Here is a 52,386-nt window from a genome sequence, read left to right as displayed (position 1 = left end):
TTTAAAAACACTCGGATTTTGCCATCTTATAAAGATCGGTCAACCGATCAATAAACTGCTAAATGATCGGCATTACTGACCGAGGTCAGCTTTTTTTGTCTCTGCTTTTTATTTCATACTTAGTAACAGTACATTGCTTAACGCTGCTGAAGCTTAAACAACCACTTACCGTAAAGGTAAATACCAATCGCTGAGATGCTACCGATTGCGGCAATGATATACCAAGCCATACCTATATCATGGGTGTTATATAAAAGCGTTGTCAGTGCTTGTGCACTCTCGCCGGTGTAGCTAACCAAAGTTGTAAAAGCTTCACCCTGTGGGATCGCGCTAATATCTGCAGCGCTCATGCCACGTTCGGCCAATAGTTCGCGGGAAAAAACCTCCTTCGATGCATACATCTCGTAGAGTTTAGGACCAAAGTAACCTTCAAGCGTCCAGCCAATACCCTGCGGTAACATAACAAAGCCTAAGTACATGGCTTTTTTACCTTCCGGTGCAATGTTACCCATAAACTCGTTTTTCTTTGGGCTGATCATCATTTCACCGAATGAGAACATCGCAATCGCAAGCACAATCATCCATGCCGCGTTTGTTGCGCCAATCAATACGAACGCCAAAATACTCAACAAGCAGCCAGCGAGCATAGCTGTAGTGATACGGTATTTAGCGGTTAAAGCAGCGACCAAGAAACAGCTGGTCATGATCATGCCGGCATTTAGGTTTAGCATGCCCTCTGGCATCACCTTAGTTCCGGTATTATCAAGCCCTAGCCAGAATTGGAAGAAGCCATTAGAGGTCCCTTCTGGACCAAATAGCGAGGTCACAATTACACTGGTATCGACCCACTCAGAAATGTGAATAGGTAGAACATCGAACAGTGAGTTAAACAGGAACCAGAAACCCGCAAATACCAACATATAGTAGATAACGATAGGCTTTTTTAGCTCGTGTAAAGCATCGCGCCAGAGCGCTTCTTGCTTAATCTCACCCGATTTAATTTTACGGTTACGTTCTAAACGCTCTTCTTTTCCGGGCTCTTTATAAGCAAATAAGAACAGGAAGTTAAACGAGATGATTGCAGCGCAGGCATAAAATACGTTATCCCAAGATAGCTGACGCATATGCACAGCAACCAGTGGGCCGAGGAAACCACCAATATTAACGACCTGATAGAATATACCCCATGCCATCGAGGTGTTTTGTCTACCCGTGGATAAGACTAATGTGCCTTGGATCCCAGGCTTAAATATACCAGTACCGGCAGCAAGCAAGATGGCACCAAATAAGAAACCATAAAAGCTTGGGAAAAACGCCATGACTAAGTAGCCAGCAATTTTGATAAGTGTGGAGGCAAAAATTGTTTCTTTATAGCCGACACGGTCTGAGATCCCGCCGGTAAAGACAGGTACAAAGGTCTGCATAAATGCCCACAGAGCAATAATGACACCATAATCACTGAGGCTAATGCCTAAGCCACCTTCTGATACTGGGGCTTTGGCGTAGAGGCCAGCACTGGCTTTAACGCCGTAATAGGCGATTCGCTCAACGAGCTCCATGCCGCCGACAATCCAGAAAATGTAACTTAAGCTGGCAATAGAGGCCCACATACCCAGCTGCTTAACTTCCCTTAGGTCGTTATCTGCATAAGCATCGTTCGAATCACTCATAGCTATCCCTTCAAATGTTTTAATTATTTAATCGTTATTATGTATATATCTTAATTGTGTTGGTTTTGGGTTTGTAGAGCGTGTGAATCTTTGCCAAAACGCTGCAAGCTTGTAATTGCATGCGACACTTTACCTAATTTGGTTGCAAACACCAATGCGTTATTACATTGAGTCGTAACGGATGTTTTAAACAAAATTGAGTTTTATGGGGAAAGTACTCTGAAGTGCCGATAATTGTGAGGGAGCGAGGTAAGCCATAAGCTTGCGGCTGATATGGCTATGGAGGCCGGAATTACACATCAAGGCTAAATAAAGCATAAATATGGTTCGATTCAATTTGTCGTTTTATTGCTTGAATCAAGTTGTACTTCAATAGGTATTGTTGCGATTAGCTGAGTAATCGGGCAAAGAGTGGGGCGCTTAATACCATCGCAATCCCGGTAAATATCATGGTCAGGCTCGCGATAACCCCTTCTTGACGGCCTAATTCACTCGCCTTAGCAGCGCCGGCTCCGTGAGCGGAAGCTCCTAATGCGACGCCTTTAGCAACAGAGCTGCGAATGTTAGCGACTTTAAATAAAGGCTCACAAATGAGCATGCCCATGATCCCTGTCAGTAGCACCAGCATAGCGGTGAGTTCTGGCACACCACCAAAGGCGCCAGTGGCTTCGATAGCGAAGGGGGTTGAGACTGAGCGTACCATTAAGCTATGAGATAACTCGGCTGGCATGTTGGTTAAGTAGGCCAATAGCCAAGAGGAGCCCAAGCCGAGTAATAAACCCGTTATAACACCTAAACTTAAGGTCAGTGGATACTGCTTAATTAACAGGCGTTCACGGTAAATTGGCAGCGCAAAAGCGATTGTTGCAGGAGCGAGCATCGCAGCTAGCCAGTGGGTGTAACTGAAGTAGTCGTTAACACTAATATTCAAACACACAACCACTAACAAAATAACGACAGGCGCGACAATAATGGGCGCAAACCAGACTTTACGTTGACGGCGATAGAGGGCTTTACTGGCGTAATAACCCGCCAATGTTATGACCAAGCAAAATATTCCTATAGCAGAATGATTCACACAGCCTTCCTTTTCTCATGGGGTAAATCGACAGGGCGTAGCGGTATGACTTGCGCTTTTGAAGAGGCTAAGTGTTTTCTTAATCGCAGCCTTCGTTCAAATTTGAATAATTTATCGACAGTAAAAGCCGTGCCCAATAACACGCAGGTGCTAGCGACTAACATGGAACTGATAAGCACCAAGCCATAATGTTCAAGCAAGGCTTCATATTTAATGACCGCCACAACGGGAGGAATAAAAAACAGCAGTAGATCGCCAATGAGCCAAGTGGCTCCCATATTGACGCTTTTTTCAGGCACCATCTTACTGGCAAGTAGCAGTAATAAAATCCCTAAACCAATTACGCTGCCGGGAATAGGGGAGTTAATTTTCTGTGCTAATACTTGGCAGGCCCAGGCCAATAAACACAAAGCAACGATTTGTGCGATCATCTGTGAGGCGGCTAAAGCGATATGCTTAGCATTTTTATGACAGGGCTTGGCAAAAGTTGCCATGGTGAATTCCAAACTAGGGCTTTGAGGATTGATGCTTAGTTTACGCTTGCTTAATTGATAGAAAAAATGAATATTAAGAATGGAATCTATCAATTTTGGTTATCTAAATGGATCTTAAAACCCTGCACTATTTTATGCAAGTCGTGGATGCGGGTGGATTTGCAAAAGCAAGCCGCACTGCATTTCTAACTCAACCTGCGCTTTCTAAGGCAATAAAAATGCTAGAAGAAGAGCTCGATATGGTGTTGTTAGAGCGTGGTAAGCGTGGCACACAAATTAAGCTAACGGCGGCAGGTGAAGTGGTTTATCGACATGCGCAGCAATTGCTGGCTGGTCGCCAAGAGCTGCTTAATGAGCTCGATGCGTTGCGTAATTTAACCGGCGGCAGCTTAAAGTTAGGCTTAGCTCCGCTTGGTAGCGCCGAGCTATTTGCCCCTGTTATAGCAAAGTTTAGGCAGCAATATCCGAAAGTTGATATGCAATTACTGGTTCGTGGCGGCATTGAGCAAACACTAGCCTTACAAAAAAATGAAATTGAGTTGGCAACAGGGATCATTGAATTTGATGGTGAATTTGATGGATTAAGGATCCGTAATGATCCTATGGTCGTCGTGGTGCCGAAAACCCACGCGTTAGCCGGTTATAAAGAGCTACAGCTTAAAGATCTGCAATCTTTAGCGCAGGTGATGTTTGAACCTGAATATGCACTCTATGAGCTGATCTTAGAGGCCTGCGATAAGGCGGGTTTTGTCCCCGCTGAAATTACTCGAGTCAGCCATGCTGACTTTGGCATAGCTCTGGTTGCGGCCGGTACGGGAATTATGGTGTTACCGCAGATTATTGCCGAGCGCTATCGAGTTGATGCTGTGGTTAATGTGCCCCTTGCGGCAAATGATCTTAGGTGGGAATTGTCCCTGTTTTGGCATAAGCAGCAAACTCTCTCTTTTGCGGCTAAGGCGATGATAGAGCTCGTTAAGCAACAGTTAGAGCAGACGGCGATGTTGACGCAGAATAAGTAAAATGCAGCCAATGTTTGGCTTTTTGGAAAACAAAAAGCCTAGCTCATTAGAGACTAGGCTTTGTGCATTTATAGGCGAGTCAGTAGCTGGGGTTACTTAGTAAGCATATAGTGAAGGACAGTCTTTTTAAAACTAAGCGACTAAGACTAAGCAACTAAAACTAAGCGACTAATACCAAGCTGCTAATACTCGCTAGGTAACTACTCGTTAGATTACGACTTAGTGACGACCCACAGAGCGTGTAATAAACCAGGAACGAAGAAAAGCAGGCAGAGAATAATGTTGATTAATAAGTCTTTACCCGCACCATTTTTTAAAAATACTGCCAATGGCGGCAATAGAATCGCAATGATGATAAGTAATAGCTTGTTGGTGTCCATGTTGTAATGTCCTTTTAGTCTTTATCGAATAGCATATTTTTTCGCATAACAAATGGCTTATGCATGGCGATAACTCGATGATTTGTTCAGTACATTTTTTATGATAACTGTTCACAACTTAATCTATATTATAGGGCTTGTAAACGCACCAAGGAGGGATAAACTAAAGCCACCGTATCTTGGTGGCTTTGATCATTTGATTGCTTATTTAATCGATAAGCACATTTACACTTAATTTAGCGCTTAACTCGCCGCTGAAAATACCGGGTTAAAGTGGCCAAGCCTGTTTACCATCCACCGCTACAGCTTGAAGATCTAAGCTTAGGCAGTAATCCCCAGGGTTATAGACATATACTTTCCTGTCGATAACACTAAAGTTAAATCCAGCGACTTGATCTTTGGCCGCTTGTGTCGTCGCCAGTCCCCACATTTGATAAAGCTCACGATAATCTAACTGAGTGGAGTAGCTCATCGCCACCATCAAGAAGTCATTATTTGAGATGTTCTTTGCGGCATTTAGGCCATATTGGCTGAACCCTAGCTGTCCGCGCTTTTGCAGCCAAAGTTCTTCTGAGCCTTTAGCACGTTCAAATTCACGCAATAAAATGTGTAGTCTTGCGAGCAGATGCCAACCATTTTCCAGTGCGCCATATTTCTGCGCAGCAACCATCATCTGCAGCATGGTTGCCATGCCATTTGACCAGCTTGTTAGCTTAGCCTCTTGCATATAAGCGAATGGGTCGGCTTGATTCATGCTTTGTTGCAATACTGCAAACTCATCATCAATGTTAAGACCTTGGCAAGAAGGTAATTTACCTAGCTCGGTATAGGCGCGTGACTTAGTGTAATAGGAGTAAGGATTGGTGGTTGAATGGCCATCATGTCCATCAAAACGTAAACGTCCTTTTTCAAGCCCATGCCCTAGCTCATGGATATCGCCGTGGCCAGTTGGGCTAAATGACCAGCTCGCATCATAAGGGTTGCCAGAGCAGCCCGCCCCGCAGGTGGCTTGGTCGGCATTCATATGTTTTACAGTATCAATAGTATCGACTTGCCAGCCTTGGCTGGTGGCAAACTCACTGATCTCTGCAACCTCGTCGATAAACGGCCCTTTAAAGCCTGCCAATAGATGTGGATAGTTATGGACCTGGGTCATGATGGCGGTTGCCATTTTTTCTGGGGTATTCCACCGTGGCTCGTGGCTTAGGGTGTTTTGCATCTTATCGATTTTGGAATGCACCTCAAAATGCTCTGTTGCCAGCTCACTCCAATCATATTGATTTGCCGCTAAATCTTGCATGAACTTGTTGCCGTCCATGCCTGTGCGCCAATATGGATGAAGGCCTACTTGCTTAAAGCTAAATTCAGTGGCTAAGTCAGTTTGGTCAAAACGCACCTGCATCGGTCCGCCATAAGGACTGGTAAACTTAATGGTTTCACCGGCCTTAACTTCAATATGGGTCGATTGCAATAATTTAGGGCGGTTATAGCCGTTGCTGGCAAACTCATGGGTTGAACCTGAGCGCAGAGTATTAATAAATATCCAGGTGCGGACTTGGCTGTTATCACTTCGCGTCACGCTTACAGTTTGGCCTGGCAGGGCGTAAACACCAGCTGAGCGGAAACCTTTTTTACTGCTTAAACTCACATGCTGATCTACGGCGTTGATTTGGCTAAAATCGGTGCGACTAAAGTTGCCTAAGTCCTTTGCTACAGCATTAATATCGCGAAAGTTATAAACGCTATGATCGGCGTAATAGGCTTTAAGGTAATTCAAGCTATCGGTCGTCGTCACATCCATCGGGTATTGAATTACTTGGCGATAGTTATCACCAAGTAAGATAAGCAGCTTGTAGAGTGAGTAGTCTGGCTGATTGAAAATATCACGTTTACTGGTTTCTATCGCTTGGATATTACTGCGAATAGTACCGAGTGCTGGCCGATAATCATCGTTAAATCTGGCATCGCAACTCGTTGCACAATTGGCAAGGTTAAAATCGACGCGTTCGCTATCGAATAGGCTTAACCATAGCTGCTCTTTATCTAACGCGCTGAAGCTGTCGAGCATCGCGGTGGCAGATGACCAGTCGGCTTTATCTTGAGCAAAATAGTTACCAGGCCCGCCAGAACCTTGCATGCTAAAGCCCATAGGGTTCAGTACGGTTTGGGTTAAGGGAACACTATTCCAGCTATGTAGGTGCACATAGAGCAGTGGTTGTGTCGCCTGTTGAATTTGAGCAATCAGTGGCTCAACAGTTTTGATTGGAAATAGCTCTGAAGAGCCGGTTATCACCAACTGCGCCTCGGCTAAGCAACTGCTAAGCGTGGTTTCATCGCTACAGGTTTGTACCTGCCAATTAGGGTAGTGTTCGCTAATCCAGCCATTGATGCGGCTGACCGTATTGCCGCTCATGAGAAACAGACGTACTTGTTGTGGCTTTGCCAGTGCAGTTTCATCCTGCTTGAGCATCCAGCCTAATAAGCGCTTAAAGCTAGGTTCAAAACTAGCGTTATGACCTTGCTGCATGCTCGAAATAATATCGGTGCCGAATGCAGCATTGCGTTGACCAGACTTGTCATTGGTAGCTGCGAAGGTTAGGCCTTTATTACCCGTAACAATGGCATAAGCCTTATTTTGCGGATAGGCATGTTCTGCGCCTGCAAGCTGGATCATTTGTGAGTGACGGCCTTGATCGTATTGAAGGCTATCATTTTGGTAGATGCTTTTTAGCAGTGTATCGCCGTCTAAGCGATACTGCTGAATGTGACTCAAGGCGCGCTTGATTATTTGTGGTGACATTGCGGCGGCAATACTGGCATCGCCGCTTTTCATCGCCGCGCTGATTTTATCATTGAGCTGAATCGTTATCTGCTCGCTAGCACTTTGGTTACTGCTATCTGTAACCGTAAGGCTGAGGGCAATCTTGCTATCTTGTAATAGTTCTTTGGCATTAATAGTTACGCCTTCAAGTGTCGCGTTTTGTAATGTGACTTCGGGTCCTGATACTTGCTGCCAGCTAAATGTATTAGCGCCAGTGGCATAAATATTGACATCAGCGGTGAGGTTTATCAGCGAATCATTCCATGCCGTTACGGTATCGCCGAGCTCAATAGTGGGAGCTTGAGCTAAGGGCGGTGTTACGCCGCCATTATCAGATCCCGAATCATCTGATCCGCCACAGGCCGATAAGCCTAATAATAAACAACTCGATACAAGCAAATGCTTCATTTTATTTACACTCTATGCAATTTGTTTACATCTTGAATTTGTTTCATGTTTAAAGCAATGGTTATTTTTAAAATAGTTATATAAAACAATGTTTAAGGCGGTTTTTTGGCGTTGTCATCAAATTGACATTTGTTGTAAATTTGGTGGTTACTAAATTAGCGTTTCTCGCTATTGGCTTTGCCGCCAATTCTACGACTCGTTTTCGCTGTGACCCATATCAACTATTTATACAATCGATTGATTTTCAGGTATTAAATTGTCGCTTTTACTCTATGCTGCTTGCCGACTCGATATTGTTAGAAGCAATGAGTAGGTAGTTAAATCGAGCATTTCTTATATTTCAGTAAGGCAACCCCGGAGACTAGGGAACTGTATGTCTGTATTAATCGAACAGCTAGACCGAGAAGACCTTCGCCAATCGAATCACTCGCAAGCGAATGTTGTCTCAGCATTTAAATCAGTACGTTTTCAACTAAAACTGATTGTATTTTTGACCGTGATCTCTTTCCTGTTCCTAGGGTATAAGGGGATTTCTGGTATGCAAGATGCGGGCGATTCGATAGAAAAGCTGTATGCCGAAGGTATGCAGCATAGTATTCGCGCGGGTAAGGTACTGAATGAACTCGCCACTGCGCGCAGTGAACTGTTATTAGCGTTTCAGCACGATCCAAGTAGCCCGTTTTCTGAAATGCATAACCATCCTCTGAGGCTGCATGTTAGCCAGGCACAGGCGGCTATCGAGCTGCTGTATAATATTATCGATAATGAAATCTTAGGCGCGAAATTAGATAATGAAGAACGGCTGCAAGCTAGCCGTTTAAAGACTCAGCTCGATAAAGTGGTCGCGCAGGGGTTTAACCCAACAATAGATGCCTTAGTGCGAGGCGAATATGAAGCCGCCAATAGGGTGTTGCTGACACAGATTAACCCACTGTTTAAGAACATCACCGCAGAGGCGCAATCATTTTTAGATATGCAGGTTGTAGAGGGGCGAGATAGCTTCAATCGTTTTAATGAAGACATGCGTATTTATCTCTTGCTGGTGGCGGTTTTCTCGACGGTTTGTATCTTGGTTATAACGATTAGCTCATCACTTATTGTTCGTCGTATGGGCAAGGCGATGACGGAGCTAGAAACCACTTCCATTGATATTGCTAATGGCGATTTAACCAAGCGCATAGAGCTTGGTGGGGATGATGAGTTTTCGCATATTGCTACCTATGTGAATCAAATTGCGGCACGCTTTCAGCATGCTGTACAAAACACCCATGAGTCGACAGCTCGCTTAGCCAGTGCAGCGGAAGAGAACTCTGTGGTATCGACTCAGACTCAGCGTAATGTGATTGACCAGCAACAGCAAACTCAGCAAATCGCTGCCGCGATTCATCAGTTCTCTGCAACGGTGCGAGAAGTTGCGCAAAGTGCCGAAGCTGCAGCTATGACGTCAACAGAAGCAAATGACGCGGCTCATCATGGGCAAACCGTTGTGAGTGAAAGTATTGCGGTGATCGAGACGTTATCAACAGAGATGGATGGGGCGACAGAAGCGATGCAATTGTTGTCTAAGTCATCTGATGAAATCGGCTCAGTTGTTGATGTTATTCAAGGGATCTCGCAGCAAACTAACTTACTTGCCTTAAACGCGGCAATTGAAGCGGCTAGGGCTGGAGAGCAGGGCCGAGGTTTTGCTGTTGTCGCTGATGAGGTACGTTCGCTGGCTAAACGAACTCAGGACTCGACTGAGGAGATCCAGAAGATGATCCAGCATTTGCAACAGGGCGCACGCGACTCGATGTTGATGATGGAGCGCGGTACAGAGCAAGCTAAGTTAAGCGTGGATAAATCACAACAAGCGGGTGACGCGCTACAGTTAATTATGGTGAGCATCGAGCAAATTAGTGCTTTGAATACGCAGATAGCGACCGCATCAGAAGAGCAGAGCTTAGTGACCGAAGAGATTAGTCGCAATATTATTAATATTAGCGATATATCAGATCAAACAGCAGCAGGTGCAGAGCAAACGCAGGCCGCGACCCATGAGCTTGCCCAGCTTGCTGAATCGATGCAGCAAGAGATTGCTTACTACCGAGTGTGATTTTGTTGAAGTATTAGATTTTAGCTAACAAAAAGGGCTGTCGATGACAGCCCTTTTTCTTTTTTTACGCTATTTGTAGCTTTTCGAATTAGCCTTCTAGCTTAGCCAGTTCAGCTTTCTGTTCAGTTAGCTTGTCCATATCACGTTGGTATTCGGCTTGCTTAGCACGCTCTTTTTCAATCACGGCAGCAGGGGCTTTGGCCACGAAACCTTGGTTAGATAACTTACCTTCGATACGCGCAAATTCAGCTGCCGCTTTCTCGAGTAATTTATCGATACGCGCCACTTCTTTAGCCACGTCGATAAGACCTGCCATTGGGATCAATAGCTCCATGTTGCCTACAAGCTGAGTAGTCGACATCGGCGCAACATCATCTTCAGACATAATGGTGATAGTCTCAAGTTTTGCCAGTGTAGTGAAGAATATCTGGTTCGCTTCAAGACGTGCTCTGTCTTTGTAGCTCACGCCACGTAGCAATGCATTAAGCGGCTTAGATGGCGCGATGTTAAGTTCTGCGCGGATGTTACGTACCGCAACAATCACTTGCTTAACCCACTCTAAATCTTCCATCGCAGCAGCATCGACTTTGTCAGCTTGATACTCAGGGAAGGCAGCCAACATCAATGTGTCACCCTCAACACCGGCTAGTGGCTTAACGCGCTGCCAGATAGTCTCAGTTAGGTATGGCATGATTGGGTGCATTAGACGCTGCATCTGCTCTAGTACGTTAACCAAAGTATGGCGCGTACCGCGAAGCTGTGCATCGGTGCCACTTTGCATAACAGGTTTCGTTAACTCTAAGTACCAGTCACAGAACTGGTTCCAAGTGAACTCGTAAATGGTGTTAGCGGCAAGATCGAAACGGTAGTTAGCCATGTGCTCGTCGTAGGCTTTAACGGTTTCATTGAACAGACCGATAATCCAGCGATCGGCAATCGATAGCTCCATTGCGCCTGGCTTGCCATCAACCAGAATTTGGCCACAATCTAGCGCTTCGCCAACAGCATCATCGCTCGCGCCTTCAGCTTGCACTTCGGTGTTCATCAATACGTAACGTGATGCGTTCCAGATCTTGTTACAGAAACTGCGGTAACCATCTAGGCGCTTCATGTCCCAGTTGATGTCACGGCCCGTTGATGCCATAGACGCTAGTGTAAAGCGCAGTGCGTCAGTACCATGCGGCTCGATACCTTCGCTAAACTCTTTACGTGTGCTCTTTTCAATCTTAGCGGCAAGTTGTGGCTGCATCATGTTGCCAGTACGCTTAGTCACTAGTGACTCAAGGTCGATACCGTCAATCATGTCTAATGGATCAAGTACGTTACCCTTAGACTTAGACATCTTGTTACCGGCTTCATCACGGATAAGGCCTGTCACATATACCGTCTTGAACGGTACTTGTGGTTTGCCGTTTTCATCTTTGATGAAATGCATGGTCATCATGATCATACGGGCAACCCAGAAGAAGATGATGTCAAAACCAGTAACCAACACATCAGTTGGGTGGAAGGCTTTAAGCTCAGCGGTATCTTTTGGCCAGCCTAGTGTAGAGAACGTCCACAATGCTGAACTGAACCAGGTATCAAGTACGTCGGCGTCTTGGCGAAGTACTACCGAGTCATCAAGGCTGTGCTTAGCACGGACTTCTGCTTCATCGCGGCCAACATACACTTTGCCAGCTTCGTCGTACCAAGCTGGGATACGGTGACCCCACCAAAGCTGACGTGAAATACACCAGTCTTGAATGTCACGCATCCAAGAGTTGTACATGTTCTCATACTGCTGTGGTACAAACTTGATGTCACCGTTTTCAACCGCTTCCATGGCAGTTTTAGCCATAGGTGCAACGGCAACATACCATTGATCTGTTAGTAATGGCTCGATTACCACACCAGAGCGGTCACCGTAAGGGACTTTCAATCCGTGTGGATCGATTTTGCCCAGTAGACCTAATGTTTCAAACTCTGCAACAATCGCGCTGCGCGCTTTAAAGCGATCAAGACCGACATAACGCTCAGGTAGGCTATTATCTAGTTCGTTGTTTGCAGTGCCGTCGGTGTTAACCACTTCAGCGCTTGAGCGAATTGCCGCATCAATGGTTAAGATGTTGTACATCGGCAATTCATGTCGCTTACCGACTTCATAGTCGTTAAAGTCGTGCGCAGGAGTGATTTTCACACAACCTGTACCGAACTCGATATCAACATAATCGTCTGCGACAATAGGGATAAGACGATTGACGATTGGCAGTAAAATGAATTTGCCAATTAGCGATTGATAACGCTCATCGTCTGGATGAACCGCTACTGCACTGTCCCCCAGCATGGTTTCAGGACGTGTGGTTGCTACTTCTAGGTAGTCTTTACCATCGCTAGTCAAAGCGCCATCGGCAAGTGGGTAGCGGAAATGCCACATGCTGCCTTGCTTTTCTTTGTTCTCAACTTCTAAATCAGAGATAGCGGTGTGCAGGGTCGGATCCCAGTTCACTAGGCGCTTACCGCGGTAGATTAGGTCATCTTCGTAAAGGCGTACAAATACTTCTTGTACCGCTTCAGACATGCCTTCGTCCATAGTAAAACGTTCACGGTCCCAATCAACAGATGCGCCAAGGCGACGTAGCTGCTTAGTGATGGTGCCGCCAGATTGCTCTTTCCAATCCCAGATACGATCGATAAAGTTTTCACGACCCAAATCATGGCGGTTTAAGCCTTCTTCGGCTGCCACTTTACGCTCAACTAACATTTGAGTGGCAATACCGGCGTGGTCTGTACCGACCTGCCAAAGGGTGTTCTTACCCTTCATACGCTGGTAACGGGTTAACGTATCCATGATGGTATCTTGGAAGGCGTGACCCATATGCAAACTACCCGTCACATTTGGTGGCGGGATCATGATGCAATAGTTGCCTTGAGACTCGTCGCCGTGTGGCTTGAAGTAACCTTTCTCTTCCCAGTTTTGGTAAAGAGACTGTTCGATAGACTGCGGGTTATATGTTTTTTCCATGAGGCGTGTTTATCTCAAACTAAAAATTAATTGGTTGTGCTGCTAGATCTTGGGTCGTTAATGCTATCCCAAGAGCGCGATACTGCCGATAGCGATCGCGAGCAATCGCTTTGTGGCTATCGTCATTGGCAACGAAATCGATAATCTGTCCAAAGTTTACCGCAAATTGCGGTACTTGGTCTGCAAGATTAAGCAGAAGATGACGTTTTTTGTTGGCACCAAGCCTATCAAAGCCGATTTCTACCGGAGCGCCGCCGATTGGGCCTTCACCTTTTAGGTTGTGGGGCACAAATGATTGCGGCTCAAATTGCCAAAGCAGCTCGTCAATAGCATAAGCTTGCTGTTGATCTTGGCAATGGATATAAACCAACTCTTGAGTAGCAAAAGCCCGCTCTGCCAATTGGCAAGCGAGTAAGTACACTTGGTCCTGCGCAGATTTAGGCGCATTAGATGCAGGTTTTGCGTCCTTTGGCATCATGTAAAACAGGGCTTGCGACTGACTAAAAGACATAGTGGGTTATCGGCATAGTGGGTTGTTGGCGCTATTGTCTTAGCTTTTTGGCTGACGAAAGAGAGGATTTTACACTAAAAGTCGCTCATAGATCAGCCTCTAATCACTGATTTATTTATTGATGCACCCAGTTAATCGGTGTGGTTAGTTGCCACGTTTGCATCGAGAGTGGGCTGGTGATGGGGTTAAAGAGTTAATTTTACTAATCACGTCGCTGTGGTTACACTCCATGCACTTGCCGATATTAGCCGATACTATGAATTTTTCCGACCTTAACCTCAGCGTTGAAACCCTATCTAAACTGCCAAGCAGTGTTTCTGTAGCCACTGAAATCCAAAGACTTGCTATTCCTGAAATATTAGCGGGAAAAGACCTCTTAGCATTGGCACAAACGGGCAGCGGTAAAACCTATGCGTTCGGTTTACCTTTATTGCAAATCATCACTAATGATGGCGTTGAAAACGGTAAAGTAAAGGCGCTGATTCTGGTGCCTACCCGAGAGCTTGCGTTGCAAGTCGGTGAGGCGCTTAAGCATATCTCAGTTAATATTCGGTTGACGGTATTATGTGGTGGTGTTGATAAGGCCAAGCAGCTTGAAGAGCTTGAGCTACAGCCTCAGCTTATTGTGGCAACACCAGGACGTTTACTCGATTTTCTACGCCAGCAACTTATTACATTGGAAAGTGTAAAGCAGTTGGTGCTAGATGAGGCCGATAGGCTGATGGAAATGGGCTTTTGGCCTGATATCGAACGCATTATTGAATGTATTCCTGCAAAGCGACAAACCCTATTATTTTCAGCGACGTTAGCTCCTGAATTAAAGGACAAGGCGTTGAAGTTACTACATGCTCCGAAAAAGTTGGCTGCCCAAGCTGTGAACAGTGTAACGAGTGACATTAAAGAGTTACTGTTCCTTGTCAATAAGGGCGATAAAGCGAGAGCGTTGATTGCATTGAACCAAATGCATCAATGGTCACAGGTATTAGCTTTTGTTAATGCCCGAGATGATGCCGATAAGTTAGCAAAAAGGCTCGTTAAAGCAGGTATTAATGCGGCGGCCTTGCATGGTGATAAAGAGCAGCTTCAGCGGCAGCAAACATTGGAAGATTTAAAAACGCGTAAACTGCAAGTGTTAGTGACTACGGATTTACTGTCTCGCGGCATTCATATCGATGCGCTGCCTGTAGTGATTAATGTCGACTTACCCGCTAGCGCACCTGTATACGTGCATCGTATTGGTCGTACTGCTAGAGCGGGTGACAATGGGGTGGCTATCTCGTTAGTGTGTCATAGCGAGTCCGATAACTTGAAGGCGATTGAGCTATTAACTAAGCGAGAAATGAAACTTGAATCGCTCGAAGGGTTTGAGGTGACAGATAAGCCTGCGTCGGGTCAGAGTAAAAGGGCACCTCGGGATAAAACAGCCAATCGTCGCAGCCAGAGTAAGCGCAGTGCCAAGGACTTTGCTGCTAAAAAACAATTTGGAAAGTAAAATAACCTATTTGCTTTTGGGAATGTCTCTCGCACGGGCAAGGCGCCGATAAAAAATGATAGGCCGACAGTTTACGTATATGCTCAGCCCAAAAAGCGCCAATAAGAAAGCCTACTGCAGCCATAGTGCCAGCATATAAGCTTGAATTGACCTAATTGCAGGCTGGTACCTATGCCAATAAAAGCGCCTACCAATGTGGGGGATAACGCTACTGCTAACCATTGTAAAGTGTGTACTAGCCATCCAATAAACTTCATCGATTATCCTTAATCTTTTTAAATGCAGGTTTGAGTACCTCACTTTACTCAACTTTAACGTAATGCTGGTGTTGCTTGAGAAATTATATCGGCAGGTTTAGACCATATAGTTAGTTATAATCGCGTGGTTATTTTTCGTACAAACATAGGCTTAAGTTAAGCCAATATTTTTTGTTTCAGTGATAAAAAAATAGACGCTCACATTGTCTAATTTATTAGCTGGTGAGTTGTCTGTATTGCGGATATACTCCGCGATCGCGCCAATAGTGGTTGGTCATTATACAAAGTTCTACTTGGAGAAAGATAAATACTGCCAAGAAGAAATAATGATATGCAGTAAAGGGATAAGTCTGTTTTTAGTTTTGATAAAGGTGCTAAATGAGCTTCTTTGATAATGCTGTAATTATATTACTCCTGATTGGGGTGAGTTGTTTTTTTTCTATGTCGGAAATAGCCTTGGCGGCAGGGCGTAAAATTCGTCTGCGTCAGCTTGCGGCTGAAGGTGATATTCGCGCCAATAAAGTCCTGTTGCTGCAAGAGCAGCCAGGTAATTTCTTTACTGTGGTGCAGATAGGTTTAAATGCCGTGGCGATTATGGGTGGTATCGTGGGTGAGTCAGCGTTTACGCCTCATATTCACGCATTCCTATCGTCTTGGTTGAGTGGACCTTGGTTAGACAAAATGAGTTTTCTACTGTCATTTGTGATTGTGACCAGCTTATTTATTTTAATTGCCGATCTTATCCCTAAGCGCTTAGCGATGGCCTTTCCTGAAAAAGTGGCGATGACCTTTGTTAGCCCTATGATGGTCTGCATCGTGGTGCTTAAACCGCTGGTGTGGTTCTTCAACGGCTCTGCTAACTTCGTATTCCGTGTGTTTCAAGTGCAAACGGCGCGTAATGATGCGGTGACTTCAGATGACATTTATGCGGTGATGGATGCGGGTGCAGAAGCGGGGGTGCTAGATAAAGGCGATCAGCTGATGATGGAAAAAGTGTTTGAAATGCAAACCATTCCCGTCACGGCAGCGATGACAGCACGTGAAAGCTTAGCTTATTTTCTTCTGCAAGATAGTGAAGATGAAATTAAGCATAAGATAGCACAGCAGCCTCATTCTAACTTTCTTGTTTGTAACGAGCAGTTAGATACTGTGGTGGGCATCGTCAATGCGAAAAAGCTACTTATCTGCTTGATTAATGGTGAAAAAATCAGCCTTAAAGATAAAAGCCTTGTGAGTAACTGCTTTATCATTCCTGACACTTTAAGCTTGTCTGAGTCGATGGATTATTTTAAGAATAGCCGAGCAGACTTTGCGGTAGTGATGAATGAATACTCCTTAGTTGTGGGCGTAGTCACTGCGAAGGATCTGCAAGATGCAGTGATGGGCGCGTGGTCTTTGCCTGAATGTGAAGAGCAGATTATTGCTCGCGATGAGCGTTCGTGGCTGATGGATGGCGTGACGCCGATTACCGATGTGATGCGAGCACTGGATATTGAGGAGTTCCCTCAAAATCATAACTACGAGACTATCGCGGGTTTTATGATGTTTATGCTGCGCAAAATTCCAAAGTGCACCGACTCGGTTAATCATGCAGGCTTTAAGTTTGAAGTGGTTGATGTTGATAGTTATAAGGTCGACCAGCTCTTGGTTACGCGAATTGAAGAAGAGACCACTGAGACTCTAGAGGTTAACGCTTAAACATAAGCAATTAGCGTAAATCTATTTGCATTGAATCATATAAAAAACGGCTGAGTCTATTTAGACTCAGCCGTTTTTTTTGGGCTGGCGACTTCTGTATTAATAACTTTTACCAGGGGAACAGCCATCATTCGCCTTGATTGAATTAAAGCGCTAAGGCGCTGGCTTTCTTGTGCTGAGGTTAAGCCTTGCTGGAAATGCTATTTGCTTTGATTTTCCAGCTCTCATGCCAGTCGTGTAATTGCTCTACAGGCATTGGCATAGCGATATAATAACCTTGGGCTAAGGTGCAACCTAATGATTGCAAGCGCTGCCACAGAGGCAATGTTTCCACTCCCTCGGCAACAGACTCTAGCGATAAACGACGGCTTAACAATAGACAGGCTTCTACAATCGCTGCGGCGGTATTACTCGTTTCCATCGATCGAATAAAGCTCATGTCTATCTTGAGAGAGTCAAATGGTAAGGTGTCTAACAGTGATAATGATGAGTAACCCGTACCGAAGTCGTCAATTGATAAACTAAAGCCGTGCATCGCGAGACGCGACGCTGCCTCTAATGCTCTGCCCGTATTTTCTAAGGCGTCAGTTTCAGTGATCTCAAAATAGAGTTGTTTGCAAAGGTTAGGTTGCTGTTCTGCTAAAGAAAGCACTTGGTCAACAAAATGATTATGCGTCAGAGTGGTAGGCGTAATATTAACTGCAACGGGACGTTCGCCGAGCTCATGTTGATGCTGTAGCACATAGTTGATGCTTAATAGGGCTAATTGCGCATCTTTTTGCATTTTGCTCAATAAGGGTAAAAAACATGCTGGCGGTAATACACCTAAGATAGGGTGTACAAAACGGATCAGCGCTTCACTACTTCGCCATTCACCGGTATCTAATGTGACCAGAGGTTGAAAATAAGGCTTAATCCAACCCTGCTCTAATGCATGTTCGAGTTCCTGTTCAGTAAACACCTTGTCTAATACCGATGAGCTATGAATCGGCGTCATGGCGCTGCTAAGCCGCTCAACATTGGCCAAGTCGAGTAGCTCTTTTAGTGTATTCATCTTCACCGGCTTACTGATGGCACCAATCACTTTAAGGTGATAGTTCATACACATTTTCTTTACGGTATCGAGTACGATCTGGTTACTGGCACTAGTGATAATAATGCTGCCAGTAAAAGACAGCTCACTGATATGACTTAAAAAAGTGATACCGTCCATTTCTGGCATTTTTAAGTCACACAGTAAGATATCGGGCTTAAAACTTGCCATTATTTGTAATGCTTCAACACCTGAAGCGGCGGTTTTAATCTGCGCAATGTGAGGCATATTAATCAGCTCTAGCTGCATTAGCATAGCTTCACGCTGAAACTGGTGATCTTCAATCAGTAGGATTTTCATGTTAATCGCTTTACCTGAGTCGAGATCTGGCTCATTAGCTGTTTCAATTGTGCAAGTTGTCGTTGCACCGTGTCGATATCTTGAGTCGAGGCTGCTTTTTCGATTTCACTGCAACATGTGGCTAAACGTTCACACTCAATGACGCCAGCTGCGCCTTTTAGCTTGTGGGCGTGATGTGCGGTAGCGATAAAATCTCGGCCTACGACAGCCTGGTTGAGTGCTGCAACATCTTGAACACTGGTGGTGACAAACTTATTGAGTAAGCTGATACATATCGCTAAGTCGCCGAAATTAGCTTCAAGTGCAGCAATATCGATAATCAGTTGGACTTTTTCCTCTGTCGCTACGCAAGGCTGATAAGTTGCATTATCAACGTTCTCGGCATTCTCAAGATGAGCTACATTGTCTGCAGCGGCTTTAATGTGGCTGCTCAGTACCGTTTGTAGCTGTTGTAATGTGACCGGCTTAATTAAATAGTCATCGAAACCAAGCTGATGGCAACGGTTTCTTTCACTGGACATGGCATTAGCAGTGAGAGCGATTACGGGTAGACGAGGCAACTGTTTTTGCCTTTCATTGTCGCGGATAGCGCTTACTAAGCCGTAACCATCGAGTTCGGGCATATGGCAATCGGTAAGCAATAGCATGTATTTCGTCTGCTGGTAAGCTGTTAATGCCTGCTGGCCATTATCAAAGATATCTGCAAAGTAACCCAGTTTACTGAGTTGCATCCTAATGACATCTTGATTGATTGGATGATCTTCTGCGACCAGAATAAGCTTATTTTGTGCAATGGCTTGTTCACGGGTTAGGGCTAACTTTATGTCTCCCTTCATGCCGATATATTGGTTTTTAAAGAACTCTGGCTTAGTCATAAGGTGCAGCAAGTGCAAAGGGATCAAAGGGTTGACTGACAGTGCCCAACCTAGTGTTGCCGGTGTTGGCGACAGCATACTCTTGTTTTTAAGTAAGATGACTTGTACGCCGGGTATATTGTGGTTAATCCAGCTAGGGGTCATCGATTGCTGTTCACACCATGCTTCGCATAGCAGTAATACTTCGAGCTTTTGCGTGGCGACATAGCTTGCAAGCACCGTTTTATTATCTGTGCCTAATAGATTAAAAGTGGTGCAATGCCAATTGATTAAGTATTCACTAAATAGATTGTAGTTACTTTCATCAGTGACAATGATGCCGCAACGCTTGTTGACGATAGTGGGGATTTCAACTGCTACGGTTGGCAAGGTCAGATTAAAGCGGAAAGTACTGCCTTGGCCGTTGGTGCTGGTTACCGATATTTCTCCACCCATGAGTTTAACCAGTTGCTCGCAGATAGATAAGCCTAAGCCTGTGCCATTAAAGCGTCGCTCACTGCTGAGGTCAACTTGCTCAAATGGCAAAAATAATTTGCTAATATCTTCCTCTCGGATCCCTATGCCACTATCTGTTACAGCGAAAGTGATGGTTTGCTCTTTGTCGGTTGCGCTCAACAGGCCGACGGACAACCAGATCTCACCTTCTGTGGTAAATTTCGATGCGTTATTGAGCAGGTTGTTCAATACCTGTTTAAGCCGCAAATTATCAAGAGTTAACGAATAGGACAGTTTTGGGTCAAGCCAAAGCTTGAATTTAAGGCCTTTTCGCTCAATATGGGCAATATGTGGTTGGACTAACTCACAGATAAAACTGCTTAACTGACATACATCTGGGCTTAGTTCTAATTTCCCAGCCTCGATTTTCGAAAAATCTAAAACGTCATTAACAATATTGAGCAAGTTGCTACCTGAATGGGTGAGGTTTTTATGGATCCCATAAAGTTCGTTGCTGTTTAGATGCGGAGCCATGAGCTCTAATAGACTTAAAATGCCACTGATTGGCGTACGAATTTCATGGCTCATCATGGCCAGAAAACGTGATTTAGCTACCGTTGCAGACTCAGCAATCAATCGAGCTTCGTCCAGTTCAGCCTGTTTCTCTTTAATGACAGTGATATCGACTAAGGTGTAGGTCCAATGCTTATTTCTATCCTCTTTTGTACAGGTGCCCGTGAGCTGATACCAAGAGATCTTACCGTCAATATTAAGCTTCATTGTTGTATAAAGTGAATCTCGGAATCGGGACTCTTCAATATCAGTTAAGAACCCATGCTCGTCTGCGTGCATGGCTAAAAATTCCATAAGCAGATGCGGCGCTTGATAGAGTTGATTAGGGGTTAGACCAAAGTATTTTTCGATATTACCACTGATAAAGCTCCAAGAAATATCTTCAATATCATCGCCATAGCGTATTAGTTGTGCAACGACGCCACCAAAGTTGTTATTCACCAGTCGTAGCTCTTTTTCGATACTCTGTCTCTGAGCTATTTCAGCTTTTAACTTTCTGTTTGAATAGGCTATGACTAAAAAAAGCGTAAAAATGCCACCCAGTACTAGCAATAGCCAGTTGGGTATTTTTTCAAAGGAGAAGTCACTATCGATACTGACATTATTCCATTTATGAGTAATAGCCTGTAATTCATCCTTATCAATAGCGTGTTTTGTCTTATCAATAACAGATAATAGAGCGGGGTTAATTTTATTCACTGCAAAGCTGACGGGGCGGCTCTGCTGCTCTATCGGGGTTGTTAGGATCTGAATTTTCCCTAAGTAACGCGCGCTAATGACTCTGCTCGCCTTCGATAGCGGCAAAATACCGACCTGAACTTTACCGTTAATAACGGCATTAAGCAGGTGTTTAGTGGTGTTAAACCTGGTTACATTGGCATAGGGAAAATCTTTTTTAGTGTCAATTTGCTGCTCATGCCTGCTTAAAATCCCCAGTCTTTTAGTCGTTTCTAGCTGACCAGTAGCCAGGTTCGTTGCGGCAACCGCAATCCAAGGATCTTGTATGTAAGCTGTTGTGCACTGCGTAAATGGATGTTTTCCTTGCACGCAGGTAAAGGCTGGAATGAGTTCAAACTCATTTTCAGCAAGGTACTTTTCAATATTTTGACCATTGAATTCAGTGGCTTCAATTTTTAGATTTAGTTTGTTGGATATCGCTTTTAAGATATCGGCGCCCATTCCATCCATTTCTCCAGCGTCATTGGTGAAGGTAAATGGGTAACTGTCAGCAGAGTAAAGCACCTTAATGACCTTTTTATCTCTGATAGCATTGCTCTCTGATTCGGTAAGGTTTAAGCCTTGATGCTGATAAATATATTTAACTTGAGAGCTGGTCAGCCAGGCTTCATAGAGTTTGTCGAAGGTCTCTGAAGGGATCTGTTTTAAGCCATCATTTAATCGTTCGATCAACTTGTTATTTTCGATGAGTCCCGCGAAGTGCAAACTTTCAAGAGGCATGTCGTTAAGCAGGCGAATATTTAATTTTTTCGGTGCATATTGGTGGGTAAGTAAGTAATCAAGAGTGATCGCATTACTTATGTAGGCATCTGAACTACCATTGAGCACCGCTTTATAAGCAGATAGGCTATCGGTGTAGTTGATGACTTTGACACTATTAAGGCCATTTCTGAGTTGCTCATTAATCGCAAAGCCTTTTTCGGTCGCGATGCGCAGGCCTTTTAACTCAAAAAGGCTATTGGTATTTTCTTGATAAGTGATCCCTGCAATCGGTACCAACATAAGCGGCGAGCTAAAACTTAGCCAAGTCATTCTCTCAGGAGTCTTTGACGCCCCCATAATGATATCAATCTCACGATTACGCAGTGCTTGAGTCACTTGTTGGTAGTTAGGATAAGTCACGACCTCTGTGCGGTAGCCGCTGTTCTTAGTGATCTCTTGTAAAATTGACGGCAGCAAACCGATCGCATTTCCATCTTTACCAATGTAAGTAAAAGGCTGCCAGTCAGCTACTGGGTAGCCGACTCTGATCACTTGCTCTGCATTGGGCAAGTGCGAGTCTTTATTTTCTTGATCCGCTATGACGGGTAAAGAAAAAACAAACAGAAAAAATACCAGAAATGCGTTACGCATATTGCAGCCTATGTTGGATTACGGCAGTAATAAATAAAATGTTGATGCACAGGCAGCGACTACTAACGAGGGGAGTTCGCAGTAGAGTCTTAGTTAAGATTAAGTGGCTGGTGTCAGTGTTTTGCGCGAGATTAAGTAGCTTAAAAACTGAGGCTGTGAATTTTTGCGTATTGTAAGCTCAATTCATTAATTGTCGATATCTTGTGATAATAATTATGTCAGCCAGCTCTCATTTTGAAGATATTTTCAGCAAAAGGAGTTTCTTTGCTCATGACGAGCTTGCAGGGATGTTTATTCACGTAGGGCTTAAGCTTGAAATAAAAAAGGCTAAACCGGCTGGATTATAGAGTGAAAACCGTGTTTAGCCTTAATGTAAGTGTTCGCGTGGGGTTATTCGCCTTGCTCTATGCCTGCTCGGTTAAGCAAGAACTGAGTCAATAGCGGAACTGGACGACCCGTAGACCCTTTGTTGGCACCGCTGTTCCAAGCTGTACCAGCCACATCTAAGTGGGCCCAGTTATACTTCTTGGCAAAGCGAGACAAGAAGCAAGCTGCAGTGATTGAACCTGCCGCGCGGCCACCTAAGTTAGTCATATCAGCAAATGGGCTTTCCAAGTGCTCCTGGTACTCATCCCATAACGGCATGCGCCATGCGCGGTCGCCACTTTGCTCGCCAGCATTTAATAACTCATGCGCGAGTGGATTGTGACCAGAAAACAGGCCTGATGCGTGTTTACCTAGTGCGATAACACAAGCGCCAGTTAATGTTGCAGTATCGACCACAAGCTCAGGATCGAAGCGCTCAACATAGGTGAGCACGTCACATAATACTAAGCGGCCTTCGGCATCAGTGTTTAGCACTTCAACGGTTTGGCCAGACATAGTGGTAAGGATGTCACCTGGACGATAAGCATTGCTTGATGGCATGTTTTCACAACCAGCCAAAATACCAATGACATTGATAGGCAGCTGCATATCACACAGGGCTTTCATGGCGCCAATAACACCGGCAGCACCACCCATGTCATACTTCATTTCATCCATGGCTTCGCCAGGTTTAAGTGAAATACCACCAGAGTCGAAAGTTAGTCCCTTACCGATTAACACGATTGGCTTTTCTGTATTATCAATGGCGCCCTTGTATTCCATAATGGTCATTACTGACTCATTATCGCTACCACGGCCAACCGCTAGGTATGAATTCATGCCTAGCGCTTCCATTTGCTCTTCACCGATAGTTGTCACTGTTAGGTTTTCAGTGTTTTCGGCAATCTGGCGAGCCTGTGAAGCAAGGTAAGCAGGGTTACAGATATTTGGTGGCATGTTCGCTACGTCGCGACAAAGGTGCATACCTGCTGAAACGGCCATACCGTGTTCAATAGCACGCTCACCAACCGTCAGCTCGCGGCGAGTGGGTACGTTGAATACTAGTTTACGCAGTGGACGGCGAGTTTCACCCTTACGGGTTTTTAGCGCGTCAAAGCAATATAGGCTATTTTGTGTGGTTTCAACGGCTTCACGTACTTTCCAGTATGTATCGCGTCCTTTTACATGTAACTCGGTAAGGAAGCATACAGCCTCCATTGAACCCGTTTCATTTAAAGTGTTGATTGTTTTCGTAATGATTTGTTTGTATTGACGTTCATCAAGTTCGCGCTCTTTACCGCATCCGACGAGCAAAACGCGTTCGCTTAGTACATTCGGTACGTGATGAAGCAACAACATTTGTCCTGGCTTTCCTTCCAAATCACCACGACGAAGTAAGTTGCTGATATAGCCTTCACTGATTTTATCTAACTGTTCGGCGATACCGGACAAGCGTCTTGGTTCGTATACACCTACGACGATACAAGCTGAGCGTTGTTTCTCTGGACTACCGCTCTTTACGCTAAACTCCATGAGCTCTCCTAGATTCTTAAAGACAAATTTTATTATTTATTAGATAATGTCTGCTTGTGCCCAAAAGGGCTCGAATATGGCGCACCCTATAATTTTCTTTTCAGGTGTTTTCCCTGGCCATGTTATGTACTTGTTGGTAACAAAACTACTAAAAGTAGACAGTCTACATGAAAGTTGTATTGATACCAGCATAAATGAACGTTTGGAGACCGGATCCTCACTGTGATTGTATTTAGATACCTGATTCGAGAAGTTTTTAAAGCGCAAATAGCGGTACTTTTGGTGTTGTTAGCTATTTTTATTAGCCAACACTTTGTCCGCGTGCTTGCTGATGCCTCTGACGGCGAATTTCCTGCCTCGTTAGTTATGACCTTACTGGGTCTTAACTTGCCGTTTCTTACTGTTTTGGTTTTACCGCTGAGTCTATTTTTGGGCATTTTATTAGCCCATGGACGTATGTATGCCGAAAATGAGATGGTTATTTTTCATGGGGTAGGGATCAGTGAGTGGTATATCACCCGAGTCACACTATTGCTTGCTGTGATGAATATGGTGTTTACCGCGTTCCTATCAATTTATGTTGCGCCTTGGGCTGAGGAGCAGCAAAACCAAGTGCTTGAACATGCCAAATCCGAAGCGGGACTGGCGGCATTAACCCAAGGACGTTTCCAAACGAGTCCAAATGGACGAGCGGTACTGTTTGTTGAGCGCATTGGTCGTGATAACAAGTTAGATAAAGTGTTTGTGGCTCAGTTGCCAGAACCGGACGATGAAACTGGCGTCGCCAATGTTGTCGTTGCGCGCTCTGGTAAAGTGGTTGAAGACGGAACGGGTGGCCAGCGTTTGCAGCTAGAAGATGGCGTGCAGTATCAAGGCAGTCCGAAACGTGTCGATTACCAAGTCGTCGAGTTTGGTGGCTATCAAATGCAGATTAAAGAACAAGAGGTTGATGAGCGGCGCCGTAAGTTATCGGCCATGCCAATTGGTCAGCTTATGGATATAGATAGCCCAGAAGCGACAGCTGAATTTCACTGGCGACTAGCAATTCCGCTGGCGATCCCATTGATGACCTTAATTGCAGTGCCAATGGCGCGTGTGAATAATCGTCAGGGTAAGTTTGCTAAGATGTTCCCGGCTATTTTGTTATATCTTGGTTACTTTGGTTTGATGGTTGCTGGCCGTAAATCCTTAGAAGATGGCGTAATCCCTCAGTATTTAGGCATGTGGTGGATCCATGCTTCCGCCCTGGTGATTGGCATATTATTGCTCGGTAAAGAGCGGCCGTTAGGGGCGAAGGTTACTGGCCTGTTTAAGCGTAAAAAGGCGGCCAAAGCATGAAGATCTTAGATATCTATATTGCTCGCGTACTGATTAGTACCTCTTCATTGGCATTATTAGTACTCACAGGTTTGTCAGGTATTATTAAGTGGGTCGACCAACTTCGCCTTGTGGGACGAGGCACTTACACCATGATGGATGCTGGTGTTTACGTGTTATTTTTGATCCCAAGAGATATTGAACTGTTTTTCCCTATGGCCGTTTTGCTCGGCGCTTTGATTGGTATGGGAATGCTCGCGTCAAACTCTGAGCTGGTGGTGATGCAGTCATCAGGACTTTCGCGCCTACAAATAACCATGTCGGCGATGAAGACGGCTATCCCATTGATGATCATCGTAATGATGCTCACAGAGTGGGTTGCTCCTGTAGCGGAGTTGCGCGCTAAAGAGATCAAGCGAACCAATATATCCGGTGGCAGTTTAATCGATTCTAATCGGGGCATTTGGGCTAAAGATGGTGACCTGTTTGTTAACATTGCAGGGGTTGTCGATAGCGATAGTTTGCGTAATATCACCTTGTATGAATTTGATGATACCACTAACTTAACCAGTACAGTGCATGCGGACTCAGCTGAATATAAGAAGAATTATTGGCAGTTATATGATGTCAGAAGAACCACAATTAACAATAATCAGGTAGTGCTAACTAACTTAGAGGAAGATAAGTGGATTTCGTCGCTAACACCGGAAAAACTCAGTGTGGTGTCGGTTAAGCCTGAATCTTTGTCAATTGAAGGTTTACTTGATTACTTGGATTATCTAAAGAGCAATAATCAGGCGTCAGAACGTTATGAGTTGGCCCTGTGGCGTAAGTTGCTGCAGCCTGTCACGGTCGCCGTGATGATGTTAGTGGCGCTTTCATTTGTATTTGGTCCACTGAGAACGGTAACTATGGGCGCACGGGTATTGCTAGGCGTTGTAGCCGGGTTTAGCTTCTATATCTGTAGTGAGATTTTCGGCCCATTGAGTATAGTTTATGGCTTGCCGGCGTTTATTAGTGCCGCTATGCCTGCATTGATTTTCAGTATTGGAGCGCTCTACTTTATCAGGAAGTAGCGATTTTAAATTAGCGTAATCAATCACGCTGACAACCGTTTTAGGAAGCTGATGCTCTACAGAGTATAAGCTGATAAAGCGCCATTAAAAAAGCCAATCAACACCGATTTTAAAGGGGTGTGATTGGCTTTTTTTGTGGGCGATTATCAAAGGCTTTAGAGAGTATGCTGTAAGTACCTGTGCTAACGTTCAGCACTGCTACTAGTACTTGTTACTGGCACTTAGCATTAGCACTCGACGTTTAGCAACCATTAGCCATTTCGTGCTGATTGGTATAAGGCGTAGCCGACAAATACTGATTAGCGCCTATCATTAAGCTGTGTATTACACGCCGTGCCAGTTACGCATTTGGTTTGCTTCTTTAGACAATTCGACAACTTCTGAGCGAGTCATCATATCTTGCAAGGCAAGCTTATCGCCATTGATAAGGATCCATAAGTTACCAATTCCAAGTAGTGACCAAACAAGTCTAGCGGCCGCAGTCACCATGCTAAGGTTTTGCCCATTAGGATGCTGGATTTTAAGGCGCCAAGCCCTCATCCCTAATGTTTGTCCCCCCTTGCTCCAAAAGCTGATATAAAACAGACCCACACATAGCACAATCCAAAACTGATAAATGCCTTTATATAGTGCAGTTTCATTAAGCAAGTCAGAGACGTGCTCAAACCCCGCCATATCGATTAGGCCACTGGCAGTTAAGCCGGTAAAAATACCGAAGCCAATCGCGCCCGCAACCATATAAACGGCAACAGCGAGAAGAAGATCATAAACACTGGCACCACAGCGCTTAATAAAGCTCGCGCGTGGAAAGTTCGCGTGTTCATTATTGGGCATATAAGAAGTCGTCATTTATATCACTTTTATTAGGTTTATTGGATGGTGATAAACAGTTACTGGCTCACACGTTATGACTTTTTCGGTTCATCTTTATGGTAGTAGATGTCACTAAAGCCAAAGCGTGCGAACTCTTTAGCGCGAAAGTCTTTAACAGCAGAGGAGCCTTTTGAGGTCATAGCAACTTGCTGCTCCATCATCAGGTATTGTGTTAAATCAACGCCTTCTGCTGCAGCTACTGCTTCGTAGATGTCATGAAACTTGTCGTAAGCAAAGTTAATCTCTTTTGCTTGGTTCTTAAATTTATAGGTGATTCTGGTTGCCATTTTTAGCTTCTCTAATGAAATTGCCCTTATGATACCAAATCTCGGCTATAAGGTATAAACCATATAGCAGGCATCCTCGGTATAGCTAGAAAGATCCTTTTCGATAGCCTTGCTCTGAAATCCCTGTTTCGCCCAGTAATGGTGTGCGCCCTGAACGGCTACCAAAGAGATCGTTGCGTATTGCTGTAGCTTCGCAAAATTAACAAGGGCCGTTAGAGCGAGTCGACCCGCTCCTTTACCTTGAGCCTTAGATGAAAGAGCAATATCGTGCAAATACAGGGTATTTGCAGCTTCTATCTCTGATAATACTTGCTCTAAAGAGGGCGGAGTATCGAGTATCCAAGGGTGTGATAAACAGTAACCTATCACTTGCGATTGTGACTCAATGACAAAGCAACTCTCTGGAGAGTGGCGCCACTTACTTTGCAAAACATCGAGTGATTCAGGCTCGATTTGCGGGTAGCACTCAAGTTGGATTGCTAGAATATTGCCCCAATCTAGAGGTTGGATCTGACGTAACTTCATACCGTGTCCTGTTAGTTGCCCTTACTTCCAGCACCTGAACACAAGCGCTGGAAGAATGGCGGTAGCCTGTAATTTATAACTAGCTTAAAGGTAGCGTTGTTCTAAGTGCTTCTTAAAGTGTGCAGGATTAAGGGTTTCACCCGTTGCTTGACGCATCAAGTCGTTGGTCTCTAAAAGACTACCTTGCGACCAAACATTGTCATGTAACCAGCCGGTGACATCTGCGAGTTTTCCTGCGTCAATTAAGGCCTCTAAGTTACCGATACTTTGTTCCATTGCGCCTTTAAATTGGGCCGCGTACATAGCGCCTAGTGTGTAACTCGGGAAATAGCCAAGCTCGCCTACAGCCCAATGAATATCCTGCATACAACCATTCTTATAATCACCGTCAGTGTTTATCCCCAACAACGCCTGCATTTGAGCAGACCAGAAGTCGGGTAAGTCTGCGACCGCAAGCTGACCTGTGACCAGGGCCTTTTCTGCTTCAAAGCGCAGCAAAATATGACAAGGGTAGGTCACTTCGTCGGCATCGACTCGGATGTGTCCCGGTTTGACTCGTGAGTAGATGTTTGTCAGTTGCTGGTGGCTTAGCTCGCAGCCAAGTAGTGTTGTTAAGTGTGGCTGAATAAGCTTTAGAAACGCAGGGCCACGGCCTAATTGCATCTCACAGAATAGACTTTGGCTTTCATGCAGTGCCATTGAGCGCGCAAGTCCAGCAGGTTGGCCGCGCCAGGCTAGTGGTAAGCCTTGCTCGTATTTAGCGTGACCCGTTTCATGCACTATACCCATCAATCCGCTGGTAAAGTCAGCCTCATCGTAGCGAGTCGTTAGGCGCACGTCACTGGCGACGCCACCACAAAAAGGATGGCTACTGATATCGAGCCTGCCATGGTTAAAGTCAAAGCCGAGAATATTCATTACCTCTCTGCCTAGCTTAGCTTGGTTATCAGCACTGGCAGTCGGAATAGTAAAACGGGGTTGTGACTTTTGCTTATCTTGAATCGTTTGAATTAAGCCTGGTAACCATGACGTTAATTGACCAAAGATTTGTTCGAGGCTAGCGGTGGTCATTCCGGGTTCAAATTTATCGAGGAGCGCATCGTAAGGGCTAACATTCTGTGCTTCGGCGCGAATATTGGCTTCCTCTTTGGCTAACTCCATAAGGCTTTCAAGATTAGGCTTAAAGCCTTGCCAGTCGTTATTACGACGTTGCTCACGCCAGGCTTGTTCACAGTGATAAGCCGCCTTAGTTTTGGCTTCGACTAAGTCTCCGGGAACCACGTTAGCTTGTAAGTACTGATAGCGAATTTCACGCAAGTTAGCTTGCTGCTGCACAGTGAGTGGCAACTGCTCAGCTTCCTCAATAGTGTGAGCTAACATTGGCGCTGTTTTTAATGAGTGAATATGTTTGGCAAGTTCGGCCATTGCCGCGCCGCGAGCGTCACCCCCTCCCATTGGCATCATGGCGGCCTGATCCCAATCACCTAACGCACTTAGATGCTCAAAATGGCTAATACTTTGAAAGTGTTGAGTTAAGGTTTCATAGTGCGGGTTTGTGTTGCTGCTCATAATGTTTATTTCGATCGAAAGGTTTACGGCTATGCTAGCACGTAATTTTGCGTCCATTAAGCGCTAAAAAGCTTAGGTATGTCTCCAGTCTATGCTGTCAGTAGATCTACTCGCTAATTTATCCATCCAGCGTGCCATGAGTCGAAACCATAACGGGAAGTCAGTCATATTGAGAGCTATTGAGGTAGAGGGTGAGTCATTAGGTTTAGACTGATTTAGTCGTTTTTACTCGTAGCATTTTAAAAAACGCATAAATTATTTGTGCATATAAATTCGTTGTTTGTGCTTATTAAATGGATTGAGCTAACGGGTTTGTGTGCTGGGCTATTGTAGCTTAAGGGTCAAATAATTAAGTGAAATTATGTGACCTATCAGCCTCCTCCCCCCACCTCATACTTTTGAACTATTATTCAGTCCTACTTTAAGTTATCACTATAGCGCTTGTTAACGAATTGTTGTCGGTGCGGACGTGTGCTAGGTTTTATTTTGTGATTTAGTTGTTTTCACCAAAAAGAAATAATAAAAAAGTTTATAAAACTAAAAATAGAGTGGGTCGCAGTGCTCGGTCTAATGTTTGAATTTTGGAGCAAAAATATGAAATTAACAAAAGTAGCTACGGCGTTAATCGCTTTATCTCTTGGCATGTCTGCAGGTGCTATGGCAAGTGAGCGATATGTTATTCAGGTCGATAATGATAAGAAAGGCGTGATTAAAGCTTTAGCTAAGAAAGTGGGGGGAGAGCTAAACCTAGAGGGCAATGGCTTTATTGCTGCGACATTTTCAGGCAAAGATTTAGCTCAGGTTAAAGGCCTATTAAATAACCCGCATGTTAGATTAGTCGAAGTGGATCAGCCCCGTTTCTTAATGTCATTTAGTGATGACGCAGGTAACCCAATGACGCAGCAAGTTACGCCATATGCGGTTAAGCAATCAAACGTCAACGATATTAGTTTTAATGCTAGTGCTGGTATGAAGGTCTGCGTTATTGACTCAGGCTTAGATAGAAGTAACCCTGATTTTGTTTGGAATAATATTGATGGTGAAAACGATAGCGGCACAGGTAGCTGGGACCAAAATGGTGGGCCACATGGTACTCATGTAGCCGGAACAATTGGTGCTGCAGATAACAGTATTGGCGTAGTGGGCATGGCACCGGGTGTCGATATGCACATCATCAAAGTGTTTAACGCTGATGGCTGGGGGTATTCATCTGATCTTGCCCATGCAGCAAATCTATGTAGCCAAGCCGGCGCTAACATTATTAGTATGAGTTTAGGTGGTGGAGGCTCCAACTCTACCGAGTCTAATGCATTCCAATCATTCAGTGATGCAGGTGGTTTAGTGGTCGCTGCTGCAGGTAACGACGGTAATAGTGTTAGATCTTATCCCGCGGGCTATCCATCAGTCATGATGGTGGGCGCCAATGATGCTAATGACGCGATTGCTGACTTCTCGCAATTTCCAAGTTGTACGACAGGCCGAGGTAAAAAGCAGCGCACCGACACCAGTATCTGTGTCGAAATTGCTGCAGGTGGTGTCGATACCCTCTCGACGTACCCCGCGGGGATGGCGACGGCTTCAAATATGAGTGTTGATGGCAATCCGCTAGCCAGCTCAGCAATGGAGAACGCGGGTTCTATAAATGGCAGTACTTACTTCATGGGCACCGCCGAAGCAATCGATTCAGGTGCGAATGGGAAAGTATGTGTTATCGATCGCGGCGTTATCTCATTCCATGACAAGGTGCTCAATTGCGAAACCTCGGGTGGTGTCGGTGCGATTATCATCAACAATGAACCTGGCATGCTTTATGGCACGTTAGGTGATACAAACGCTACGTCAATTCCAGCGGTTGGCGCAGCATTTGAGGACCGAGCATTGGTCGTAGGGGCGGCGAGTGCTGAGCTCTCAATTGGCACATCTGATTACGGCTTTATGAGTGGGACCTCAATGGCGACGCCTGCAGTATCAGGTATCGCAGCACGGGTTTGGTCTAATCATAATCAGTGTACAGGTGAAGAGATCCGTGCGGCACTCAACGCGAGTGCTAGGGATTCTGGCGCTAGCGGCCACGATGTCTACTTTGGACACGGTATTATTAATGCAGAGGCTGCAGATACATACCTGACTGCAAATGGTTGTGCAGGCGGTGATGGCGGGGGCGATCCGGGGACGGGTGATGGACTGACCGTAACCACTAATCACTACAAGCAAAGAGGCGTTAAGATTGTAGAGCTGAACTTTAGTGGCGCAGCGGGTAACAATGTTGATGTTTACCGCAACGGTACTCAAATCGATACCGCCTCTAGTGCAGCGACCTATACCGACAGAATTACGACTAAAGGTGGCGGAACCTATACCTATAAAGCCTGTGATGCAGGAACATTAACTTGTAGCGCGGATGTCAGAGTCACTTTCTAAGTATTTATAATGCTACTCAACATAAGAAGGCCTGCAATTGCAGGCCTTTTTTATCGCTAAGGTGAGATTAAATCGGCTGTAAAATCGTCAGCGCAGGTTGCAGGTTTTTAGGCCAAATTTGATAAGCTTTATGGTGCTTAATCAATGAGGCTTTTTTATCACCTGGGCTCAACAATAAACCGTGTTGGTAAGCTGCTTTAGCGAATGTGGCTTCATCTGCACGCACGTATAAGGTAAGAGGTTTGATTAACTCATCACCTTGAATGCGTTGAGCCATCTGCTCATCTGAGATAATTAAGCTGTTACAGCCATCACTATCAAGTTTGAGCTTTTTGGTCACCTCTTGATCGGTAATGATTAACCACTCTTGGCTTTCTAGCTCAGCTAGCATGGCCTTAAGCGACTGGCCTAAACCCGATTGCTTGTCACTAATGTAGCTGTATTGAGCTTTAATTTTTTCTAGCAATGTTTTTAATTCGGCACCCGCCCCCATGCTGCGAGCCTGACGGATCCACAGGGTTAAATCATTGGCGACCAATTTTGAATAAGTGCGTTGCTTTAATGCGGTTACCATCCAGCTGCAAAGGAAGTGACTCTCAGCTGTAGGCGTTCTTACGCTACTACTTTTAGCGCTAGCTTCAGACAGTGCGTCTAGTCCTGCGATGGCGAACTCTAAAACAGCTTGGTTATAGGTGATATCTGACATTGTTTCTCCGCCGTGGTGATGTGATAAGTGAGACGGCGAGAGGATTATACCTAATGGCGTTGTAAGTATGAAATTTACTTGCTCGCTAAACGTATTTTTTCGATCGCTATCGGCGTTTAGCGAGCTGTTAATATCCATTATGGAATTAAACTGGCCGCAGTCATGATTAACTCTGGTGCCGGACGGACTCTAAAATTGGGGTTCACGTATTGAAAGTGTATTAAACCATCACTATCGGTTATATAGATGGCTGGTACAGGTAATACTAAACGTTGCTCACCCTGTGGTGTTTGCCATAGCTTATTTTCAAGTTTCAACTTGCTTAAATAACGATTGGTGACTTTCTCGCTAGTAAAATAAGCCAGACCAAATGCTTTACTGGCATGTAAGTCTGCATCAGATAATAAAGTGTATTTTAACTCATGTTCCGTCATCGACTCTTTAAGTTTAGCTGGAGTATCTGGCGAGATCCCAATCAGTTGAAATCCCATCTCAACCAGCTTAGGTTCAATCGCTTTGAGTTGCCCCATTTGTGAGTTACAAAATGGGCACCAACCACCGCGATAGAAAAATATCACACTTGGTTTACCTTGGGTGAGCTTGGCAAGATCAATGTTGCGATCATTAAGATCTTTAAGGCTAGCTGCCGGGATCGTTTGGCCATTCATCAGAGGCGTTACATTGAGCTCGTCGCTGGCAATAGGCTTAGCAAAAGTAGGTAAACAGAGCAGTAGTAGACTAATAGCTGCAAAGGTGTTTTTTAGCATGATTGTTCCTTTTCGTAGGCTAAAGATGGTACGTAGCTACCAGACCTTGAAAGTGTCACTTTAATTTCAATGCTGAAGGAATATGCATTTAGCGCAAAAAAGGCACCATTAGGTGCCTTTTTTGTTTATAAAATAATTCGATGTCCGTACTGCGATTATTTTATCTTCTTTATTTTTGCTGGTGATGCATTTTTTACCTTTACGCGGCGGCCTTGCATGTTTTTCTCTGCAATAACCTGTGCGCCAGCGTTATCGACACGCTGCTGTTTTTTAGCAAAACTGCGGCGTTTCTGTAGTTGTTTGATCAATAGATCGCGGCTACCCACTTCATAGCCAGGAATGCTAATGCGGCGCAGTTGCTGGCCAATTAACTTTTCAATATCGGCAAGAGTGCGCTCTTCTTCACGGCTCACAAAAGAGATAGCAACGCCTGATTTACCAGCACGACCTGTACGGCCAATACGGTGAACATAATCTTCTGCAAGGAAAGGCAGGTCGTAGTTAACTACGTACTCTAAGCCTTGAATATCAAGGCCACGAGCTGCAACTTCAGTTGCCACTAACACGCGCATCTTACCTTCTTTAAACTCACGTAGTGCACGACGACGGCTACCTTGTGCCTTTTCACCGTGAACAACCGCAGTTGGAATACCATCAAGGTTAAGCTCTTTTTCAAGTTTGTCGGCAGCGTCGCGAGTGGCAGTAAAGACGAGCACTTGTTGCCAGTTCTTTTTACCAATTAGCTCAGACAATAGTTCGCGCTTACGGCGCTGCTCAACAGGGTAAACTACTTGACTAACAGTAACCGCGGTAGTGTTTTGCTTGTCGGCTGCAATGATATTTGGCTTAACCATCATAGTGTTTGCCAGCTGCTTTACTGCGGTAGAGAAGGTTGCCGAGAACAATAGGTTCTGACGCTTCTTATTGACCGCTTGTAGAATTTTTTGGATATCGGCACTAAAGCCCATATCTAGCATACGGTCGGCTTCATCTAGGACTAAAAAGTCGACGTTAGATAAGCTTAGGTTACAGGCAACGATATGCTCAAGTAGGCGGCCAGGTGTTGCGATAATAATATCTGCGCCGCGCTTTAGTTTAGTCGCCTGACTGTCCATTTTTACGCCACCTAAAATGGTGACGATTTTCATGTCGATGTACTTAGCGTAATCGTTAATATTGTCAGCGATTTGCGCAGCAAGTTCGCGCGTTGGGGTTAAAATTAATGCGCGAGCATTTGAGCGACCGGTCGTGCTTGGGTTATCGAGCATTTTTTGCAAGATTGGCAGCGCAAAAGCGGCCGTTTTACCCGTACCTGTTTGGGCACTAGCAAGTACGTCTTGTCCGCGACGAACGGCAGGGATCGCTTGCTGCTGAATTGGTGTCATTTTTTCATAACCACATTCAGAGATTGCACGCAAAATCTCGGGAGCAAAACTAAAAGATTCAAATCTCATGATTGAGTAGTCCTATGTTCAACAATTCAATTGCTAACAGGTAACGCTAGCAGCTATCTATACCATTAAAATGGCGGTGGCGGAGTATAGCAAACTTTTAGGTTAAAACCTGCACTTTTTAGTTGTAGGCCTAGGGAGTGGCATAAAAAAAAGCAGCACCTAAACGCTGCTTGTTAGTTCGAACAGATAAAATGATTAGATAGCCGTGGTCACTTTATTTAGCCAAGTTAAATCATCACCTTGCATAAAAGGCGATAGTTTATCTTTAACTTGTTGATGGTATTGGTTAAACCAGTTGACTTCAGACTCGGTTAAATACTGTTTGTCGATGAGTCGCGAGTCCATAGGGATAAAGGTCATGGCTTCAAATTCAAGCATTTCCCGTTCGCTATTGGTCAGTGTTTGGCATGGACGCACAGCGATTAAGTTCTCTAATCGAATACCGAACTCATTGGCGCGGTAATAGCCTGGTTCATTTGATAACACCATGCCTTCGAGTAGGGCAACGTTTGAGCGCCCCTTAGCGATGCCTTGCGGACCTTCATGCACACTTAAATAGTGACCTACGCCGTGACCGGTACCATGGTCAAAGTCAAAGCCATGCTGCCATAAATATTGGCGAGCAAAGGAGTCTAGTTGCATACCGCTAGTGCCTTTAGGGAACTTAGCTTGGTCAATTGCAATGTGACCTTTTAATACTAAAGTGACCATCTTCCTCTGCTCATCGGTAACATCTCCAATGGCAATGGTGCGAGTCACATCTGTGGTGCCATCTAAATACTGAGCACCAGAGTCGACAAGATAGATGCTGTTCATTGTCATCTGAGCTGGGGTGCCATTATTGTGGTTATAGTGACACATGGCGGCATTGGCGCCTGTGGCTGAAATCGTATCGAAACTCGGCTCCTGGTATAAGGGATCGCTTAAGCGAAAGCTTTCCAGTTTATCTGCAAGTACGGCTTCATCGTATAGGCGATTAGCGGCAACTTCGCGATCTAACCAAGCAAGAAAACGGCTTACTGCCACACCATCACGGATATGACAGGCTTTCATGCCTGCAAGCTCAGCCTCGTTTTTCTGCGCTTTAGGTAAGGCGACCGGATCGATCCCAGCGATAAGCTGTGCGCCCGCCGCCTGAGTTGTAAGTTGCAGCCAAGCGTTACAGCTCTCTGGGCTTGCCAGCACTTTAGTGCCGCTTAGTGTGGCAAGTTCAGCTGCCAATTCTGACTCATTTTTAAAGCTAACCCCTTCACCCACATGCTCGAGGATGTTTTCTGGTAGCTTGTTTGTGTCAGTAAATAACAGCATATCGCCATTGGCGTGCAGTAATGCCGTTCCTAACACCACTGGTAGGCATGGGATATCTTTGCCGCGAATGTTGAGTAGCCAGCAGAAAGAATCTAAGGCTGAAATAATGGCAATGTCGGCGCCCTGTTTTTTGATCTCAGCGCCAATGGTTTTGCGTTTCTCTAGGCTGCTGCGACCAGCGCTTTGCGCGCTAAATAGCATTATAGGGTGGCTTGCAGGAGATGGTCTGTCAGTCCAGTGCAGATCAATTGGGTTCTGCTGGACCTGAGTGAGCTTTATTTGCGCTTTAGCAAGCTCGCTATGGGTGTGGTTAAACCAGGCTAGAGTATGCAGGCGGGCATCGAAGCCGACGTTAGCGTTCGTGCCAAGCTGCTCGATTAGCCACTGCGCCTGTGGCGTATCGTGAAGGCTTAAATACTCAAATAAATCGGCGTCTACTTGCTGGCGTACTTGCACGGTATAACGGCCATCGACAAAGATTGCCGCGCTGTCTTTAAGTATGATAATCGCGCCAGCTGAACCGGTAAAACCGCTGGCCCACAACATGCGCTCATTATGCTCTGGCACGTACTCGCCCAAGTACTCGTCGGCGCGTGGAATAATAAAAGCGTCCAGATTAGATTTAGCCATTTCAGTGCGAATCGCGCTGAGGCGTGCTGCAATAGTATTTGACATTCAAACTCCGTTATCAGCGTAAAAGCCGTGTTGTACTGGCTATAGGCTGTTTATTTTTGTACGAATTTAGCGCGGAGATTACCATAAAGCGCTTTTGCTTGGGAGGTTAAGAGCTGTAAATTTATCTGCGGGAGTCAGTATCTGTGTGAAGCTAATTGGACGAATTGTTTATTAAGCCAAGTGTTCATGCCACTATGGCTTAATATAAAAATTGGTTATAAACACAGCGCAATATTTACACTTTGCAGCATTAAGGAATACCTATTTTATGCCATTTAATGTTTGGATATTAATGCTAGCACAGGCATTTGCCATGAGTGCCACGCCTATGATGATGCTGCTCGGTGGCTTGATTGGCGCTGAAATTGCGCCATCACCTGAGTTGGCGACCCTGCCCATCGCCTCGATGGTGATAGGACTCGCCTTGTCTGTGCTGCCTGTCTCTAAGTTGATGCAGTGTTTTGGGCGTAAGCCGGTTTTTATCTGTGGCGCCTTAGTTGCGGCAATGTCTGGGCTGCTTGCGGCATTAGCGACATCTCAGCATAATTTCATTTTGTTCTGCCTTAGCGGCACATTACTTGGGGCTGCAGGTGCTGTGGTGCAGCAGTATCGATTTGCGGCTATGGAGTCGGTCAGTGAGGTTATGGCTGCGAAAGCAGCATCTAGAGTGTTACTTGGCGGCCTTGCTGCGGCAGTTATAGGACCCGAACTGGCTGTGTGGGGAACAACCGTCTGGCAACAGGCCTATGTTGGTGCGTTTTTGTGCCTAACCGTCGTTAGCCTCATTGCAGCGCTAATTTTAAGTTTCTACCGAGAGCCTAAACTCGAACAAGCCTTAGAAAATAAGACTGAAAAAGTTGATGCTAGACCGTTAATGAACATATTAAGCCAATCACAGATCTGGGTTGCCATTGCGGGGGCGACCCTAGGCTATGCCATGATGAGTTTTGTTATGACGGCAACGCCGCTGCATATGCATCATGTTGAGCATCACTCCCTCGCCGATACAAAATGGGTGATCCAAAGTCATATTATCGCGATGTATTTACCTTCGTTATTTAGCGGCATACTCATTGCCCGTTTAGGGGTATCTAAGATGATGTTATTGGGTCTTTGCGCTTACCTTATCACCATAGTGACAGCGATTATGGGGCGGGATCTACTTAACTACTGGGCTGCGCTAGTACTACTTGGTATAGGCTGGAACTTCCTATTTGTAGCCGGTACAGCCTTACTCCCACGCTGTTATAGCAAGAGTGAGCGCTACAAGGTGCAAGCATTTAACGACACGTTTGTATTTGGTGCGCAGGCGCTGGCATCACTCAGTGCGGGCTTAGTGATCCATAAGCTAGGTTGGAGCGTGTTACTGGTCAGCTGTTTGCCTTTGATAGCCGCACTGCTAGTCCTTATCGCTTGGTGGAAGTGGTGCCGAGTAAAAGCTGTATTTGATCAATAAGTGCTGAATTGAGCTTGAGCAATCTTGGGAAATCGTGTCGATAACTATAGAGTAATTGCTCAATATTAACGCGGTTAACGTTTATTCTAAACCCCAGTGTAGGGTTGTAAGTCTTTATTATGTTAGAATTTTATTTGTTCGTGGGGATGGGTATTAGTCGTGGTATAACCGTGTCATTGGGGGCTGAGTGCAAACATTAACAATCGATATTAGTGGGTCGAAAGCCTTATTTGAGATAAAAATTCAAGGCCGAATCGAGCAGTACAAAATCGCTGTGGCAGATAGCTTTAACATAGATAGTTTAAATACTCAGCTCATAGAGCTAGAGCAAGATTATGGCTTAAATGACTACGCGCTAGGCATTGCGCTTCCAGGGTTAGTACAGGAGCAGCAATTAGTTTCATGTCAGTCGTTACCCGGGCTTAAGGGCTTAAATGCCGATAAGTTAATGACTAAAGCTGCGCGTATACTGATTGCCAATGACTGCGATGCTGGCTTACAGGCGCTGATAGACCCTAAGCAAGTATGTGAGCTACTCGTTATGTGCGATATGGGTATTGGTATGTCTATTGCGATTAATGGCGTACCTTTTACTGGTGCCTCTGGAATGGCTGGTGAATTGGGGCATTGTCGTTTGATGACCGAGTCGGGAGATTTTAGTCTGGAGCAGCTATCGAGCGGCGCGGCAATCAAACGTCGCAATATAGTACGTAATGAAGATCTCGCTCGAGCTGGTGGTTATATTGGCACCAGCTTAGCTTGGGTTGTAAATCTATTTAACCCATCACGGATCCATCTTGCGGGGAATTTGATGAGCAACCCCCACTACTATCAAGGTTGCTTGGCTTCTATAAAAGAGATGGCTTTAGCGATCCCTATGGCACAAGTGAAAGTTAATCGTGTTGATGACCGCGAGACTATTGTTTGTCGTGGTTTAAAAGTGATGCTGGCTAAATAGTGTTTAGATGAATCAGACGCTACTGTCTGTGAATGGATGTGGCAGCATTTTTGGTGTCACGCTATTATTTCACTATCTTCATTTATTAGTCCTTTAATACAGTCCTTTAATACAGTCCCTTAATGTAGCTCTTTAATATAGCTCTTTAATATAGCTCTTTAATATAGCTCTTTAATATAGCTACTTAATATAGCTCTTTAATATAGCTACTTAATTAAGTTCCTCCATGTTCCTCAAAATTAGTCCTCCTAATTGCGATCAAAACTGATTACTGGGATCGATAATTATTTGCATTTTGTCCTATTTATTACTGACGCTTTGTATATTTTATGCTAGAAAGTGGGTCATAAAAGTGTGTCATTGTCATTGGTTCAAATGAATGAGCCTTGTTTAGGTTTAAATATAAATAATTAAGTGAAGGGTAAGCATATGACCTTAGGTGTTGGCGGTTCTACCGCAGAGCAGGAATTAGCAAAATTAACGAATATGACTCAAGGTGTTGAGGCTATAAGTCGTGAAGAGTACCAAGCTCGTATCGCTAAAGCGCAAGCTATTATGAACGAGCAAGGAATTGCCGCTATTTACCTTAATGCAGGCACTAACCTTTACTATTACACCGGTACACGTTGGTATGCGAGCGAGCGTATGGTGGGGGCGATTCTTCCAGCTAAGGGATCGCTTGAATATATTGCACCAGCGTTTGAAGTTGATACCTTAAATGGTTACATGGTCATTGGCGGTAAAGTTAATACTTGGCAAGAAGATGAGAGCCCGTTTGCATTGTTCGGTAATGTACTGGCGAACATGGGGATTGATTCGGGTAATATCGGTATCGATGAGTCTGCTGCGTTCTTTATTTTTGATGGTGTGCGTCAAGAGCACCCACAGTATAACTATGTCAACGCTAAGCCTGTTACTGCGGGTTGTCGTATGATCAAGTCGGCTGTAGAAATAAGCCTGCTACAACGCGCTAAAGATATGACAATGGAAGTGCATAAAGCGGTAGCGCGTATTTTGCATGAAGGTATCACCACTAGCGAAGTGGAAGCCTTTATCAATGCTGCACATATTAAGGTTGGCATTCCTGCAGGCTCTTACTTCTGTATCGTGCTTTTCGGTGAAGACAGTGCTTACCCGCATGGCGTTAAATCGCCAAAGGCGCTAGAGCTTAATGATACGGTATTGATTGATACTGGTTGTCAGCTACATGGCTACAACTCAGATATTACTCGAACCTACGTATATGGTGAGCCTAGCCCACGTCAACGTGAGTTGTGGCAGTTTGAGCAAGACTCACAAATAGCTGGGTTTGAAGCTGCGCAAATAGGTGCAACCTGTGCCAGCGTTGACCGCGCAGCGCGTGATGTACTAGAAGCTGCTGGTTTTGGCCCTGGTTATGATGTACCGGGTCTGCCACACCGTACTGGTCATGGGGTTGGTTTAGATATTCATGAATGGCCTTATTTGGTACTGAACGATCACACTCCACTTGCAGCTGGTATGTGTTTCAGTAACGAGCCAATGCTGTGTGTACCAGGCGAGTTTGGGGTACGTCATGAAGACCACTTCTATATGACTGAGAATGGCCCAGTTTGGTTTACAAAGCCAGCTCACTCAATTGACGACCCATTTGGCTACGAAGCGTAAATTGCTAAGCTAGATTATCAAAGAGTCATCAAAGACGCCTCGTTATAAGTAATGAGGCGTCTTTTTTATGTCGCAAGGGTTATGTGTACCGGGTAAGTTTGGCGTGCGCCATGAAGACCATCTATTTATACAAGAGTATATGACAGAGCAAGGCCCTGTGTGGTTCACAAAGCCAGCGCACTCAATCGACGATCCGTTTGGCTACGAAGCGTAACGTTTCAAATGAATGTCAAAAAAAAGCCCGAATGTTTATGCATTCGGGCTTTTTTATGGTGATTCATTCTTTAATCGATACTGATAAGTTCAACATCAAAGATCAGGGTTGAACCTCCTGCGATTTTGCCTGCACTGCGGTTACCGTATGCCAATTCACTTGGTATAAAGAAACGCGCTTTCTCACCAACCACCATCAACTGTACGCCTTCGGTCCAGCCTTTGATTACACGGTTAAGTGGAAAGGCAATGGGCTCTCCACGATCTACTGAGCTGTCGAAAACAGTGCCGTCAATCAAGGTGCCATGATAATGTACGGTTACAGTATCGCTTGCTTTCGGGTGCACAGTGCCAGTACCTGGTTCAAGCACTTGATATTGCAGGCCTGAAGCTGTGGTTGTTACGTCATCTTTTAGTTTATTATCGGCTAAGAAAGCACTGCCGATAGCGATATTCTCTTTGGACGCCTTTTGGTTATTCATAGAGGAGAAAAAGTAGAAAACAACACAGGCAATAATCACAACAGCTAAAATAACTTTCATTTTTGAATCACTTTGGTTTGATTAGACACTCATGATAACGAATCCCTCTCTAGAGGTAAATCCGTGCAGAAAATCGTGGTTAAGCAGAGCTTAATTGGGATGCAAACCTTAAGTTTACTCACTTAAGTCAATAGTGCTGTTAATATCTTTGAATAAACAAGGTAAATCAGCCCGAGATTTAAGCTGATAGTAAGCCATAAGATAAACTTAAACCGACCTTTAGATGACTTGTGCCTGAGCCATTGTTGAGCCAGTAGTGCTCCTGGCCAGCCGCCTAATAAGCTTAATAGGTGTAGTTTAAATTCGCTGACGCGCCATCGATTTTTACGTGCTGAACGCTTATCCCAGCCGTAGGCAATAAACGTCACAAGACTTGTAATGATAAAATAGAGCAAAATCCAGAGTGGGATATGTTGTTGTGAGTAACCGAAGCTCAAGATACAGATAAAGCTTAGGGCGACTCCAATGCTGAAGCGACTGCGTGAACTGGTGAACTTTCGGCTAGGTTTGACCTCGCCTGTACTCAGCAATTGCACTCGCTGGGCTTGTAATTTGCCTTGTCTATCTTTGCTCTGGTGAAACTGGACTCGATTGCCCGCTTGTGGCCGTGGGCTGTTATTGACGAGGGCTGAGATGTGTAAAAATACTTGCAGTTTTTGCCCTGGGATTTGGATAAAGCCAAAGCCCTTAGTATCATCCCAACTGTCTATTGTGCCACGTGTTATGCCTACTTTTGTCATCGAGTTCATTTGCTTCTATTGGCAGGACGATTGTTGAGTTAAATTGTCACTCTAGTTTACGGTCATTGAGGCTGTTGATTACAAAGCCAGTTAACAAGACTCGTCAGTGCAGCACTCTTCTTGCAAGAATTGTATTAGGCCATCTAAGCAGTCAAATTGTGGAATGCAATGCAGTACACGCCCCTCTCTATGTTGCTTGACCAAGCCTGCAGACATTAAACTTGAAAGGTGATGAGACAAGGTAGAGTTTGGGATCTGTAACAATTCTTGTAGCTGGCCTACCGGCAGCCCTTTATGGCCCGCTTTGACAAGACATCTAAATAGGGTCAAGCGCGTTGGGTGACCCAGCTCTTTTAGGGCTTTGGCGGCAATTTCAGTGTCCATATTCAGTGTCCATATTCAGTGTCAAAATTTAGTGGCTATAGTCAGTGGCTATATGCAGAGTCGATCTAGAGTGGCTATTTTTAGCGTTTAAATTCAGCGTGTAGATTAAGTATTTTAGTTAACGCAGCTTAAAAACAATGACTATGTTTCTGTATTATTCGAAATGATAGCAGGAAAACAGCGACCGACAAGTGCTATTTGTATCGGTCGAGAACTTTTGCTTTTTTAGGTTAGTTTTTCGCAGGTTTTTCTGAGATCCAAAGTTTGATAGTACCTTGCACGACGACAACCCCATCAGTGTCATAGGCGGTGACAGGGACTAACATATCACCTGGAGTCCATTGCTCAGGCTTCACCTGTGCAATACAAGTTATATCGCTGCCAGCCTTAGCGGTGTAGTCCACGCTCATCCCCTTTGGGATCCATCTTAAGTGATGTGGAATAGAAGCCTCAGCCATCACGCCCATTGCCATCTCAAGTCCGTTACAGATCGCAATAACGTGTACAGTTTGGATATGATTGTGTACTGCTTTGCGCTTTTTTATCTGACAGACACAGCGATTCACATTTAATTCACTGATGATGGGCTTTACTGTGCCAAAATAAGGAGCCATACGGCTCACCATTAGCGAGAATATTTTATTGCCAAATGGCAACCGAGTGACACGGTTATAGAGAGACATGACTTTAGTGGGCTTGTTATTAGTATTGATGTTGCTCATCAGTTGCTTGTCCTTGTATATCTTACGCGGTTCTTACTGGTCGGATGAGGTTAACATTGAATTAACAATAAATGCCAGCCGTAGGTTAATTTAGCTTTAGAAAAGTAAACTTCATTTCCTTTTTTATGGAAATGGGACGTATAATTTTGCCGACAAAAAGTTTTGTGTGAATTAAGGAATAAAGTGAATTATTTAAAGACCTACCTTAAAGGGATGGCAATGGGAGCCGCCGATGTGGTTCCTGGTGTTTCAGGCGGCACGATTGCCTTTATTACCGGGATCCTCGATCCGCTATTAGAAAGTATAAAGAAGATTAGACCCTCTTTATTGACTGTAATAAAAGAGCAAGGTGTAAAAGCCGCTTTCATGCATATTAATGGTCCGTTTTTAGTGTGTGTTTTTGGCGGGATCTTAACCAGTATCCTTACCTTGGCTAAATTGATCACTTATCTGCTAGATACTCATCCAATTCCTGTGTGGTCGTTTTTCTTTGGTCTTATCGTTATCTCAGTTGTGCACATGCTTAAGCAGGTACGGGGGATCACCATAGGACGTTTAGTATTATTTGTTTTAGGCGTTGTTTTTGCGTGGGGTATTACCATGCTAAACCCTATAGCGCTTGAAATGACTTATCTGAATGTCTTTCTTGGTGGCTGTATTGCGATTACCGCAATGATTTTGCCTGGGATTTCAGGCAGCTTTATATTGTTACTCCTGGGGTTATATACGCCAGTGATTGGCGCGGTGAAGAACTTTGACATTGCGATTATGGCGACCTTTGCCGCAGGTGCGGCAATCGGCATACTCAGTTTTAGTCACGTATTGTCAGCGCTGCTGAGAAAGTATCATGACGCCACGTTGGTATTTTTAACGGGCTTGATGCTGGGTACCTTAGGTAAAATTTGGCCTTGGAAAGAGGTGCTGACTTTTCGCGAAAACTCAAAAGGCCAAATGGTGCCGCTTGATGAGCGTATCATTTCGCCAATGCAGTATGAACACCTTACCGGTCAACCTTCGTTGGTGATTTATGCCGTTATCGCCATGTTTGCCGGTATTTTATTGGTATGGGGCTTGGAGCGTTTTGCGCAAAAGAGCCGTTAAGCATATTGTTAGTTAAGATTACTAGTTAAGTAAGTACTTGAAACGCCAGCATAATAGCTGGCGTTTTTTATGTGTCCTTATTAATATAAATTGTAGCAAAAGTGATCTTTGTGTAAGTTGGAAACGTAAGTACTTCTTAATAGAGGAGTTTGACCATGAGCCAATTTAATCCAGATAAAATCCAAATCGGAATTAGTGCCTGTTTACTCGGAGAGAAAGTACGTTTCGATGGTGGTCATAAAGCGTCGAGTTATTGTCGTAAAGAGATTGCTGAGCATTTTCATTACGTGCCAGTTTGCCCTGAAATGGCGATTGGCATGGGGGCGCCAAGAAAATCGATTCGCCTTGAAAAAGACGGTGACGTCATCTTTGTAAAAAGCGCTGATGGTTCGGTGGATGTGACTGACAAATTGAACGCATTTAGCGAGAAAAAAGTTCAACAATTGGATTTTTTGGGCGGTTATATCCTGTGCGCTAAGTCACCGACTTGTGGTATGGAGCGGGTGACTGAATATAAATATGGGACGAATAATGGCTGGAAATCTGGCATTGGTGTTTACGCTAGAAAATTAATGGAGCGATACCCTTTATTGCCTGTTGAAGAGGAGGGGCGGCTGCATGATTTACGGATCCGTGAAAACTTCTTTACTCGCGTTTATGCCTATCATGACTGGCATTGCTTAAAAGTATCAGGCTTTACCAAAAGTAACCTCCTCGATTTTCATGCTCGTTATAAATATATGCTAATGGCACATAATCCCAAACTATATAGAGAACTCGGGCCTTTACTAGCCGATTTGACTGGCGACCTTGAGCAAATCGCCAACGATTACTTTACTGGCTTTATGCAGATCTTAAAGATCAGAGCGACCCGTAAAAATCACACGAGTGCGCTGCAGCATATCCAAGGTTACTTCAAGAAACATTTATCGAGTGCTCAAAAGTCTGAGCTGAGCGAATCCATCCTTAAATATAACCAAGGCTTACAACCTATTTTGGTGCCGATGACGCTTATTAATCATTATCTAAGAGAGTTTCCAACGCCTTATATTGAAAACCAAGTCTATCTAAACCCGCACCCTCAAGAGCTAAAATTACGCTATGCCTATTAGAGATGATATTTGAGCACAGGAGAGACTAATGAGTGAGCATCAGCAACCATTTGGTCACGCCTTGATTTGGTTTAGAAATGACCTGCGTTTACAAGATAACCAAGCCTTAATGGCTGCTTGTGAGTATGCAAGCAGTCGCGGTGCCAGTGTCAGAGCGTTATTTTTAGCTACACCAACGCAGTGGCAAGCCCATGATGTCGCACCGATCCAATTAGATTTTATTGAAAGGCAGCTTAACTTGCTTGCTGTAGAGCTCGCCAAGCTTGGGATCCCTCTCGATGTTTGTCATCTAGAGACTTTCGATGAGATCCCTCAATGGTTAGGCAGATACATCAATGATTGGCAGATTGAAAAAGTCTTTGCCAGCAGTGAGCCAGAATTTAACGAGCAGCAACGAGATCATGCTGTCGCAGTATCCGGGATTAATATTGAGCTTTACCAGCAGCATTGCCTGCTGGCACCTCTTAGTGTGCTTAATCTATCGGGGGCGATGTATAAGGTTTTTACCCCGTTCGCAAAAAAGTGGCGTCAAATTGCGGCACAAAATCAGATAACGACTTTAGCTAAGCCACAAGCGGTATCGGCAGCGCTACCTAAACCTAATCACTTAAACTTGCATTGTGAAAAACAGTCGAGCCAAGCATGGACAGCGGGTGAGGAAGCGGCTCAAGAGCAGTTACGTCAATTTGCAAACCACAAGTTGGTCGACTACCAAAAAACACGAGACTTTCCCGCGCTTGATGGAACCAGTCAAATCTCTGCATATCTGGCGATAGGCGTGCTTAGCCCGCGCCAATGTGTGCAAGTATTGCTAAGCCATTTTCCAGATGCCCTCGTTCACGATGAAAGCCCCGCTCGATGTTGGCTCAATGAACTCATTTGGCGTGAGTTTTACCGTCATCTGCTGGTGGCTTTTCCAAGACTATCCAAGCAGGGCAATTTCAACCTTCTCGCCAATAACATTGCTTGGCGTAATAATCCGCAAGAATTTCAAGCCTGGTGTGATGGGCGCACCGGTTACCCACTGGTTGATGCGGCTATGCGGCAACTCAATCAAACGGGCTGGATGCATAATCGCTTACGTATGGTCACTGCGAGTTTTTTAACCAAGCATCTGCTTATCGATTGGCGTTGGGGGGAGGGGTATTTTAAACAAAAGTTGATCGATGGTGATTTAGCGGCGAATAACGGCGGCTGGCAATGGTCTGCGGGGACCGGGTGTGATGCTCAGCCCTATTTTAGGGTGTTTAATCCTATTTCTCAGTGCGAAAAGTTTGATCCAACAGGCGCTTTCATCCGTAAGTATTTACCTGAGCTAGATGGCGTAGATTTGAAATTAATTCATAAGCTTAAAATGCCATCACCTGCGCAGCTTTTTGATAGTAGCGTTTATGTTCCACCCGTTTATGTTCCACCCGTTTATGTTCCACCCATAGTCGAGCACAAGTTTGCTAGAAATAGAGCTATCGCCGAGTTATCCGTAATGAAGCGTTCTACAAGCAAAGAATTCGTTAACACTGGCACTGTGGATTTAGATAAGGAGATTTTTGGATGATGTCCAATATTGAAGTGTTCACCTCAGATAAGACACCTTGTGATGTCAGTGACCAGCTTGCCGATGAGAAAGTACTCGTTGATAACTTTATTGCTTTGTATCAGGTGCTTAATAAAGATAATTTGCATCAGTTAGCACAAGTCTATAGTGAAGATATTCAGTTTAGCGATCCGCTGCACCATGTGTCTGGTCTTGCAGCGCTTACCGAGTATTTCGGTAAACTTTATCAGAATATCGATTTCATCCACTTTGATATCCATCAGGTGATACATGCCAAGGGAGCTGCAACGCTCATATGGACCATGAAGTTTGTACACCCTAAACTTAATGGCGGCGCAGAGATCTCAGTCGAAGGGGTCAGTTTACTTGGGCTTGAGCGCAAAATTACTCAGCATCAGGACTTCTTCGATGTGGGCGCGATGTTATACGAGCACATTCCTTTGCTTGGCAGTGCAGTCAAGATGATTAAGGCTAGGGCTTCAACATGAATGCGGCCACAATCTCACCCAAGGATCAAAAAAGCGTGCTGATTACTGGAGCAAGCTCTGGTATTGGTTTGCAGTTAGCAAAAGACTACTTAGCCGATGGCTGGAAGGTATTTGCTTGTGGACGTAATCAGCAGGCGTTATCTCAGCTACATGGGGCTGAAAAGCTTATATTTGACATAACAGACAATGAACAGGTTGCAGCACAAGCGATTAAAGTGAAGTCGCAACTATCGCGCCCGCTAGACTTAGTTATTTTAAACGCGGGTAGTTGTGAATACATAGATGACGCACTCAATTTTGACGGTGAGCTTTTTGAACGAGTGATCCGTACTAATCTGATTGCCATGGGTTATTGCTTATCGGCATTTACCTCAATGATTGCAAAGGGCGGCAGGTTGGCTTTAATGGGCTCAAGTGCTGTGTATTTGCCTTTTTCGCGCGCTGAAGCTTATGGTGCATCTAAAGCCGCCGTGCAATATTTAGCAGCGACTCTTGCTATCGACCTAAAGCCACACAATATCGGTGTGAGCGTTATTTGCCCCGGCTTTGTTAAAACCCCGCTAACGGATAAAAACAATTTTTCAATGCCGATGCAGCAAACGCCAGAGCAAGCATCACAGGCGATTCGCAGCGGGCTAGAAAAAGGAGCGCGAGAAATTCATTTTCCGAAAAAATTCACCTTACTTCTAAAGCTCATCTCGTTACTCCCAAGAAGCCTATGGGAGAGATTAAATCGTCCCCCACATTCGGCTTCGCCTGAACCTTTGACGGCCCAAGCTAAAAGTACACCGTCTATAAATACAGAGCTTGAAAATACAGAGTCTATAAATACAGAATCTACAAATGCGAAGTCTCAGAATGCAGAACAACAAGCAGATAAGCCAACAGCAGCTAAAAAGGTACGCTAATGAATATCGTAGAAAATAATAAGCAGCGTAAAACAATAGCGATTGTAGGTACCGGGATCTCGGGGCTCACCTGCGCGCATATTTTATCTAAAAAGCACGACGTCACAGTATTTGAAGCGAATGACTATATTGGCGGCCACACTGCTACGGTCGATGTTGAAGTCGCGGGAAAACAGTATGCTATTGATACAGGGTTCATCGTGTTTAACGACCGCACTTACCCAAGATTTGAGCAACTTTTGGCAAGGATAAATGTTAACGCGCTGGCCACAGAGATGAGTTTCAGTGTACATAATGCCAATACTGGACTGGAGTACAACGGTAATACCTTGAGCTCTTTATTTGCTCAAAAGCGTAACTTATTTAGGCCTAAGTTCTGGTCATTTATTTTAGAGATTTTAAGATTTAATAAGCTCTGTAAACAAGCTTTTGCCGACGATAGCTATGAATATCAAACATTAGGTGAGCTATTAGATGCGAAGGGGTTTAGCGACTTCTTTAGTGAGCATTATATTTTGCCGATGGGCGCGGCTATCTGGTCATCCAGTATTGACGATATGCGCGCTTTTTCACTGCGTTTCTTTATTCAGTTTTTTCAACATCACGGTTTATTAAATATTGCCGACAGACCGCAATGGTATGTGCTTGAAGGGGGCTCTCGCAGCTATATCCCTGATCTAATCGCGCCCTTTAAAGAGTCGATTCATTTAAATAGCCCTGTCACAGCGATAAAGCGAACTAACAAGGGAGTTGAGTTAAAAATTGATCAAGGTGAGTGGCAGGAGTTTGATGAGGTGGTTTTGGCCTGTCATAGCGACCAGGCCTTAAACATGCTTGAAGATGCTACTGGCGATGAGCAGCAAGTGCTAAGCCAATTGGCTTATCAGAATAATGAAGTCGTCTTGCACACAGATGAAAAGCTCATGCCTGAGCGAAGCGCTGCATGGGCAAGCTGGAACTATCGCTTAGACGGTAATACTCAGCGCCAAGCATCTGTAACCTACAACATGAACATTTTGCAGCGTTTGCCAGCATCGGCTCCGACATTTTGCGTGACATTAAATCAATCAGAGTTGATCTCACCAGATAAGGTACTGCGTACTTTTAATTATGCGCACCCGGTTTTTAATGAGCAGAGCATGCGAGCTCAATCTCAGCGAGAACTGATTTCAGGTGTTAACCATACCCATTTTGCGGGGGCATATTGGTACAACGGTTTTCATGAGGACGGTGTACACAGTGCATTTGATGTATGTGAACACTTTGGGATGCGTTTATGAGCCATGCGCTAAAGACATTGGTCAGCGGTGTCTATACAGGCAATGTCATGCACCGACGTTACCAACCAAGTCATCATGGATTTAATTATCCGATGGCGATGCTTGGTATCGATCTTGATGAATTAAACCAATTAGAAAGCATGAGCTGGGTATTTTCATCTAAGCATTTTGCGCCGCTAAGGTTTAAGCAAACTGACTACTTGAATCAGATGGTGGCAGAGCAACCGGATTTAAAAACCCGAGTATTGCTTAAGACATCAGAGCTTGGTGCTAATCAGGCTTGTAATAGGGTGGTATTTGTCGGCCAAGTTCGTCACTTCGGTTTCTACTTTAGCCCGATAAATTGCTTTTTCTGTTACAGGGATACTAAAGCGAAATACTTACTCGCTGAGGTGAGCAATACACCTTGGAATGAACGCCATTACTATTTGATTGACCTTGAAAAGCCTGAGCCAACAGATAAAGCGTTTCATGTCTCGCCCTTTATGGACTTGAATATGAAATATATATGGCGGATTAAGGCGCCAGCTTCAGACGTTAGAGTTGGGATTGAAAACCGTAATACGCAGAAACTGTTCGATGCCAATTTATGCTTATTTAAGCGAGAGATGAGCGCTCAAAATTTAAAGGCAATGCTGCTTAAGTTTCCTTTTATGACCTTAAAAATCGTTCAGGGGATCTATTGGCAAGCACTAAAACTGTTTATTAAGCGCGTGCCATTTATTGGCCACCCAGATAAGCCAGCGGAGAAATCATAATGGAAAATATAACCACTAAACACAATCTGGCTACTGAGCGCTTGCCTGATAGCCTCGCAAGAAAGTTACTCCTCAATGTGCTGCCAGGTTTAGCTGAGGGCCACTTAAGTCTTATCGATGGTGAAAACAGTTATGAGTTTGGCCGCAAAGAGTCTGACTTACATGCCACGATAGTGGTGCATAAACCCCGTTTTTATCGCCAAGTGTTATTGTCGGGGTCCATTGGCGCTGGTGAAGCTTATATTCAAGATCACTGGTCTAGCCCTGATTTAACGAAAGTCGTGCAGCTATTTGCTCGAAATTTGCCTCTACTGGATAAATTAGAGCAAAAGTTATCATGGTTGACCGCGCCATTTAGCCGCTTATCGCATCTGGTTAATCGTAATACTGAAGCGGGGTCAAAGCGTAATATTCTTGCCCATTATGATTTAGGTAATGAGATGTACCAGCAGTTTCTCGACCAAGAGATGTTGTATTCCAGTGCCTTATATCCTCATAGCGGTGCAACACTTGATGAAGCGCAGCAACATAAGCTTAAGACCATTTGTGAGCGCTTAGATTTAACGCCAGGGCAAACTTTACTGGAGGTCGGAACCGGTTGGGGAGCATTGGCTATCTATGCTGCTAAGCATTATGGGGTCAAGGTGACGACCACCACCATCTCCGATGCACAGTTTGAGTATGCGAAAAACCGTGTTGAGCAAGAGGGGCTAGAGGATAGTGTTAGCTTACTTAAAGATGATTATCGTATTTTAACGGGTGAATTTGACCGAGTGGTTTCTATTGAAATGATTGAAGCCGTAGGGCATGAATATTTGCCCGGTTTCTTTAAAAAGCTACAAAGCTTACTTAAACCGAATGGGCGTTTACTTATTCAAGCGATTACCATTGCTGATCAGCGTTACGATAGCTACCGTAAAGGGGCTGATTTTATTCAGCGCTATATCTTCCCGGGAGGTTGCTTGCCTTCGGTGACCCGTATGACCAATGAGCTGACTAAGCATACCGACTTTGTCACTTGGTCGGTGGACGATATGGGGCTAGATTATGCTAAAACCCTAAAAGATTGGCACAATAACTTCGATGCGGCATTGCCGCAAATAAAAGCGCTTGGCTACGGCGACGACTTTATTCGTATGTGGAAGTTTTATCTAAGCTACTGTGAGGGCGGATTTTTAGAAAGAACGACTAGCACAGTGCATTTGGTCGCAGTTAGACCGCAGTACCGCTTACTGTCATAACCGCTAGCTCTTAAGGGCGTTTGATATGTTATCAGTACAATCGATAAAGCGTGGCAGTGAGTGCTTAATACTGTTTACAGCGGTTGCACCTGTTACATTCGTTGCAGTGC

40 protein-coding genes and 1 pseudogene are annotated in these 52,386 nt (G+C 44.7%); 19 read left to right on the top strand and 22 right to left on the bottom strand.

Annotated elements, in window-relative coordinates; all coding sequences use genetic code 11:
* Window positions 1-137 precede the first annotated feature (137 nt).
* The 3 genes from ACVBIU_RS18045 to ACVBIU_RS18035 all read right to left on the bottom strand — a co-directional run bounded on the left by ACVBIU_RS18045 (window position 138) and on the right by ACVBIU_RS18035 (window position 3,242).
* Window positions 138-1,670, bottom strand: coding sequence for an MFS transporter (locus ACVBIU_RS18045; RefSeq protein ID WP_447160286.1), 1,533 nt, complete (start codon window positions 1,668-1,670; stop codon window positions 138-140).
* A gap of 388 nt (window positions 1,671-2,058) precedes the next feature.
* Window positions 2,059-2,748 (bottom strand): LrgB family protein, encoded by a 690-nt coding sequence (locus tag ACVBIU_RS18040; RefSeq protein WP_447164473.1) that lies wholly within the window; start codon window positions 2,746-2,748, stop codon window positions 2,059-2,061.
* Window positions 2,745-3,242 (bottom strand): CidA/LrgA family protein, encoded by a 498-nt coding sequence (locus ACVBIU_RS18035; protein WP_447164472.1) that lies wholly within the window; start codon window positions 3,240-3,242, stop codon window positions 2,745-2,747. Before ACVBIU_RS18035 ends, ACVBIU_RS18040 begins: the two co-directional genes overlap by 4 nt.
* A 107-nt stretch (window positions 3,243-3,349) precedes the next feature.
* Between ACVBIU_RS18035 and ACVBIU_RS18030 the strand changes: the two genes are divergently transcribed.
* Complete coding sequence (locus ACVBIU_RS18030) at window positions 3,350-4,261, top strand: LysR substrate-binding domain-containing protein (protein WP_447164471.1); 912 nt, start codon at window positions 3,350-3,352, stop codon at window positions 4,259-4,261.
* A gap of 212 nt (window positions 4,262-4,473) precedes the next feature.
* Here ACVBIU_RS18030 and ACVBIU_RS18025 read toward each other — a convergent pair whose 3' ends face one another.
* On the bottom strand, window positions 4,474-4,641 hold the full coding sequence (locus ACVBIU_RS18025) for a YqaE/Pmp3 family membrane protein (RefSeq protein WP_447160290.1): 168 nt from the start codon (window positions 4,639-4,641) through the stop codon (window positions 4,474-4,476).
* Between the two features lie 268 nt (window positions 4,642-4,909).
* On the bottom strand, window positions 4,910-7,870 hold the full coding sequence (locus ACVBIU_RS18020) for an ImpA family metalloprotease (protein ID WP_447164470.1): 2,961 nt from the start codon (window positions 7,868-7,870) through the stop codon (window positions 4,910-4,912).
* 373 nt (window positions 7,871-8,243) lie between these two features.
* Here ACVBIU_RS18020 and ACVBIU_RS18015 point away from each other — a divergent pair, with 373 nt between their 5' ends.
* On the top strand, window positions 8,244-9,965 hold the full coding sequence (locus ACVBIU_RS18015) for a methyl-accepting chemotaxis protein (RefSeq protein WP_447164469.1): 1,722 nt from the start codon (window positions 8,244-8,246) through the stop codon (window positions 9,963-9,965).
* Between the two features lie 88 nt (window positions 9,966-10,053).
* Here ACVBIU_RS18015 and ACVBIU_RS18010 read toward each other — a convergent pair whose 3' ends face one another.
* Window positions 10,054-12,969 carry a valine--tRNA ligase gene (locus tag ACVBIU_RS18010; RefSeq protein ID WP_447164468.1) on the bottom strand — a complete coding sequence of 972 codons (2,916 nt, stop codon included), beginning with the start codon at window positions 12,967-12,969 and terminating at the stop codon, window positions 10,054-10,056.
* A gap of 19 nt (window positions 12,970-12,988) precedes the next feature.
* A complete protein-coding gene (locus tag ACVBIU_RS18005) occupies window positions 12,989-13,480 on the bottom strand; it encodes a DNA polymerase III subunit chi (RefSeq protein WP_447160294.1) in 492 nt (163 codons plus the stop codon).
* 229 nt (window positions 13,481-13,709) lie between these two features.
* On the opposite strand from ACVBIU_RS18005, the gene ACVBIU_RS18000 reads away from it, so the two are divergent.
* Together ACVBIU_RS18000 and ACVBIU_RS17995 are read left to right on the top strand one after the other, a co-directional pair.
* Window positions 13,710-14,972 carry a DEAD/DEAH box helicase gene (locus tag ACVBIU_RS18000; RefSeq protein ID WP_447164474.1) on the top strand — a complete coding sequence of 421 codons (1,263 nt, stop codon included), beginning with the start codon at window positions 13,710-13,712 and terminating at the stop codon, window positions 14,970-14,972.
* Between the two features lie 635 nt (window positions 14,973-15,607).
* Window positions 15,608-16,927 carry a hemolysin family protein gene (locus tag ACVBIU_RS17995; protein WP_447160296.1) on the top strand — a complete coding sequence of 440 codons (1,320 nt, stop codon included), beginning with the start codon at window positions 15,608-15,610 and terminating at the stop codon, window positions 16,925-16,927.
* Between the two features lie 181 nt (window positions 16,928-17,108).
* Here ACVBIU_RS17995 and ACVBIU_RS17990 read toward each other — a convergent pair whose 3' ends face one another.
* The 3 genes from ACVBIU_RS17990 to pepA all read right to left on the bottom strand — a co-directional run bounded on the left by ACVBIU_RS17990 (window position 17,109) and on the right by pepA (window position 24,193).
* Window positions 17,109-18,320: an EAL domain-containing response regulator gene (locus ACVBIU_RS17990; RefSeq protein WP_447164467.1), complete on the bottom strand. Its 1,212-nt coding sequence runs from the start codon at window positions 18,318-18,320 to the stop codon at window positions 17,109-17,111.
* Window positions 18,317-22,294, bottom strand: coding sequence for a transporter substrate-binding domain-containing protein (locus ACVBIU_RS17985; protein WP_447164466.1), 3,978 nt, complete (start codon window positions 22,292-22,294; stop codon window positions 18,317-18,319). The genes ACVBIU_RS17990 and ACVBIU_RS17985 overlap by 4 nt, the downstream gene beginning before the upstream one ends.
* A 390-nt stretch (window positions 22,295-22,684) precedes the next feature.
* Window positions 22,685-24,193 carry a leucyl aminopeptidase gene (gene pepA / locus ACVBIU_RS17980; protein ID WP_447160299.1) on the bottom strand — a complete coding sequence of 503 codons (1,509 nt, stop codon included), beginning with the start codon at window positions 24,191-24,193 and terminating at the stop codon, window positions 22,685-22,687.
* 222 nt (window positions 24,194-24,415) lie between these two features.
* Here pepA and lptF point away from each other — a divergent pair, with 222 nt between their 5' ends.
* Together lptF and lptG are read left to right on the top strand one after the other, a co-directional pair.
* Window positions 24,416-25,531 carry an LPS export ABC transporter permease LptF gene (gene lptF / locus ACVBIU_RS17975; protein WP_447160300.1) on the top strand — a complete coding sequence of 372 codons (1,116 nt, stop codon included), beginning with the start codon at window positions 24,416-24,418 and terminating at the stop codon, window positions 25,529-25,531.
* Window positions 25,528-26,586 carry an LPS export ABC transporter permease LptG gene (gene lptG, locus ACVBIU_RS17970; protein ID WP_447164465.1) on the top strand — a complete coding sequence of 353 codons (1,059 nt, stop codon included), beginning with the start codon at window positions 25,528-25,530 and terminating at the stop codon, window positions 26,584-26,586. Before lptF ends, lptG begins: the two co-directional genes overlap by 4 nt.
* 324 nt (window positions 26,587-26,910) lie before the next feature.
* Here the strand turns inward: lptG and ACVBIU_RS17965 are convergent, their stop codons facing one another.
* From ACVBIU_RS17965 to ACVBIU_RS17950, 4 genes are all read right to left on the bottom strand, one after another.
* On the bottom strand, window positions 26,911-27,420 hold the full coding sequence (locus ACVBIU_RS17965) for an RDD family protein (RefSeq protein WP_447160356.1): 510 nt from the start codon (window positions 27,418-27,420) through the stop codon (window positions 26,911-26,913).
* A 71-nt stretch (window positions 27,421-27,491) separates the two neighbouring features.
* Window positions 27,492-27,746, bottom strand: a complete 255-nt coding sequence (locus ACVBIU_RS17960; RefSeq protein WP_012276091.1) for a DUF2960 domain-containing protein — start codon at window positions 27,744-27,746, stop codon at window positions 27,492-27,494.
* 45 nt (window positions 27,747-27,791) lie between these two features.
* Window positions 27,792-28,271 carry a GNAT family N-acetyltransferase gene (locus ACVBIU_RS17955; RefSeq protein WP_447164464.1) on the bottom strand — a complete coding sequence of 160 codons (480 nt, stop codon included), beginning with the start codon at window positions 28,269-28,271 and terminating at the stop codon, window positions 27,792-27,794.
* An 84-nt stretch (window positions 28,272-28,355) separates the two neighbouring features.
* A complete protein-coding gene (locus tag ACVBIU_RS17950; protein ID WP_447164463.1) occupies window positions 28,356-29,840 on the bottom strand; it encodes a carboxypeptidase M32 in 1,485 nt (494 codons plus the stop codon).
* Window positions 29,841-30,434: 594 nt separating this feature from the next.
* Between ACVBIU_RS17950 and ACVBIU_RS17945 the strand changes: the two genes are divergently transcribed.
* Window positions 30,435-32,261, top strand: a complete 1,827-nt coding sequence (locus tag ACVBIU_RS17945) for a S8 family serine peptidase (RefSeq protein ID WP_447164462.1) — start codon at window positions 30,435-30,437, stop codon at window positions 32,259-32,261.
* A 67-nt stretch (window positions 32,262-32,328) separates the two neighbouring features.
* Here the strand turns inward: ACVBIU_RS17945 and ACVBIU_RS17940 are convergent, their stop codons facing one another.
* The 4 genes from ACVBIU_RS17940 to ACVBIU_RS17925 form a co-directional block, all read right to left on the bottom strand.
* Window positions 32,329-32,967, bottom strand: coding sequence for a DUF2913 family protein (locus ACVBIU_RS17940; RefSeq protein ID WP_447160304.1), 639 nt, complete (start codon window positions 32,965-32,967; stop codon window positions 32,329-32,331).
* A gap of 137 nt (window positions 32,968-33,104) precedes the next feature.
* Complete coding sequence (locus ACVBIU_RS17935) at window positions 33,105-33,734, bottom strand: peroxiredoxin-like family protein (RefSeq protein WP_447160305.1); 630 nt, start codon at window positions 33,732-33,734, stop codon at window positions 33,105-33,107.
* A 155-nt stretch (window positions 33,735-33,889) separates the two neighbouring features.
* Window positions 33,890-35,188 carry a DEAD/DEAH box helicase gene (locus ACVBIU_RS17930; protein WP_447160306.1) on the bottom strand — a complete coding sequence of 433 codons (1,299 nt, stop codon included), beginning with the start codon at window positions 35,186-35,188 and terminating at the stop codon, window positions 33,890-33,892.
* Between the two features lie 195 nt (window positions 35,189-35,383).
* Window positions 35,384-37,171, bottom strand: a complete 1,788-nt coding sequence (locus ACVBIU_RS17925; protein ID WP_447164461.1) for an aminopeptidase P family protein — start codon at window positions 37,169-37,171, stop codon at window positions 35,384-35,386.
* Window positions 37,172-37,439: 268 nt separating this feature from the next.
* Here ACVBIU_RS17925 and ACVBIU_RS17920 point away from each other — a divergent pair, with 268 nt between their 5' ends.
* The 4 genes from ACVBIU_RS17920 to ACVBIU_RS17905 all read left to right on the top strand — a co-directional run bounded on the left by ACVBIU_RS17920 (window position 37,440) and on the right by ACVBIU_RS17905 (window position 41,446).
* Entirely contained in the window at window positions 37,440-38,627 is a 1,188-nt protein-coding gene (locus ACVBIU_RS17920) for an MFS transporter (protein WP_447164460.1), read from the top strand.
* A 187-nt stretch (window positions 38,628-38,814) separates the two neighbouring features.
* Complete coding sequence (locus ACVBIU_RS17915) at window positions 38,815-39,585, top strand: ROK family protein (protein WP_447164459.1); 771 nt, start codon at window positions 38,815-38,817, stop codon at window positions 39,583-39,585.
* A 429-nt stretch (window positions 39,586-40,014) separates the two neighbouring features.
* A complete protein-coding gene (locus tag ACVBIU_RS17910) occupies window positions 40,015-41,232 on the top strand; it encodes a M24 family metallopeptidase (RefSeq protein WP_447160310.1) in 1,218 nt (405 codons plus the stop codon).
* A 67-nt stretch (window positions 41,233-41,299) separates the two neighbouring features.
* Window positions 41,300-41,446, top strand: a complete 147-nt coding sequence (locus tag ACVBIU_RS17905; RefSeq protein WP_447160359.1) for a hypothetical protein — start codon at window positions 41,300-41,302, stop codon at window positions 41,444-41,446.
* Window positions 41,447-41,516: 70 nt separating this feature from the next.
* On the opposite strand, the gene ACVBIU_RS17900 is transcribed toward ACVBIU_RS17905, so the two are convergent.
* The 4 genes from ACVBIU_RS17900 to ACVBIU_RS17885 form a co-directional block, all read right to left on the bottom strand.
* Window positions 41,517-41,987 carry an FKBP-type peptidyl-prolyl cis-trans isomerase gene (locus ACVBIU_RS17900; protein WP_447160311.1) on the bottom strand — a complete coding sequence of 157 codons (471 nt, stop codon included), beginning with the start codon at window positions 41,985-41,987 and terminating at the stop codon, window positions 41,517-41,519.
* 122 nt (window positions 41,988-42,109) lie between these two features.
* On the bottom strand, window positions 42,110-42,736 hold the full coding sequence (locus ACVBIU_RS17895) for a DUF1294 domain-containing protein (protein WP_447164458.1): 627 nt from the start codon (window positions 42,734-42,736) through the stop codon (window positions 42,110-42,112).
* An 81-nt stretch (window positions 42,737-42,817) separates the two neighbouring features.
* Window positions 42,818-43,111, bottom strand: a complete 294-nt coding sequence (locus ACVBIU_RS17890; RefSeq protein WP_447160313.1) for an ArsR/SmtB family transcription factor — start codon at window positions 43,109-43,111, stop codon at window positions 42,818-42,820.
* Between the two features lie 230 nt (window positions 43,112-43,341).
* A complete protein-coding gene (locus ACVBIU_RS17885) occupies window positions 43,342-43,833 on the bottom strand; it encodes a hotdog fold domain-containing protein (RefSeq protein WP_447160314.1) in 492 nt (163 codons plus the stop codon).
* Between the two features lie 183 nt (window positions 43,834-44,016).
* On the opposite strand from ACVBIU_RS17885, the gene ACVBIU_RS17880 reads away from it, so the two are divergent.
* The 8 genes and pseudogenes from ACVBIU_RS17880 (at window position 44,017) to ACVBIU_RS17845 (ending at window position 52,276) form a co-directional block, all read left to right on the top strand.
* On the top strand, window positions 44,017-44,934 hold the full coding sequence (locus tag ACVBIU_RS17880) for a DUF368 domain-containing protein (RefSeq protein WP_447160315.1): 918 nt from the start codon (window positions 44,017-44,019) through the stop codon (window positions 44,932-44,934).
* A 155-nt stretch (window positions 44,935-45,089) separates the two neighbouring features.
* Entirely contained in the window at window positions 45,090-46,046 is a 957-nt protein-coding gene (locus tag ACVBIU_RS17875; RefSeq protein WP_447164457.1) for a YbgA family protein, read from the top strand.
* A 28-nt stretch (window positions 46,047-46,074) separates the two neighbouring features.
* The gene (gene phrB / locus ACVBIU_RS17870) at window positions 46,075-47,601 is read left to right on the top strand and encodes a deoxyribodipyrimidine photo-lyase (RefSeq protein ID WP_447164456.1); all 1,527 of its coding nucleotides are present in this window, start codon (window positions 46,075-46,077) and stop codon (window positions 47,599-47,601) included.
* The gene (locus tag ACVBIU_RS17865) at window positions 47,598-48,089 is read left to right on the top strand and encodes a nuclear transport factor 2 family protein (protein ID WP_447160318.1); all 492 of its coding nucleotides are present in this window, start codon (window positions 47,598-47,600) and stop codon (window positions 48,087-48,089) included. Before phrB ends, ACVBIU_RS17865 begins: the two co-directional genes overlap by 4 nt.
* Window positions 48,086-48,820: pseudogene (locus tag ACVBIU_RS17860) on the top strand (SDR family NAD(P)-dependent oxidoreductase); the annotation flags it as partial. The gene ACVBIU_RS17865 and the pseudogene ACVBIU_RS17860, both read left to right, overlap by 4 nt.
* A 176-nt stretch (window positions 48,821-48,996) precedes the next feature.
* Window positions 48,997-50,277 carry an NAD(P)/FAD-dependent oxidoreductase gene (locus tag ACVBIU_RS17855; protein ID WP_447160319.1) on the top strand — a complete coding sequence of 427 codons (1,281 nt, stop codon included), beginning with the start codon at window positions 48,997-48,999 and terminating at the stop codon, window positions 50,275-50,277.
* A complete protein-coding gene (locus ACVBIU_RS17850) occupies window positions 50,274-51,035 on the top strand; it encodes a DUF1365 domain-containing protein (RefSeq protein WP_447164455.1) in 762 nt (253 codons plus the stop codon). The genes ACVBIU_RS17855 and ACVBIU_RS17850 overlap by 4 nt, the downstream gene beginning before the upstream one ends.
* Window positions 51,035-52,276, top strand: a complete 1,242-nt coding sequence (locus ACVBIU_RS17845) for a class I SAM-dependent methyltransferase (RefSeq protein ID WP_447160321.1) — start codon at window positions 51,035-51,037, stop codon at window positions 52,274-52,276. Before ACVBIU_RS17850 ends, ACVBIU_RS17845 begins: the two co-directional genes overlap by 1 nt.
* The last annotated feature ends 110 nt before the right edge of the window (window positions 52,277-52,386 follow it).

It is taken from the genome of Shewanella sp. 30m-14 (genome assembly GCF_052977125.1).
Note: the sequence above shows the minus strand (reverse complement) of the source record. Positions and strands in the feature narration are given on the sequence as shown.

What these genes read in the sequence shown, in the direction of transcription:
- ACVBIU_RS18045 (WP_447160286.1), bottom strand. Translation starts at nt 1,670, where the DNA reads ATGAGTGATTCGAACGATGCTTATGCAGATAACGACCTAAGGGAAGTT.
- ACVBIU_RS18035 (WP_447164472.1), bottom strand. Translation starts at nt 3,242, where the DNA reads ATGGCAACTTTTGCCAAGCCCTGTCATAAAAATGCTAAGCATATCGCT.
- ACVBIU_RS18030 (WP_447164471.1), top strand. Translation starts at nt 3,350, where the DNA reads ATGGATCTTAAAACCCTGCACTATTTTATGCAAGTCGTGGATGCGGGT.
- ACVBIU_RS18025 (WP_447160290.1), bottom strand. Translation starts at nt 4,641, where the DNA reads ATGGACACCAACAAGCTATTACTTATCATCATTGCGATTCTATTGCCG.
- ACVBIU_RS18020 (WP_447164470.1), bottom strand. Translation starts at nt 7,870, where the DNA reads ATGAAGCATTTGCTTGTATCGAGTTGTTTATTATTAGGCTTATCGGCC.
- ACVBIU_RS18015 (WP_447164469.1), top strand. Translation starts at nt 8,244, where the DNA reads ATGTCTGTATTAATCGAACAGCTAGACCGAGAAGACCTTCGCCAATCG.
- ACVBIU_RS18010 (WP_447164468.1), bottom strand. Translation starts at nt 12,969, where the DNA reads ATGGAAAAAACATATAACCCGCAGTCTATCGAACAGTCTCTTTACCAA.
- ACVBIU_RS18005 (WP_447160294.1), bottom strand. Translation starts at nt 13,480, where the DNA reads ATGTCTTTTAGTCAGTCGCAAGCCCTGTTTTACATGATGCCAAAGGAC.
- ACVBIU_RS18000 (WP_447164474.1), top strand. Translation starts at nt 13,710, where the DNA reads ATGCACTTGCCGATATTAGCCGATACTATGAATTTTTCCGACCTTAAC.
- ACVBIU_RS17995 (WP_447160296.1), top strand. Translation starts at nt 15,608, where the DNA reads ATGAGCTTCTTTGATAATGCTGTAATTATATTACTCCTGATTGGGGTG.
- ACVBIU_RS17990 (WP_447164467.1), bottom strand. Translation starts at nt 18,320, where the DNA reads ATGAAAATCCTACTGATTGAAGATCACCAGTTTCAGCGTGAAGCTATG.
- ACVBIU_RS17985 (WP_447164466.1), bottom strand. Translation starts at nt 22,294, where the DNA reads ATGCGTAACGCATTTCTGGTATTTTTTCTGTTTGTTTTTTCTTTACCC.
- pepA (WP_447160299.1), bottom strand. Translation starts at nt 24,193, where the DNA reads ATGGAGTTTAGCGTAAAGAGCGGTAGTCCAGAGAAACAACGCTCAGCT.
- lptG (WP_447164465.1), top strand. Translation starts at nt 25,528, where the DNA reads ATGAAGATCTTAGATATCTATATTGCTCGCGTACTGATTAGTACCTCT.
- ACVBIU_RS17965 (WP_447160356.1), bottom strand. Translation starts at nt 27,420, where the DNA reads ATGCCCAATAATGAACACGCGAACTTTCCACGCGCGAGCTTTATTAAG.
- ACVBIU_RS17960 (WP_012276091.1), bottom strand. Translation starts at nt 27,746, where the DNA reads ATGGCAACCAGAATCACCTATAAATTTAAGAACCAAGCAAAAGAGATT.
- ACVBIU_RS17955 (WP_447164464.1), bottom strand. Translation starts at nt 28,271, where the DNA reads ATGAAGTTACGTCAGATCCAACCTCTAGATTGGGGCAATATTCTAGCA.
- ACVBIU_RS17950 (WP_447164463.1), bottom strand. Translation starts at nt 29,840, where the DNA reads ATGAGCAGCAACACAAACCCGCACTATGAAACCTTAACTCAACACTTT.
- ACVBIU_RS17945 (WP_447164462.1), top strand. Translation starts at nt 30,435, where the DNA reads ATGAAATTAACAAAAGTAGCTACGGCGTTAATCGCTTTATCTCTTGGC.
- ACVBIU_RS17940 (WP_447160304.1), bottom strand. Translation starts at nt 32,967, where the DNA reads ATGTCAGATATCACCTATAACCAAGCTGTTTTAGAGTTCGCCATCGCA.
- ACVBIU_RS17935 (WP_447160305.1), bottom strand. Translation starts at nt 33,734, where the DNA reads ATGCTAAAAAACACCTTTGCAGCTATTAGTCTACTACTGCTCTGTTTA.
- ACVBIU_RS17930 (WP_447160306.1), bottom strand. Translation starts at nt 35,188, where the DNA reads ATGAGATTTGAATCTTTTAGTTTTGCTCCCGAGATTTTGCGTGCAATC.
- ACVBIU_RS17925 (WP_447164461.1), bottom strand. Translation starts at nt 37,171, where the DNA reads ATGTCAAATACTATTGCAGCACGCCTCAGCGCGATTCGCACTGAAATG.
- ACVBIU_RS17920 (WP_447164460.1), top strand. Translation starts at nt 37,440, where the DNA reads ATGCCATTTAATGTTTGGATATTAATGCTAGCACAGGCATTTGCCATG.
- ACVBIU_RS17910 (WP_447160310.1), top strand. Translation starts at nt 40,015, where the DNA reads ATGACCTTAGGTGTTGGCGGTTCTACCGCAGAGCAGGAATTAGCAAAA.
- ACVBIU_RS17905 (WP_447160359.1), top strand. Translation starts at nt 41,300, where the DNA reads ATGTCGCAAGGGTTATGTGTACCGGGTAAGTTTGGCGTGCGCCATGAA.
- ACVBIU_RS17900 (WP_447160311.1), bottom strand. Translation starts at nt 41,987, where the DNA reads ATGAAAGTTATTTTAGCTGTTGTGATTATTGCCTGTGTTGTTTTCTAC.
- ACVBIU_RS17895 (WP_447164458.1), bottom strand. Translation starts at nt 42,736, where the DNA reads ATGAACTCGATGACAAAAGTAGGCATAACACGTGGCACAATAGACAGT.
- ACVBIU_RS17890 (WP_447160313.1), bottom strand. Translation starts at nt 43,111, where the DNA reads ATGGACACTGAAATTGCCGCCAAAGCCCTAAAAGAGCTGGGTCACCCA.
- ACVBIU_RS17885 (WP_447160314.1), bottom strand. Translation starts at nt 43,833, where the DNA reads ATGAGCAACATCAATACTAATAACAAGCCCACTAAAGTCATGTCTCTC.
- ACVBIU_RS17875 (WP_447164457.1), top strand. Translation starts at nt 45,090, where the DNA reads ATGAGCCAATTTAATCCAGATAAAATCCAAATCGGAATTAGTGCCTGT.
- phrB (WP_447164456.1), top strand. Translation starts at nt 46,075, where the DNA reads ATGAGTGAGCATCAGCAACCATTTGGTCACGCCTTGATTTGGTTTAGA.
- ACVBIU_RS17865 (WP_447160318.1), top strand. Translation starts at nt 47,598, where the DNA reads ATGATGTCCAATATTGAAGTGTTCACCTCAGATAAGACACCTTGTGAT.
- ACVBIU_RS17855 (WP_447160319.1), top strand. Translation starts at nt 48,997, where the DNA reads ATGAATATCGTAGAAAATAATAAGCAGCGTAAAACAATAGCGATTGTA.
- ACVBIU_RS17850 (WP_447164455.1), top strand. Translation starts at nt 50,274, where the DNA reads ATGAGCCATGCGCTAAAGACATTGGTCAGCGGTGTCTATACAGGCAAT.
- ACVBIU_RS17845 (WP_447160321.1), top strand. Translation starts at nt 51,035, where the DNA reads ATGGAAAATATAACCACTAAACACAATCTGGCTACTGAGCGCTTGCCT.